Origin of the sequence: Candidatus Agathobaculum pullicola (assembly GCF_052117205.1) — a bacterium.
Taxonomy (GTDB): domain Bacteria; phylum Bacillota; class Clostridia; order Oscillospirales; family Butyricicoccaceae; genus Agathobaculum; species Agathobaculum pullicola.
On record NZ_JBQKJP010000013.1, the window covers coordinates 1 to 57,671 of the forward strand.

The window sequence follows — 57,671 nt, forward strand, 5'->3', positions numbered from 1 at the left end:
ACAGTGACAGAGGCTACCAATACACAAGCCGAGCATTTCACCAGAAACTTGTACAGGCGGGAATGGTGCAGAGCATGTCCCGCGTGGCACATTGTATTGACAATGGCCCTATGGAAGGCTTCTGGGGCATCCTGAAACGGGAACGCTATTATGGCAGGCGTTTTACCAGAAAGCAGGAGCTTGTGCAGATGATTGTGAGCTACATCTGCTATTACAATACCAGAAGAGTTCAGCGCAATCTGGGCGTGCTGACTCCGATGGAGAAGCACCAGTTATGCCTCACTGCATAAAAAGCGGCCAGCAACCTACAGGCTGCCGGCCGGGAAAACTTTATACTTTTTCACTGTCCTCTTGACGGGTAGCGGTTCAATTTTCCTACATCAGGGGGTATCTTGTCTATTGTCCGTTTTTACTGGTTCGGTTCAGTATCCGGAGTGTCTTTTTCTTTTCTACAGCGTTGTGCGGCAGGAAACAATGCAAAACATCCGGTTGGCAATTGGCAGAAAAACTACAGTCCCGTTCCATATACGTCAGCGCAATAGTCATATCGATCCCTAACTTGCCGACCAACGTAAAACCCGCCAGAATACAGATAAAATTCCATATCATGTTCGTCCAGCGGTGCTGAAGAAACAATAAATGCCCATAGGTAATCACCGTCACAAAATTATTAACACATATATCAGTCTCTGAACGGAGAGAAATACCAATTCCCATGAAAGCAATGCGTAGGGTTTAGCGGTTATCATGTCCTATCACGATGCCCTTTGAGGAGGTAGGTTTGTCAAACATATTGGACAGAGAACTCTAAAGGGGAAAGCCAACCCAGAGGCCTCATGGGAAAGTTATTGGAGCAGCGGTTATGGACAGCAAGCTGCTTTGTGAAGTCTTGGAGGGAGTAAAAGCAGTGGGAAGAATAGAAACGCTTTTGATCCTCCCTGTGACTACGCTCCACCTTGCCGTTGTGGCGTGGGGTGTAGGGACGGATGAGCTTATGCCGGATGCCCAGCTCGGCAGTGGTGACCTCAAACAGGGTGGGCAGATCCCGCCTGCTGTTGGAAAAGCGGTTGGTGAACTCAAAACCGTTGTCCGTCTGGACGCATTCCACCCGAATGCCTCGGCGGGCGTACCACTTGAACAACTTTTTCAGGAAATCAGTGGAAGAAAAGGTGTTTTGCTCTGGGTAAGCAGCCAGAAATCGCAGGCGGGTAAACTCGTCAATGGCAGTGTACTGGTAGAGGCGGAGTTGCGAGTCTGCAATACATTTGCGGGGCACCACCTTTACGTCCACCTGGACCCGCTGGCCGGGATAGGTCATCTGCTCGTAAGGCTTTGGTTTATACACTTTTTTCTTTGAAACAGCAGGAAATAGGCCCAATTTGCGCATGACTCGGAACAAGCTCTCCGGACGGCGGGTATAGCCTCGCAGCCGCAGTCGGTGCCACAGCTCCACCATGCCAAGGTTGGGATTGCGGCGGCGCATATTGCGGATTAGTTTCAGTTCTGCATCTGTGTGCTGATTGGGATGGCCGTGCGGCCGCCGGGACTGGCAGGCCAGAGACTGCACTGTCCCATCCCAACGGGCCTTCCAGAAGTAGATATATGACCGGCTTTTGTTGTACTTCCGACTGGCGCGACTGACGCCGTATTTCTCTGTGTACTTCATTAGAGATTGCCGATACGCCATGTCCTGTGTTATACTCTTGCTCATGAAGGATATGGCCCCCTTTCGACAAGTTGTTGTATAGCAACTCAACTTTAACCGATGTGGTCTTATCCTTCATCCTTTTTTATTCAACTGTCCAAGATGTATTGTACTCCTACATTTGTGTATTTTATCTGCCAAAGAAATGCTTGCACTTTTGTCAAAATAGTACTATGATATCTATAAATGTACTGTGTCAAGACAGATACATAGAATGAATAAAAGCGCACGGCTTACGTACGCAAAGGGGCGTTTTCGCAATGACAGACAAGAATCTGACCATGTTGACCGATTTTTATGAATTCACCATGGCACATGGATATTTTGAAAAAGGAATCGCGGATCGCCGCGCATATTTCGACATGTTTTTCCGTCGTGTGCCGGATGGTGGCGGCTATGCCATCATGGCGGGCATCGAGCAGCTAATCGACTATTTTAAAAATCTGCACTTCACTGAGGAAGATATCAAATACCTGCGCGGACGCGGCTGCTTTTCCGAAGCATTTCTCGACTACCTTAGGCATTTCGAATTTCAATGCGACGTCTGGGCCGTGCCGGAAGGCACACCTGTATTCCCTGGTGAGCCGTTGGTCACCGTCGCTGGACCGATGATTCAGGCACAGTTCGTGGAAACTATGCTTCTGCTGACCATCAATCACCAGACTCTGATTGCCACAAAAGCCAATCGTATTACTCGCGCGGCACAAGGGCGTACGGTGCTGGAGTTTGGCTCTCGCCGTGCGCAAGGCTATGACGGTGCCATCTACGGGGCGCGCGCAGCTTATATCGGAGGCTGTCAGGGTACTGCCTGCGTATTGGCTGACCGTGATTTTAAAATCCCCGCCGGTGGCACGATGGCACATTCATGGGTGCAGATGTTTGACAGCGAATACGAAGCATTCAAGGCCTATTCGGATATCTACCCGGACAATTGTATCTTTCTGGTGGATACTTACAATGTTCTCAAATCCGGTGTACCCAATGCACTGCGCGTTGCGCGTGAAATGGTAGAAGAAAAAGGTATCCGTCCGCGTGGCATCCGTCTGGATTCGGGCGATATCGCCTACCTTTCCATCGAGGCACGTAAAATGCTCGACGAAGCCGGTTTTTCGGACATGCAAATCATGGCCTCCAACTCACTGGACGAATATCTGGTACGCGATCTGCTGGTGCAAGGTGCATGCGTAGATTCTTTCGGTATCGGTGAGCGTCTGATCACCTCCAAATCCGAGCCGGTATTCGGCGGTGTGTACAAGCTTGCCGCAGTTGAAAACGCTGATGGCGAAATCATTCCCAAGATCAAGGTTTCCGAAAACGTGGAGAAAATCACCACACCACACTTTAAACAAGTCTATCGCTTATTTGACAATAAATCCGGCAAAGCTTTGGGAGATGTATTGACGATTCATGACGAGGTCATTGACTGCACCCAGCCTTACACTTTGTTTCATCCAATTCACACATGGAAACGAAGGGTCGTCACCGATTACACCGTGCGCCCACTGCGCGTACAGCTCTTCAAAGCAGGCCGTTGTGTATACACCAACCCGAGCATCAATGCTATCCGCGACTATTGCCTATCCGAGGTTGAGACACTTTGGGAGCAAATTAAGCGATTCGAAAACCCACAGACCTACTTTGTGGATCTATCTCAAAAGCTGTGGGATTGCAAGCATGCTTTACTGGAGGCCTGCCGTATTTAACACACAGCAAACCGACCGACCAATCAGCAGAATGATTTGTCGGCCGGTTTTATTTATTCCTCTTTCATCCAGATATAAAAAAGAAATGCGTCCGGACTTAAACTCCGGACGCATTTCTTAAAACAAATTCACCACGCCTATCACGCTATGCGATGCAATCAACATAATGATACCCGCCGTGACGACACCCGCAAAAATGGACAGCAATGCCTTGGTTTTCGGCATTTTCAAAATGGTGGCAATCAGCGCACCCGACCACGCTCCAGTACCCGGCAGCGGAACCGCAACGAACAAGAATAAACCAATACGTGCATATTTCGTAACCTGGTCGGTCTTGGAAAGCAGTTTCTGCTTATAGGCAGTCGCAAATTTGGTCAACGGCGGCAGAGTGCAAACCCAATCCAGAATTTTCTCGCCAAAAAAGAGCAAAAACGGGATGGGGAGCATATTCCCCAAAATAGCCAGCGGCATTACTTCGTTCCACGCCATCCCAGCTGTAACGCCAAGCGGTACCGCGCCGCGCAGTTCCACCAACGGCACCATCGAAATAATAACAACTGCAAGCTCACGCCCTGCGCCCAGCAGCCAGTTGAACAAATCTGCAAACATCTGTCTTTCATCCTCCAAAACGAGCAAATACTTGATTATAATACATGAAATCGGTCCATAAAGCAAGGGGTTTCCTATTATTTGTTTGACACATCCCTCCTACTGGGATATACTATGGATACATCGGTAATCGAGGTATTGGAGGCGATTTTATGTCGCGCAAAAAAAATAATCCTGCTTTCCCGGGCAGCAACACACTGCTTGTCCTTGCACTTCTGGAGGATGCGGATAAATACGGTTATCAAATCATTCGGGAACTGGAATGTCGCTCTGATCAGACTTTTTCCATGAAGGAAGGCACCCTATATCCGATTCTTCATGGCTTGGAAGCCCGCGGCGAAGTACGCTCTTACGAGCGCGCGTCCGATGCGGGACGCTGCCGACGGTATTATCAACTCACCCGCCAAGGCATCAAAACGCTTGCCCGATGCCGCCGTGAATGGGAATCCTTCTGCAAGCAGTTCGGCAAAGTAGTCGGAGGTGAGGCATGTGTCCTTGAATGAACGCATTGTCGACTATCTCAACCGTGTGTGTCATCATCTGTTCTGGCCACCCTACCGTGCACGGGTGCGACGGGAATTAACCGATCATATCCTATCGCGCGTGGAGTATCTGGAAAACGAACGTGGCGATTCACACGATGAAGCCATCACTGCCGCACTACTCGGCCTTGGCGACCCGGATGCTTTGGGAGAAATGCTACGATATGCGCGTTTCCCAATCAGCTACCTATTTTGCCTTCTGTTGATTTTTTTGATATGGGCAGCGATTGCCGGCTGTCTGGCTTACCTGTTATTATATTTCTTTTTTTAACGGCGTTCTGCAATCATTCGATTATGCAGAACGCTTTTATGCTTTCTGCTCCCGAAACAGCGTCCACAAGCGAAATGCCGTTTGGACGGCGCACGCGACCAGAATGATGCCAAAGGAAATGGCGCCTGCTTCACGAATAAACATACCACCGTACTGTGCAAATGATTGCATATCCCCTTGCACCAATGCAAGTGTGGTATAGTATAAATCACCACCCGGAACCAAGGGAACCAGCATGGGAACCAGCAGCGTGATTACCGGCGTTTTCATCAAACGTGCCAAAATTTCAGCCAGAACCGCCGTTGCCAATGCCGCTGCAAAAAACGCGATCACCCGATCACGATATACATCAACAGCGAACAAATAAAATATCCAGTTTGCCGCACCGCCGAGGGTGATTGCCAGAAGCCGCCCACCAAACATATGAAAGAGCAGCCCGAACCCGAGCGCACCGACCGCTGCCATCAACACCTGCTGTATCATTTGAGCGCTCATACCATGCCTCCTAACTGCATGAGCACCAGCGCACAGCCGACGGCAATGGCAATTGCACGAAGCAGCGCCTCACATGCTCCCAACAGTCCGCTGATGGTATCGCCTACAATCATATCACGCAGTGAAGTAACCAGCGCAATGCCCGGAATCAGCAGCATAATATTGCCGATGATGATATAGTCCAACCCTTGGCCTATCCCCACTTTGACCATAATCAAAGCAGCCAGACACATGACCGCGGCACTGATCACCGTCAATACGATTGGCTGTAGGCTGATGCGCGTCCCGATTCTGCCTATCGCATAAAGCACCATACTGCACAGCATCGCTGCAATACCATCCCGCCACGAGCCACCGAAAAATACCGCAAACGATCCTGCAATCAATAGGTATGCCGCAGGTAGCCTCCATTTTGTGCCATCCGGCATGCTGCGGATTGCCTCTACTCTTGCATGTAGTTTCTCCAACGGCAGCGGACTCCGGCAAACCTCACGTGAAAGCGCATTGACCGCTTCTATCCTCCGCATATCTGTTTCACGCCTTAGAATACGTCGGGTCTGCGTCAACACTTCTCCTTCTGCCGTCTGCGCAGTTACTACCATGCTGGCTGTTATCGTCAACACATCCGTGCGGACAAATCCATATGCCTGCGCCATACGGCGAATGGTATCCTCAACACGGGCAACCTCTGCCCCCGCAGTCAGTAACAGCTCTCCTGCATCCAGTATCGCAAACAAAACCCGCTCCTGCTGCTGCATATACCACCATCCCTCCCGAAACCTTCTCGGGGTGTCGCCGTCGCTGCACTTTATAGCAAAGGAGCAAACAGGCGCAATACGCTTGCCGCAATGGACCGCAGCCAACGAATCTTGTGCAGCCATTCATCGGTAATTTGACGACTGACGTTGATTGTTTCCAAAATATCCTGCTTGACAGCACCCACTACCGAACTGTTATAAAAGCAGGTAGCGCACTCAAAATGCAGAAAAAACGAGCGAAAATCCATATTGATGGTGCCGACTACAGCTGTTGCATCATCTGACACAATGCTTTTTGCATGCAGAAAGCCGGGACGATATTCGTAAATCTTTACCCCGGCACGATGCAGCTGCGGGTAATACGAGCGGGTAATCATATAAACCAGTTTTTTATCCGGAATACCCGGTGTCAGGATACGCACATCGACGCCGGATTGCGCCGCAATGGTCAGCGCCGTAATCATTTCGTTGTCCAGCACCAAATAGGGTGTCGTAATATAAACATAGTCGCGCGCATTATGGATAATTTGCAAATAAATGGATTCCCCAATGTTTAAATCGTCCAGTGGAGAATCTGCGAAGGGCTGCACATAACCATCCGGCGGCAATTTTGCGGTCGGCAGATAGGCATCCAACGGCGGTACTGTCTCCCCTGTTACATACTCCCACATTTGCAGAAAAAGAGAGGTCATATTTGCCGTTCCCTCACCGCGCAGCATAATGCCGGTATCCTTCCAATGCCCAAAGCGCACCTTTTTGTTGATATATTCATCCGCCAGATTGATGCCGCCCATATATCCGACATTTCCATCAATGATCATCATTTTGCGATGGTTGCGATAATTTAAATAGGTGTTAAGCGTTGGAACAAACCGATTAAAGCGCACCGCACGAATACCAAGCGATATCAGGTATCTGTCATAATGCTGCGGCAGCGTGGCAATCGAACCCACGTCATCGTAGATCACCCGAACATCTACACCCTCACGCACCTTCTGCTTGAGAATATCGAGGATAGTATTCCACATGATGCCTTCCTCGATGATAAAGTACTCAAAAAAGATAAATTTATGCGCTCGCTTCAACTCCTCACACATGGACGCGAACATTTCTTCTCCGATTCGGAAATAATGTGCTTCTGTGTTTGTCCACGCTGGCATACCATCCAAGGCTGCAATATAGCGTGCGCGAGAGGCATGACGCGGATACCGCTGGGCCAGTTCTTCCGTAGCAGGCGTGCGCATATAATCCTTGAAATCGGGCGGATTTGGCTCATATTTATGCTGTGTGCGTGCACGATTTAGCGGTGTATTACCCCAAAGGAGATAAAACAGTCCCCCAAAAAGCGGCAAGAGCAAAATGACGATAATCCAAGTAATTTTGTAGGTCGGATTATCATATTTGCGGACCAGCCAAATCACAATAATAACACTCAGCACCGTCAACGCATGCGGCATCCAACTTGAGGTTTCGCTCAGCCATCCCAGTCCATACATCACAATCAGCAGCTGCAGCGCCAACAGAAAGCCGCCCACGATTCGACGGTCGCCAAGCAGACGACCAACCAGCCTGCGCATAACCCGACTCCTTTCATCAAAAACTTTCACATATATCATGATAGCGCATCGAATTACAAAAGTCAATCTACACGCATTGCCCTGTCTGCAAATCTGTGATAAGATAAAATACACAAATCACAATTCCTTACCGGAGGACAATACAAATGCCTCACATCCCCGTTCCTGCCGATGAACTATCGGCCCGCCTTGACCATCTGCGCTATGCTATGGCGCAGCGCGACCCCGCATGGTCCATGATCATTCTGGAAAACAAGATTGATCTTTATTATTTTACCGGCACAATGCAGGAAGGTGCGCTCGTCATCACCCCTGAGAAAGCGGTCTTGTTCGTGCGGCGCTCTTACGATTGTGCGCAGCAGGAATCTCTCTCCGATGATATTCGTCCAATCCGCAGCTTCCGCGATATTGCACAAGCGTTTCCGCACATACCAGAAACCGTTTATATTGCATCGCGTACCATGACGCTGCAAAAGCTGACAATGCTTAACAAGCATCTACCTTTCATCCCCAAGCCCGCGGATGATGTATTGGCGCAACTCCGTGCAGTGAAAAGCCCATATGAGCTGGACTGTATGCGTCAATCCGGCCGCCTGCACCAACAAGTGTTGGAACAGATAGCGCCCGCCTTGCTTCGTTCCGGTGTCAGTGAGGCACGCCTTTGCAGCGAGGTATGCACCGCTATGCTGGAGCGCGGCGCTATGGGAATTTCCCGTTTCAACCAGCCGGTGGCGGAGGATGTTCTGGGCGTTGCCAGCTTCAGTGAAAACAGTCTGCGCGCAGCAGGGCTCGACAGTCCATCCGGTACGGTCGGCACCTGCATCCCCATGAAATCCATCGGCTCTTCTGAGCGTCGTCTGCACGAAGGCGATGTGGTATTGTTAGATATCCCCTGCGGCATGCACGGTTACCATACCGATAAAAGCATTACTTTTTATTACGGCGAACTCAGCCGTCATCCGCAAGGCAGTCTGATCCGTACCGCACGAGAGCAATGCGTTTTTTTGGAGAATGAAGCCGCCGCTATGATGAAGCCGGGTGCTGTTCCGTCCGAAATCTATGAGAAGCTTCTTGCTCTTGTTGAACCCGCCTTTCGCAGCGGCTTTATGAATGCCTGCAAATTTTTCGGTCACTCTATCGGGCTGACCATGGATGAGACCCCTGTTTTAGCCAAAGGCTTTAACGCACCACTGACTACCGGAATGACGCTTGCCGTCGAACCCAAGATTGCACTGGAAGGCATTGGTCTGGTCGGCTGTGAAAACACCTATGAAATCGTGTCCCAAGGTCCTGCACGTTCCCTGACCGGCGCGTGCGATACTGCTTTAGAAATCATCGGCTAAGTCCATCCCGTCTGAAAGGAGTATACCCATGTATCCGTTCACACTTGTCACTGATTCCACCATTGACGAAACTGCATCTTACTTTTCCCAGAATGACATCAAATGTGTGCCGCTCGCTTTTACCATCGACAACCGCACTATCGAAGAGGATTGCGGCCAAACGGTCTCTTTTCATCAGTTTTATGATTTGCTGCGACAGGGCAAGCAGTCGAGCACCTCACAGGCGAAGCTCAATACTTTCCTGAACATCTTCCGCCAAGCATTGGATGCTGGTCAGGACGTACTATATATCGGCTTTTCGTCCGGCCTGTCGGGAACTTTTCAGGCTGGCTGTATGGCGCGCGATGAGCTTGCCCCACTCTACCCGGATCGAAAAATTTTCTGTGTCGATTCACTTTCCGCTACTGGCGGCGAATATTTGCTGGTAGACAAAGCACGCGAAATGCGCGACAGTGGCTGCACTGCCGAGATTACAGCTACCGCCATCGAGCAAATGCGTCTGCATGTCATTCATCTGGTCACCGTAGACGATTTGGGCCATCTGCACCGCGGCGGACGACTCAGCAAAACCTCTGCCGTTGTCGGCAGCCTGCTGGGAATCAAACCGCTTATCTGGGTCGATAACGAAGGCAAGCTCAGCGTATGCGGCAAGGTGCGCGGACGGCAGAAGGCCATTCAGTATCTGGCTGAGCGAACTGTCCGTGAAATGTCCGATAAAAAGCAAATTGTCCGCATTTGCCACGGCGACTGCCCGGAGGATGCACAAAAGCTGGCGGATCTCCTGAAACAAAGCGGCGTGCAATCGGATATCCGTTATATCGGTACGGTTATCGGCTCACATACTGGTCCCGGTGTGCTGACAACCTTTTTCTTCGGCGGCGACCGCAAGCCGGAATAGCTTGTTTGCCCAAAGTAAAAATTAATAAACGGTGTCTTCTCCACGGCTTCCCTATTCCCCCATCTACAAAAACTCCCTCTATCGAACATAGAGGGAGTTTTTTTTGGGGTATAATCTCTTTTTTCGGCCTTCTGCTCATCCAATTAGGATGAAAGGATGATTTTAAAAATCAATAGTCGCCATTACTTCGGAAACATCTGGCTTGGTCGAAATCAACCCCTCGTCATACATCCAGTCGATGTTCTCCTGCCAGCAGGCTTCACTCTGGCTGAGGAACGGCGCGTCTGCGGTTTCCATCAGCGGCAGAAGTGTCTGGCAAGACTGCTTTTCCACATCCGGGTCAAGCGGGAAGTTGGATTCATCCTGATTGCCCAGCAGCACCTGCAAAACCGAGTCGGTATCGGTCTGGAAATCGTCAAAACCCTTGGCGCATGCACGAAGGAAGCGTGCGAGCACATCTGGCTCGTTTTCAATCATCTCATCGTTGGCCAGAAAAACGCCTTCATAATACTGCGGAACGCCGTAGTCATCCGGGAAGAAGTAGTTGACCTCAAAGCCTTCCTTCTCCATCTGCGGCACTTCATGGTTTACCAGACAACCAATCGTTGCGTCCACATTGCCCGTCACCATCGAACTCATCAGATCAAAGCCGACGTCGATCATTTTCACGCTTGACGGGTCCTGTCCGCTTTTCTGCATAATGCTATGGATGAGTGCCTCAGACAGCTCGGTACCCGCATACCCGATGGTCTTGCCGACCAGGTCGGCAGGCTCAGTGATGTCCTTATCTTTGAGCGACAGGACAATGTTGAGCGGCGCCTGCACCACCGCGCCGATCGACTTGACCGGAACATTCTGCTCCACACGCGCCTGAATGACATCCTGCTGGTAATACAGGCCGATATCCGCTTTACCAGCGGCGACCATGCTCATCGCATCATTGACGCCCGCAGGCGGCTGAATGTTAACCGTCAGGCCCTCCTCGGCAAAATAACCGGCCTGCTCCGCCTGATACAGAAACGCATGCAACGCATTCGGATACCAGTCGAGCACGACGGTCAGCTCGCGCAGATCATCGTTACTATCCCCTGTGTTTTCCGTATTATTTCCGGCCGTCGGACCGCCTGCGCAGCCGCTCATCAGCAGCGCACATGCTGCCAACACGGCAAAAATTCTCTTTTTCATCTATGTTCCATTCCTTTCTGTTGTATCTCTGTTATAAACTCCCACGCCAAGTGACAACCTTTTTCTCAAACCACGACACGACCGCCACTGCCACCATCGCCACCACGCTGAGCAATACAATCGGCGCAAACACACCCGCGCCGTCCAGCTGTGTCATCATACGGCGGCTGAAATAGCCCAGTCCTGCCTGTGCGCCCAGCCATTCGCCGATCGCCGCGCCGATGATGGACAACGGAATTGCCATTTTAATGGCCGAAAAGAAATGCGGCAGCGCAGCGGGCAGTTTGAGTTTGAGAAAAATCTCGCGTTTGCCTGCGCCAAAGGTTTTGAGCATATCAATCATATCCGTGCTTGCCGATCGGAAGCCGTCAAACACCGTAATGGCAATCGGGAAAAATGTGATCAGCACAGTAACCAGCACCTTGCTCCAGATTGTGTATCCAAACCACAGCACAAAGAGCGGCGCAAGCGCCGTTGTCGGGATGGTCTGCGAGGCAACGATCAACGGATAGAGCATCTTCTCCGCTACCGGACTGGCGTCCATCCATACCGCAAGCAGCAGGCCCAATACAATCGAAATTGCAAGGCCAATGCCTGTGCACAGCAAAGTAGCAGGCAGATGGGCGGTCAGCAGCGGGCCGCGCAGCTCCCACATGCGCACCAGAATCTGCGTCGGAGACGGCAAAATATACGCCGCATCCATGCCCATTGCGCCCGCCTGCCACAGAATAAGCAGCACAAACAGGAACAGCAGCGCAGGTAGATTGGTATTCTTTTTCATACCGCCACCTCCCGCCGCAGCAGAGCAATCAACTGCTCGCGCAAAGCAAGCATCTTTGGTTCGGTCAGACACGCACGAGTGCGCGGATACGGCGCAGGTACTTCAAACGAGACCAGACGTTGGATTGGCGTTTCCTCGACTACCAGCACACGGCTGGACAGGAAGATCGCCTCTTCCACATCATGCGTAATAAACAGCACCGTTTTGTGATCGCTTTCCCACTGGTCAAGCAGCCACTCCTGCATCGCAATGCGCGTCAAAAAATCCAGCGCAGAAAATGGCTCGTCCAGCAGCAAGAGCTCAGAGCCAGTCAGCAACGTGCGCGCAAAAGCCGCGCGCTGCCGCATACCGCCGGATAGCTCGTCCGGCCGCTTATCGCCCCAGCCGGACAGGCCGACGTGCGCCAAGGTCTCGTCCGCACGCTGCGCCATCTGCGCACGGCTGATGCCGCCCTGAATCTCCATAGGCAGGTACAGGTTATCCCGCACCGAACGCCATGGAAACAGCAGATCGCGCTGCGGCATGTAGCCGCAGTAGCCGCGCCGTCCGTCGATTTTTTGTCCGCCGACCAGAATATCGCCCGACTTTTTGGACAAAAGCTGATTGGTCAAGCGAAAAATAGTCGATTTACCGCAACCGGACGGGCCGATCACCGACACAAACTCTCCCGATGCAATATGAAACGACAGGCCGTCGATGATGTTGAAATCCTCGCTCTCATATTGAAATACGACGTTTTGAAACTCAAGCATTGCCTTACATCGCCTCGTTCCACGCCATATTCCAAAACATTGCCTCGTAGCGCGAGCAGGCGACAAAAATGTCAATCAGCCGCAGAAGCTGCGCTTCAGTATAATCCGCGCTCAGACGCTCCATCAGTGCAATCAAGCGCTGATTTTCCGCAGCGTAGCTTTCGCTGGCGTAGCCACGGACCCACTCTCCATAAAAATCGTGGTTTTCTGCATCCGGATAATTTTTGACAATCCACTTTGCTATGTACTCATAGCTAATCGCGCATGACAGCACCGCCGCCATGATTTCCGCCGGGCCTTCCTCAGCCGCGACCGCACGCATGTATGCGGTGTAGGACTGGTTGCTCAGCGAGGGCTTGACGGACTCTGCCTGCGCCTCCGTGATACCCAGCCGCGTCATATAACCGCGATGGATTTCCATTTCGCCGTTTAGAATGTTGGCCACATAAGATGCGTAGGTACGCATCACCTCAGGCTCACGAGACTTGACCACGCCCTGCGCGAACACCTTGGCGTAATCGAACAGATACAGGTAATCCTGCAACAGATAGAAACGGAATTTGTTTACAGCAAGGCTGCCGTCTGCAATGCCCCGGACAAATGGATGGGTCAAATAACCCTCCCATATTTCCCGGGACGCGTCAAGCAGTCTCTCGGTTGTTTGGTTTTTTTTCAAAGTGGTACCCCCAATGAATGACTTAGACTGACGGCGGATTGCCGGCAGCACTTGTTGTGATTTTGCTTAAATTAGTTGAATTTGATGTGCGTTTGCCAGATCGTCCGCAGCCAGTAGGCTGACCGCATCAATCAGGCGTGTGCGAAAGGAAGCGGTGCCCTCCATCTCTTTACGCACGCGCACTTGCGCTTGCTCTCCGCAACGATTCATCACCTCCGCCGCCGCTACCGCGGCCTGAAAAAGCATATTTGGATTCGCGCCGCAATACAGCGCGGTCAGCGACGTGAGCATGCAGCCGGCACCGGTAATCCGGCTCATCAGTTCACTGCCGCCCCGCAGTACCGCGGTGCGTTGTCCATCGGTTATCAGGTCTATCATACCGGTCAGCATGACGACCGTTCCAGTCTGCCGGCTGAATTGACGCAGCCACGCAGCAGATTCGACAAGATTTTGCTCAGTCACGCGGTCAAGCGCATTCACTTCTACGCCAGCGGCATTTTCCTGTCCCGCCGCAAGTGCGCGAATCTCGGAAGCGTTGCCGCGAATGACCGACACCAGTCCCTCTTTCAGCAGCCGACCGCACATTTCGCTGCGCAAGCGGCTTGCCCCGGCAGCAACCGGATCGAGTACAACCGGATGTCCCAGCCGCTTGGCTGCATGCGCAGCCAGCAGCATCGCTTCCTGCGCGCGCAGCGCACCCATGTTGAGCGCAAGCGCATCAGCATATGCCGTAATTTCCTCAACCTCACGCTCATCCTGCGCCATGATGGCCGTGCCACCCGCTGCAAGAATGATGTTTACGCAATCGTTGATGGTTACGTTATTGGTAATCGAGTGCACCATCGGTCTGACTGACTGAGTATGCGCTACGATCTGTTTCAGACTTTCCGTCACCGCAGCGCCCCCTCCAGCTCACGAAATACCTGTGTACGCTTGAGCGCTGCCAATACTAAAACAGAAATTGCAGCACCTACTGCAGTCGACACCAGAAAGGATGGCACAAAGGCAAAGAGTGCCGCGGCCTTGTTATTCATCAGCACCGCCGCAATCGGATAAGACGCGATACCTCCCAGAATACCTGTACCAACCACTTCACCGATATATGCGACAGGAAGCTTTTGCCACAGTTTATAGGCAAGACCGCACAGCAGCGCACCGATCATCGACCCGGGAAACGCCAGCAAGCTGCCCAGACCCAGCAGATTGCGGATCAGCGAGGCGACAAACGCCATGCCGAAAGCATACCACGGGCCAAGGAGCACCGCGCCCAGCACGTTGACCATGTGCTGTATGGGCGAACACTTCGCACCCATCACCGGGATAACAAACAGGCTGCCAACCACGGCCACCGCAACCAGCAGCCCGGCAATCGTCAGTTTGCGAATGGATTTTGTCTGCATAATGGTTCACCCCTCCGGAAACATACGGCAAAAATGGTTGAGCGGTCCACAGCCGTTTCCAAAACCGGGCGCATGACGGATAGCGTCAGTGACATAGGACTTGGCACGCGACACCGCTTCGGGAATATCATATCCCAGCGCCAAATTGGACGCAATTGCCGAGGACAACGTGCAGCCCGTGCCATGCGTACTGGTGGTGTCCAGCTGCGCGATCTCGTAGCGGTGGAAGTTTACGCCGTCATACAGTACATCCACCGCGCCTGCCATGTTCTTGCCGCCCTTGACCAGCACGTTGCGGCAGCCCTTCGCATAGATACGGCGCGCCGCCTCCTCCATATCCGCAGGCTTTTCAATCTGCATGTCCGCAATGTATTGTGCCTCAGGGATATTGGGTGTCAGAATATCTGCATACGGCAGCACTGTCTCAATCAGTGTGCCGACTGAAGCAGGGTCCATGAGTGCGTCTCCGTTTTTGGCAAACATCACAGGGTCAATGACCACATGCTGCGGCCGATACTGCGCGAGTTTTCCCGCAACCGCTTTCATGCACGCGGGCGAGGACAGCATACCAATCTTGACTGCGTCCGGTACAATATCCTCGAAAACTGCATCGATCTGTTCCTCAATCATCTTGGGGCTAACATCCTGAATATCAATCACGCGCGCTGTGTTTTCCGCCACCACCGACACAATCACGCTCATGCCAAATATACCGTGCGCCGCCATCGTTTTCAAATCTGCCTGCACCCCCGCGCCGCCTGAGCAGTCCGAGCCTGCAATGGTAAGCACTTTCTTCATTTCCGTTTCCTCCTGTCATTTCTGCATGAAAAAAAGGACATCCCTGTCAGGATGTCCTTTCGCGTCCGAAAATGACCGCATACGCATGCGGTTTCATCTTGTTCCAGCATCCCTACGTTGGCATTATCCAAATCAGGTAAGGTCGAGGTCGAAACCTCCTCTCAGCCTCCCACGGAAGCTCCCTTGCTTTATATTAAGTTAGCACTTGTTGGAACATTTGTCAAGCGTTCTGTCCGCATACAGCTGTATATGTCGCGTCATCCACCGCTTCCAGCCATTCATTTCTTCCATTTTCACCAGGCACCTCTACTGCCAGATGTGAGAACCAGCTATCCGGTGCAGCGCCGTGCCAATGCTTCACACCCACAGGGATATTGACCGTGTCCCCCGGATGCAGCTCGACCGCAGGCTTTCCCCATTCCTGGTAATAGCCCTTTCCAGCCACACAGACGAGAGTCTGCCCACCCCCCTTGTCGGCGTGATGAATATGCCAGTTGTTGCGGCAGCCCGGTTCAAAAGTCACGTTAAAAATACCAATCTGCTCGGTAGAGACTGGCGCGAGATAGCTCTGTCCGACAAAATACTGTGCATACGCATCGTTTGGCTGACCGATGGGGAACACCATTTCATTTTGATGTGCAGCTTTGCCGTCAACCGTCTCTTCTTCTTCTGCTGCCCAAACCTCTTTTGCCATACGAAACGCTGCCCATGCCTTAGGCCATCCTGCATAAAATGCGGCGTGCGTCAAAATTTCTGCAATTTCCATGCGGGTGATACCATTCTGCTTCGCCGTAATCAGGTGATACTGGAATGAAGAATCCACCAGACCTTGCGCCATCAGGCACACGATCGTTACCAGCGAACGGTCGCGCAGGGAGAGCTTATCTTCTCTGCTCCATACCTGCCCAAATAACACATCATCATTGAGTTCGGCAAACTTAGGGGCAAAGGCCCCCAACGAATCCCGTCCTGCCGTCTGTTTGACCGCCATAGTAATACGCTTCCCTTCTTGTTATATTCTACTTCCCATTTCAAACGCAGTTTGCAGCATCGGATGACCTTCAATTTCCCCGGCATCCGTCACACCGCCTGCAAACACACTGCCTGCCAGACGTGCTTTTTCAAAGCAGCTGATCCACCCCTGCAAACCATGTACTGCGCCTTCCGGCGTTTCCGGGCCATCGTCTGCTGCTGCCGTCAATAAATAGACATCCCGGAAGGTATAGTCTGCGGGAAACAGCGGATTTGCCCGATCCAACATGGTTTTCATCTGTCCGCTCATGCCATAGTAATAAATCGGCGTTGAAAATACCAATATGTCCGCAGCTCCCATTTGCTGCGCGATTGTATCCGCATCATCGCGGATGACACAACGCATGGTTTGCTGGCAGGCCAAACATCCCCGGCAAAACCCAATATTTTTTTCGCATAGATAAACTGTTTCCACCTGATGACCCGCCTGCAGCGCACCTTTCGCAAACGCCTCTGCAAGGCGATTGGAATTTCCGTTTCTACGCGGACTCGTTGCCACAATCAATACTTTTTTGCTCATTTCTGTCCCTCCATCATATATATTACTTGCTATTTCTCCCCCATTCGTTTCGGCCAATTCCTCATCTTCTTCTTTTCTCTTTTATTATAAAAAGAAATTCATCCAATAGCAAATACTTATCTTTTTCGCTTTTTCATGCTTGACAAGTATAAATATTATCGGTACACTGTTTGCAGCTATCTCCAATATACCTATCGTAAAGCGAGGCGGAACATGGAACTTCGGATTTTGGAATATTTTTTGGCTGTCACACAGGAGCAAAGCATTTCAGCTGCCGCTGAGTACCTGAATCTAACGCAGCCTACCATCTCACGACAGCTGAAGGATTTAGAAGAGGAGCTCGGCAAGCAGCTTCTGGTGCGCGGCAAACGAAATCACAAAATCGGTCTGACCGAAGAAGGCCGCCTTTTTCGCAAGCGTGCGCAGGAAATTGTCGATCTGGTTCAAAAAACCGAAAACGAAATTCGTCAGTCCGGTCATGGAATGGCCGGCGACATCTTCATTGGCGCCGGTGAAACGGACTCGCTGCGTGCTATTGCCCGGGTAGCACATCAAATTCAGAATGAATACCCGGACGTACACTTTCATATTGTCAGCGGCGATGGACAGGATCTGATAGACCGGCTGGACAAAGGGCTTTTCGACTTTGGTTTGCTGCTCGGCACAACCGACTCCTCTAAATATGAACAATTGGCTCTGCCCATGCTGGATCATTGGGGGGTTTTGATGCGTAAAGACGCACCTCTTGCGCAAAAAGACCGCATTGCACCGGAGGATCTGTGGGATAAGCCGCTGATTTTATCCCGTCAGATGATTCATTTTCCGAATTTCCTGCAATGGATTCAAAAACCCTTGTCCGAACTGCAAATCAGCGCAACCTACAATCTGGCATACAACGCATCGCTGATGGCCGATGAAAAAATGGGATATGTCTTGACGCTGGATAAGCTCATCAACACCAGTGGCGACAGCAGCCTCTGCTTTCGTCCTCTGATGCCGGACATCACCTTGGGCATGTCGCTGGTCTGGAAGCGGTATGCTGCCTTATCCAAAGCAGCCGAATACTTTTTGGCGCAGCTCCGGGCCAATATTTCCGAAATCTGTCCATAAAAATGCAGTATCCCAAACAAAAAACCGCCTCCTCTGGGAGACGGTTTTTGTCATTCGATCAGTCAATTATTTTGATGCTTTCGATCACCGGCTGGTATTCCGGCAGCACTGTGCCGTTGCCATCCTCTACTGGTGTATTCTCACAAATCTTGTCCACGATATCCATGCCGTCGGTCACATATCCGAAGCAAGCGTACTGTCCGTCCAGATAAGCACTGTCCTGATGAACAATGAAAAACTGCGAAGACGCGCTGTCCATATCCTGCGCACGCGCCATTGATATTGCACCGCGCGTGTGCGACAGATCGTTTTCCACGCCATTTTCGGCAAATTCACCTTTGATCGTCTGATCAGATCCACCCGTTCCGTCACCGTTCGGATCACCGCCCTGCATCATAAAGCCGTTGATGATCCGGTGAAAGGTCAGGCCGTCATAAAATCCACTTTCTGCCAAGTCCATGAAATTCTGTACCGAAATTGGCGCAGTGTCGCCGTCCAGCTCAACCGTAATCGTGCCCATATCCTTTATCGTGATCTCAGCATGATGTATGCCGATTCCCTCTGTCGCAGCCTGTGCTGTGTCTTCTTGCTCGTTCTGCTTGTCAATCGCTGTATCCTCCGCGTCTGTCGTGTCCTTGCCGCCACAGCCACCAAGCAGCAGCGCTGTCAGCAGGCATAAACTCAAAGCAATGCGTTTTTTCATTTGGTTTACTCCTTTTTTTCATTCGTTCCGCCCAGTTTGCCACGAGAATACGCCGACGGACGCCGTACCGCATTATCCTGAAAGCGGAAAAAGTTGGGTTGATGGCGCGACTGCGTGTATTCAAACATCACACCATCGCTATTATATGTCTGGCTGCTCACAACCGCAAGGCAGTTGCAGTCTCCCATATCCAAATATTGCAGGTCGAGCGGCGTTGCTTTTTCTACTGTCACCACACGTTTGCTGTTAATGATAGATATGTGCAGTTCGTTTTCCAGATAACGATAGATTGAGCCTTCCGCGATTTCATGTGTCAGACCCTTTGCTACATCTTGCCGGAAATAGCTGTGGTTAAGAATCAGCGGCCTTCCACTCAGATAATGCAGACGCTGAATATAAAACAGCTGGGTTCCCTCCGCGAAACCAGTTTTATCTGCAAGCTGCCGATCCGCTATCACTGGGGAAAACAGTAGGACCCTGCTTGTCCCGCGCTGCTGGTTGCGCATTGTGGACTCACCAAATGTCTCAATTGTACCCAGCGTAAATGTTGTTTGCTGAGTCGGCTCAAAAATATTGCGCATTCCCTTACCCTGCACAGTCTGCACATATCCTTCCCGCACCAGTTCACTCACAGCGCGGCGCAGTGTATTACGTGAACACCCTAACTCAGCGATTAACGTATGTTCGCTCGGCAGCATTTCCTGCGGCGGATATGTACCGGACTCAATTTTCTCTTTCAAAATATAGTAAAGCTGTTCATATTTTGCCTTCGGCATGACGCACCCCCTACAGCACAAACTGGTTTATTTATTATAACACACACGCTGCCCTTGTAAAACCTTCTTGCCTAAAATTTCAAAATGGTGTATCATGGCATATTTATGTCGCTTTTTGCACGAATTCATTGGTTTTTATTTTCATTTGATCCATTAGCCTTGGCAAAACATATAAAAATTTTTTAATTTTTTTGTTAAAGAATCGACTTGTTTTCTGCTGCGGATAAAGGTATCCTATTCTCAAGGATATACTTGTTTGAACAAGTTGCTAAGAATAATAATAGGAGGAAAATTCATGGGAAAATACCAGCAGGACGTTCAGGCACTGCTCGAAACAATCGGCGGAAAGACAAACATTCAAGCAGTTTCGCATTGCATGACGCGTATGCGCTTTGTACTTGTTGATCCCAAAAAGGCCAATGAAAAAGAAATCGAAAAAATTCCAAGCGTCAAGGGTACGTTCACACAGGCCGGACAGTATCAAGTCATCATCGGCAATGACGTGGCAAACTTCTATCAGGAATTTACCCAGTTCGCCGGCATTGAGGGCGTAAGCAAAGATGCAGTCAAAAGTGCAGCAAAAACCAATCAAAACCTCCTCCAGCGCATCATGGGCGCACTGGGTGAAATCTTCGCCCCCATCATTCCGGCGCTCATCTGCGGCGGCCTCGTGTTAGGCTTGCGCAATATCATCGGTGAAGTAGACCTTCTCAATGGCCGTACGCAATCGCTGGCTGATGTTTCCCAATTTTAGGCAGGCATATACAATTTCCTATGGCTGATCGGTGAAGCAATCTTTCACTTTCTTCCTGTCGGCATTACTTGGTCCATTACCAAGAAGATGGGCACCACTCAAATTCTTGGCATCGTGCTTGGCCTGACATTGATTTCTCCACAGCTATTAAACGGTTTCTCGGTCGCCACGACTCCGGCAAGCGAAATCCCGGTTTGGGACTTTGGCTTTGCACAAATCCAAATGATTGGCTATCAAGGACAAGTTGTCGCAGCAATCATGGCAGGCTTTGTGCTGGTCTACTTAGAGAAGTTCTTCAAAAAGATATGTCCTGAGGTTGTCAGTATGGTTGTCGTACCATTCTGCGCACTGGTGCCTGCTGTGTTGATCGCACACACTATCGTCGGCCCGATTGGCTGGAAGATTGGTGACTTCATTGCAAATATCGTTAACATGGGTCTGGCCTCCCACTTCAAGCTGGTCTTTGCTGCACTGTTCGGTCTGTTCTATGCGCCCATCGTCATGACTGGCCTGCACCACATGACCAATGCTATTGACTCCCAACTGGTCAATACCTATGGCGGCACCAATCTTTGGCCTATGATTGCCTTGTCAAATATCGCGCAAGGCTCTGCGGTACTCGCTATGGCCTTTCTGCAAAAGCGCAATGAGCGCGCACAGCAGGTCAATATCCCAGCATGTATCTCCTGCTATCTGGGCGTTACCGAGCCCGCACTGTTTGGCGTGAACCTGAAATATGGTTTCCCGCTCATATGCGGCATGATCGGCTCGGCCTGCGGCGCAGTCATTTCGATCGGCACAGGTGTCACTGCTATCAGTATCGGTGTCGGCGGACTGCCGGGCATACTCTCTATCTTCCCCGAATACTGGCTTAGCTTCCTGCTTGCGATGGCCGCTGCAATCATCGTGCCGTTCGTACTGACGTATATCGTAGGTAGCCGCAAGCTTTCCCGCTCGGATCGCGCGATGGAATCCGCTCCTGTTATGACGCCTACAGCGGAAAGTACTGCTGCTATTGCAACTGAAATACCAGACTCCTCTGCCTCCATTGTGCTCAAGGCTATCTGCGACGGCCACACTCTGCCGCTGTCCGAAGTGCCGGATAACGTATTCTCTAAGGGTATCATGGGCGAAGGTATGGCCTTTGAACCGACGGGCGATACCATCTATGCGCCGGCGGACGCCACTGTTTCGGTTGTTATGGAGGACAGCCGCCATGCCTGCGGCCTTGTTCTGGCAGACGGCACCGAGCTGCTCATACACATTGGCGTGGATACGGTGGATATGAAGGGCAACGGTTTCACCCTGTTCGTCCATGAAGGCGACACCGTCAAGGCAGGCGATAAACTCATCAGCTTCTCCCCTGACAAAATCACAGCCGCCGGTCATCCCAAGACCACAGTGTTCATTGTCACGGAACCGGCCGGACACTCTAATATGACCTTCCACACCGGTATTGATACCAAACACAGCGAGACGGTGGCAGCTGAACTTGCCTGAAACAGGAGGAAAAACTCAGATGTTTGATTTTCACAAAAGCGTTGTTTATCAGTGTTATTTTAAATCCTTCTTTGACGCGGATGGTGACGGGATTGGCGATTTGAGCGGCGTGACATCCAAGCTCGACTACCTCAAGATGTTGGGCGTGGATTATATCTGGCTCAACCCATTTTTCCCCTCCCCCCAACGCGATAATGGTTATGATGTTGCCGACTACTGCGCAGTAGACCCACGTTTCGGCACAATGGAGGAATTTGAAACGCTATCCAGAGAAGCCGCCCAACGCGGCATCCGGCTGATGCTCGATATGGTATTCAATCATACCTCAACCGAGCACGAATGGTTTCAGAAAGCCATGGCGGGCGACAAGGAATATGAGGATTTCTATATCTGGCGCGAAGGTGGGCCGAACGGCACACCACCCAATAACTGGGAGAGCAAATTCGGCGGCAGCGCATGGAAGTATGTACCCGCAAAAGGCAAATGGTATCTGCACCTGTTCGACCCGACACAGGCCGATCTCAACTGGGAAAATCCGCGCGTGCGCAAAGAACTGCAAAACGTTATCCGCTTCTGGATGGGCAAGGGCGTGAAAGGATTCCGCTTCGACGTGGTCAACCTCATCAGTAAAGGATCCTATGAATCCGACAACGAGGGTGACGGTCGCCGTTTTTATACGGATGGCCCGCGCGTACACGAATTTCTGCATGAATTGAGCGCCGCGACCTTCGGCACGGATACCGAGATTATCACAGTGGGCGAAATGTCCAGCACCAGCATGGAAAATTGTTTCCGCTATGCGGGAGCAGATATGGGCGAACTGAGCATGGTGTTCTCGTTCCATCATCTCAAGGTGGACTTTGTCGGCAATGAAAAATGGGTGTTGGTACCGTTCGACTTTGGCAAGCTCAAAAACATCCTATTCTCCTGGCAAACCGGTATGAGCGAGCACAATGCCTGGAATGCCGTGTTCTGGTGCAACCATGATCAGCCGCGTGTAGTCTCTCGCTTTGGCGATGAGGGAGAATACTGGGCACAGTCAGCCAAGATGCTGGGCACGGTCATCCATTGCCTGCGCGGTACACCGTACGTCTATCAGGGCGAGGAGATCGGCATGACCAATGCGGGCTTTACCTCGCTCGACCAGTACCGCGACGTGGAAAGCATCAACCATTATCATATTCTAAAAGCGCGCGGCCTGCACGAGGACAGTGTATACGATATTCTGCGCGTTCATTCGCGCGATAATGCACGCACACCCATGCAATGGGATGCAACTCCACACGGCGGCTTTACGACGGCTGAACCGTGGCTGAGTGTCACCCCCAATTACACACGCATCAACGCTGCGGCACAAGTAGACGACCCGGATTCGGTTTTCTCTCACTACCGCAGGCTGATTGCATTACGCAAACAGTATGATGCAGTCGCCTACGGTGACTTCGCACCGCTGGATGAAACACATCCATCCGTGCTGGCCTATACCCGCCGCTTCCACAGCGAACAGCTCGTCGTTGTCAACAACTTTTACCGCACCGAAGTAGATTGGAACTGTCCGGTTGATCTTGACGGCTTTACCTGTCTGCTCTCCAATTATGCTGATTCCTCTGTACAAACCAAACTGCATCTGCGTCCTTATGAATCGCTGGTGCTATACCGTACGGCAAAACAATAACCCCCAGTGCAAAATCAAAAGCAGCAGTGCCGCATAGTCTGCTGCTTTTCACTTTGTAAATTGAGCTTATTTTCCGGTATGCAATGGCATCAAAAATCCGTAATACCTTAAGTTTGATATTTACAAACGTATTCTACCATTCTGTAAAAAAATACTTGTCTTTTTTATTCTCGCATGATATAATAACAAAGCACTGTGTAGAGCAGGCATCATATATGCAGCGGTATCGAAGTGGTCATAACGGGGCTGACTCGAAATCAGTTTGCCGGCAACGGCACGTGGGTTCGAATCCCACCCGCTGCGCCACCGAAACACCCCTATCTGAAGCAAGTAAATGGCAACGATTTACTTGCTTCAGATAGGGGTGTTTTTGTCTAAAAACTTTTTATGTTAGAGATTACGATCTATTCCGGAACTGAGATTATATGCCAATAACATCAGTTCCCTTCACTCCTTATACCAGTGTGATTCAGCCCGCAAGCAAACACTATCAGGCACAAAACAATGAGCAACCGAAGAAAAGCGACAAAATGCGAGACGAAAAAATATAAAGCTAAATTAGTCGCTGAGTACGGTAGCCAAAAGCTTTGCTCTCTCGTTTTGCCCACATATGACTATGATATCCTTGCTCCCATCCACATCGGCAATGTATACCACTTTGTTCACAATCTGCGGACCGGATAGATGTTAACCATGCTTATAATATTTTCATCTGTAGCATCTTTCAGATTGCCCCTCCATATATTTTCCGGGAGAGAGCTTCTTTCGAGCCATATATAAGACCTAATATAGCGCTTCAGTGAAACAGCAACCATATGGTTGCTGTTTTTCTCGTCTTCAATTTATAACAATCTCTGCACTGACTTATTTATGCGAAGCTTCTTCTCGTAATCGCGCTTTCAGTGCGCTGTATCTTCGCCCTTTCTGATTATTCCCAACCATATATGCCACTACGTCCTGACTTCCAACAATCACCAGCAGCTGCTTTGCTCGGGTAATCGCTGTGTACAAAATATTGCGCGTCAATAATCGACGTGGCAACGCATCGGACAAAGCAAGTACAACCGCATCAAATTCGCTGCCCTGTGATTTATGTACGGTTACCGCATAGGCCAGCTCCAATTCTCCCAGCATATCATAGGTATAAGTAGCAATGCGATCATCAAAACGAATCACCATACATTCCTGTCGCGGAAAAATCTGCAATATTTCTCCCACATCTCCATTGAAAACGCCCGTCCCCTGTTCCTCCGTCTCTCGCTTTTCCCAGATGATGTCATAATTATTACGCACCTGCATCACCCGGTCTCCCTCGCGGAAAATCCAGTCCCCAAAGCGCTTTTCCAACTTGTCCTCCGCCGGAGGATTGAGTGCCTCCTGAAGCCGACGGTTCAGCGCTATAGTACCGCTCCCCTGCCGTCTTGCTGGTGAAAGTACTTGAATCTGTGATGGCAGCAGTCCATAGTGGTTTGGCAATCGTGCCGCACAGAGCTGTGCCACCGTTTCAATCACCGCAGCCGGATCAGCACGCTTCAAAAAGAAAAAGTCTCCATCCGCACCCGATGGCACTGGCATACGTCCCTCGTTGACCGCATGGGCGTTCATAACAATATCGGACTGCTGTGCCTGCCGGAAAATGTCCGTCAACTGGATAGTCGGCACACGGCGAGAGCCAATGATGTCCCGCAGAAAATTTCCGGGGCCAACAGGAGGCAGTTGGTCTGCATCTCCTACTAAAACCAAGCGCGCACCGTGAGGAAGCGCCTCGATGAGTGCCTGCATCAGAGTGATATCGACCATGGAAACCTCGTCCAAGATAACTGCATCACACTCCAGAGGATTCGTCAGGTTTCGTGCAAATGCGGTGCGCCCTCCCATGCCAAATCCCGCTTCCAGCAGACGGTGAATGGTCTTAGCCTCCATCCCGGTTAAGTCCGATAACCGTTTTGCCGCGCGTCCGGTTGGCGCCGCTAATAGCGCATTCAGGCCCAATGCCTCAAACACCTGCAAAATACCACGCACGGTTGTTGTCTTACCGGTGCCAGGGCCGCCTGTCAAAATCACCAATCCATTGCGCGCTGCCATTGTTATCGCTTGCTTCTGCTTTTCTGAATACGGTACCTCACTATCCATTACAAGCGCTTTGAGAAGCTCGTCCACATCGAAATCATACTGATAATTGCGCTCCGCCATGCTGCCCAGCATTTCTGCCAAATATGCCTCCGCATCATGCAAATCACGCAGATATACCGCATCCCGACCGGCGATATGCTCACAAACCAACCGCCCGCACGCTCTCAATCTCTCAATTGCGGCCGCAGCACGCTCTTCATCAAATTGCACATCTTCATCAGACAGAAGGGAGCATACTGCTGCCGTGAGTTTTTCCACAGGAATGAACGTATGCCCGTTATCCAGATTGAAAACCAGCGTGTATAGGACACCCGCATCTGCACGCTCATCCGACAGCAGAGAAAGACCCAGTTCCATCGCCAGTCCATCGGCCAACTTGAAATCAATATCATAATAGGGATCGCACAGCAGATACGGATTTTCACACAGGGCATCAATTGCACTATCTCGCAAGCGCTTATACAGAAGCGGCGTCAGGGAAACTGGCAGGTGATGCTCTGCCAAAAAATCCATCAGCAGGCGCATCTCATTCTGTTCGGTAAATTGCCGGCCAATCTCCCTCGCCTTTTTCTCCGTGATTCCTCGAATGTCAGTCAATCGTTCCGGCTCATACGCCAACACATCGAAGGTATCCTCCCCGAACTTCTCCGCGATACGCGAGGCCAGCCGCGGACCGATACCGCGAATCAAGCCGGAACCTAAGTATTCAGCAATCCCTCGCACCGAAGACGGCAAACGGCGCTCAAACGCTTCGGTCGCAAACTGCTCACCATACGAGGGATGTGTCACCCATGTGCCGGTTAGGATTACCTCTTCTCCCAATCCTATATTCGGAAAGGTACCGGTTGCCGTAACCTCCGCACCATCATCCGAGTTTAATCGCAAAACTGCATATCCATTTTCCTGATTATAAAATACAATTTGCTCTACTGTGCCGCGTATCAGCACATACTCTTTCTCGTCCAAACTAAACCGTTCCTCTTTCTATTATTCCAGATACATAATATCCTGTTTGGATGCCAAATGCTTCGCAATATTGTCCTCTCCACCGCAGCCAATCTCAACAAACGTGATCGACAAACCCGGAAGATATTGCTTGCGCATGCGCAATGCAATTCGAATCAGCTGCTCGCTGGCTGCATCATTGCCATCACCATACAGTGTCAGCTCCGCAGAACCGTGCATGCGCAACAACCGTGCAAAGCACAACTCGTAAACCACATGTAAAAATGTATACAATCCTATGGCTGCAAAAATTGCAAGTACTGCTTCCCAAAAAACAGACATGAGTCTCCCCTCCTGTTTTCAGGCTATGCAGTAAACAATCTTCTGGTTCCTTTACTCGATTTATTGTAACACAAGACGAAAAAAATGTAAAATCCAAACATGGCAAAGCTGCCGGAACTCTCCGGCAGCTTGTCATTCAGGTTTCGTGATTGATACACCAGTCTGTCAAGTCTTCACTATTGGTCCCACGCATCGGATGTGCGCGCCCGCACCCCCGCTCATGCGGCGGCAAGGCGATGCCCTCAGGGACACCGTCCGATGCCTCATTCACGCCAGCTTGCGCCGCTACATCAGGTTTACTGCACTCAAACCACTCAAACTGTTTCTGCGCTGCTTCCATCTGATATCGTTTTTGTTTATCCTTTTCGATAACGCATCCCTCCTCATCGATATTTTGCCGCATCAACTACGCAATTAAACAAGAAAAAGCTCCCATGCAAGCATGGGAGCTTTTAAAAAGCAATAATTAGTCAGCGTTAACCTTAGTAACAACGCCGGAACCTACGGTGCGGCCACCCTCACGGATAGCGAAACGCAGGCCTTCCTCGATAGCGATCGGGGTGATCAGCTCAACGTCCATCTCAACGTTGTCGCCCGGCATGCACATCTCAGTGCCTTCCGGCAGGGAGATAACACCGGTAACGTCGGTGGTACGGAAGTAGAACTGGGGACGATAGTTGTTGAAGAACGGAGTGTGACGACCGCCCTCTTCCTTCTTCAGAACGTAAACCTGACCGTGGAACTTGGTGTGCGGGTGAATAGAGCCCGGCTTAGCCAGAACCTGACCACGCTCGATCTCAGTCTTCTGAATGCCGCGGAGCAGAGCGCCAATGTTGTCGCCAGCCTCAGCGTAGTCCAGCAGCTTGCGGAACATTTCGATACCGGTAACAACAGTCTTACGCGGAGCATCCATCAGACCAACGATTTCAACTTCCTCGCCCATCTTCAGCTGGCCACGCTCAACACGACCGGTAGCAACGGTACCACGGCCGGTGATGGAGAATACGTCCTCAACCGGCATGATGAACGGCTTGTCAGCAGCGCGATCCGGAGTCGGGATATAGGAGTCAACAGCGTCCATCAGCTCGTGAATGCACTTGTACTCCGGAGCATTCGGATCGGTGGAATCGCAAGTCAGAACCTGAAGTGCAGAACCACGGATTACCGGAATGTCATCGCCCGGGAACTCGTAGGAGGACAGCAGATCACGGATTTCCATCTCAACCAGATCGAGGAGCTCCTCGTCGTCTACCTGGTCAACCTTGTTCATGAATACAACGATATACGGAACGCCTACCTGACGAGCCAGCAGGATGTGCTCACGGGTCTGGGGCATCGGGCCGTCAGCGGAAGAAACAACCAGGATAGCGCCATCCATCTGAGCAGCGCCGGTGATCATGTTCTTAACGTAGTCAGCATGGCCCGGGCAGTCAACGTGCGCATAGTGACGGTTCTTGGTGTGGTACTCAACGTGCGCAGTGTTGATGGTAATGCCGCGCTCCTTCTCTTCCGGAGCCTTGTCGATCGAGTCATAAGCCTGATATTCAGCCTCACCCTCGAGAGCCAGAACCTTGGTGATCGCCGCGGTCAGCGTGGTCTTACCATGGTCAACGTGGCCGATGGTACCAATGTTAACGTGCGGCAGGGAGCGGTCAAATTTTTCCTTTGCCATTGTGGATATCCTCCTCGTAAATTAAATTCAAAGTCATGGTGAATTTATTCTACTGCAATTCACAAAAAAATGCAATAGTTTTAGTCGTTTTTATTGCGGGCGTCGATAATCTTCTCCTGAATGCTCTTCGGCACCTCAGTGTAATGGCTGGGCTGCATGGTGTACTGACCGCGGCCCTGCGTACGAGAACGCAGCGCGGTTGCATAACCAAACATCTCGCTCAGCGGAACAGCAGCCGAAATCGCCTGCACACCGCCGCGCGGCTCCATACCCTGAATCTGGCCACGGCGGGAGTTAAGATCGCCGATAACGTCGCCCATATAATCCTCCGGAACCATAACGTCGACCTGCATGATTGGCTCCATCAGAACCGGATCAGCCTTCTTCATCGCTTCCTTGAACGCCATAGAACCGGCGATCTTGAACGCCATTTCAGAGGAGTCGACTTCGTGATAAGAACCGTCGTACAACGTAACCTTTACGTCAACAACCGGATAGCCTGCCAGAATACCAGCCTGCATTGCGCCCTGAATACCCTGATTAACAGGCTCAATATATTCCTTCGGAATCGCACCGCCAACGATCTTGTTGATGAACTCATAGCCCTTGCCGGACTCGTTCGGCTCAACAATAATCTTAACATGGCCGTACTGACCCTTACCACCGGACTGACGTGCATACTTCTGATCCACATCAGCAGAACGGCGGATGGTTTCCTTATAAGCAACCTGAGGCGAACCTACGTTGGCTTCTACCTTGAATTCACGCAGCAGACGGTCAACGATGATTTCTAGGTGCAACTCACCCATACCAGCGATAATGGTCTGGCCGGTTTCCTCGTCGGTGTAGGTCTTGAAGGTCGGGTCTTCTTCCGCCAGCTTTGCCAGCGCAATGCCCATCTTTTCCTGACCAGCCTTGGTCTTGGGCTCGATCGCAACACGGATAACCGGATCCGGGAACTCCATGGACTCAAGGATAATCGGATGCTTTTCATCACAGAGCGTATCGCCTGTGGTGGTGTTCTTAAAGCCGATGCCCGCAGCAATATCACCCGAATATACGCAATCGATATCCTGACGGTGATTTGCGTGCATCTGAAGAATACGGCCCAGACGCTCACGCTGATCCTTGGTGGCATTGAGCACCGAAGAACCCGCAGTGATCGTACCGGAGTAAACGCGGAAGAAGGTCAAACGGCCAACAAACGGGTCGGTTGCAATCTTAAACGCGAGGGCGGAGAACGGCGCGTCGTCGGAAGACGGACGGGAATCCTCCTCTTCGGTCTTGGGGTTGATACCCTTAATATCCTCGATATCGGTCGGAGCCGGCATATACTCAACCACTGCGTCGAGCAGGGGCTGAACACCCTTGTTGCGGTAAGCAGTACCGCAAAGTACCGGAACGATCTCGTTGGCAATCGTACCCTTTCGGATCGCAGCTTTCACTTCCGCAACGGTCAGTTCTTCGCCTTCGAGGTACTTCATCATCAGTTCCTCATCCAGCTCAGCAACTGCTTCCCACAGCGCGTCGTGATACTCCTTCGCCTGATCCATCATGTCAGCCGGGATGTCCTCATCACGGACATCCTTGCCGAGGTCATCATAGTAAACCTCTGCACGCATGGTAATCAGGTCGATGATGCCCTTAAAGCTATCCTCAACGCCGATCGGCAACTGAATCGGAACCGCATTACACTTGAGGCGGTCCTTCATCATGCCGACAACGTTAAAGAAGTCTGCGCCCATGATGTCCATCTTGTTGACAAACGCCATACGCGGAACCTTGTACTTGTCCGCCTGATGCCATACAGTCTCGGACTGGGGCTCAACGCCACCCTTGGCGCAGAATACGGTAACAGAACCGTCAAGGACGCGCAAGGAACGCTCTACTTCTACAGTAAAGTCAACGTGGCCCGGGGTGTCAATGATGTTGATACGGTGCTCCGGGAACTGATGCTGGGAGCCCGACCAGTGACAGGTGGTAGCAGCGGAGGTGATGGTAATACCGCGCTCCTGCTCCTGCTCCATCCAGTCCATGGTGGCGGTACCGTCGTGGGTATCGCCGATTTTGTGATTTACACCGGTGTAGTACAGAATACGCTCGGTGGTAGTAGTCTTACCGGCGTCGATGTGCGCCATGATGCCGATATTTCTGGTTCTTTCCAGGGAATATTCTCTAGGCATATTGCTCTCCTTTCAAACGCTCAGCGGATCGCAGATTAATAGCGATAGTGTGCAAACGCCTTGTTTGCTTCCGCCATCTTGTGCGTATCCTCGCGCTTCTTGACAGCACCGCCCAGATTGTTGCAGGCATCCATGATTTCGCCGGCCAGACGCTCGCGCATAGTCTTTTCAGAACGGGCACGGGCGTACTTGGTGATCCAGCGCAGGCCCAGGGTCTGACGACGCTCCGGACGCACTTCCATCGGCACCTGATAGGTAGCGCCACCTACACGGCGCGCCTTAACTTCCAGCGACGGCATGATGTTCTCCATCGCTTCAGTGAAAACCTCCAGCGGTTCACGTCCGGTCTTTTCACGGACGATATCGAAAGCACCATAAACAACCTTCTGCGATACGCCCTTCTTGCCGTCGAGCATGATAGAGTTTACCAGCTTGGTGACGAGCTTGGAATTATAAAGCGGATCGGGCAGAACGTCTCTCTTGGGGACATTACCTCTTCTTGGCACTTTACTTCCCTCCTTCAAAATAATTTGATTTCATAGGTACTCCGGCGTGCCTTGGTGACAGCCGTTGTAATGCCTGTCCGAGGTAAATACCCGTTTATCAGATAAATCGGATATAAAACGCCTCAGACAAAGCATGAGTGTGCTTTGCTGAAAACTTTTAATTCTCGCAAAACCTTGTGGGTGGCAAAATTACTTGCCGGCCTTCGGGCGCTTCGCGCCGTACTTGGAACGAGCCTGACGGCGGTTTGCTACACCCTGAGTATCCAGCGTGCCGCGGATGATGTGGTAACGGACACCAGGAAGGTCCTTAACACGGCCACCGCGAACCATAACAACCGAGTGCTCCTGCAGGTTGTGACCTTCGCCCGGGATGTAAGCGGAAACTTCCATCTGGTTGGTCAGCTTTACACGAGCAACCTTACGAAGCGCAGAGTTCGGCTTCTTCGGCGTCATGGTTTTAACCGTCGTGCAGACGCCGCGCTTCTGCGGAGCGGACTGATCGGTAGCCTTCTTCTTCTGAGAATTGTAGCCTACCTGCAGAGCCGGCGCCGTAGATTTGTAAACGACTGCCTCGCGACCCTTACGGACGAGTTGGTTAAAAGTTGGCATTTTATTTCCTCCTTCTTTCAAAGATATTTATGAAAAGCGCATGTTTGCGCGTTTCAACAAAACAGCTTAGCGCAAAACCGTTACGACTGCCGCACCGACATCAATGCCGGCCGCATCGCCAAGTTCGGTCATGGTAGTGATTTCCGTGAGTTTGGTATCCGTTTCACTGCAAAGTTCGTAAACCGGACCAACCACACGTTTTTCAGCATCGAGCGCCACAAAGACCTCTGCGGCTTTGCCGTCTCGAATTGCTTTTTTCGATTGTTTCACGCCGATAACTTTGTGCGCCGTGCGAAGTTCTGAAAGCATACTAACCCTCCTATACGGCATACTTCATTAGTATAAGTCTTTTTCATTTGGAAGTCAAGCATTTTTCCGGAGTTTTTCTTCATTTTTGAGCGAATTTTACTATTACCAATCGAAGCATGACTTCTCAGCACGTTTACCAAATGATGAAGCTGCCAAAACAGGGGAACGCCTTACAGCATTCCCCTGTTCTCTGCTTTTTATACCACTATTTCAGCGAGCCTCTAATCAATCCAGATCGACCGTCTGCTCGTAATGCCCGTCGCAGTATTCTGTCATACCGGAACCGGCCGGAATCAGCTTGCCGATGATAACATTCTCCTTCAGGCCCATCAGCGGATCGACCTTGCCCTTGATTGCAGCGTCAGTCAGAACGCGGGTGGTTTCCTGGAAGGATGCGGCCGACATCCACGAATCGGTTGCCAGCGATGCCTTGGTGATACCCATCAGCGTCGGCTCCGCAGCCGCCAGACGCAAGCCTTCTTCGCCCGCATCAATGCGATCCTGCACCTTCTGATTGTAATCCTCAAACTCAAGCAGATCCATCACAGAGCCCGGCAGCACTTCAGCGTCGCCCGCATCTTCCACGCGAACCTTACGCATCATCTGACGCACAATAACCTCGATATGCTTATCGTTGATATCAACGCCCTGCTGACGGTAAACCTTTTGAACTTCCTTGATCTCATAATCGTGCACTGCACGCGGATCGAGTACACGCAGAATGTCATGCGGGTTGAGCGAGCCTTCGTTAAGCTGGAAGCCTTGCGGTACTTCCTGACCATCCGTTACACGAATACCGGACGAGGATGCCAACTGATAAGAACGCATATCGCCGGTCTGCGGATTGACGATGTTGACCGTCTTAACCGTTGTACGCTTGGACTCCTCAATGTTGACAACACCGCTGATTTCAGCCAGCGTCGCTGCCTTCTTCGGCTTACGCGCCTCAAACAGCTCCTCTACTCGCGGAAGACCCTGCGTAATATCCGAACCGGCAACGCCGCCGGTGTGGAACGTACGCATGGTCAGCTGCGTACCCGGCTCGCCGATGGACTGGGCGGCAATGATACCGACCGCTTCACCCTTGCCAACCGGTGTGCCCATCGCAAGGTTCATGCCATAGCAGTGGCTGCATACACCCTTGCGTGCACGGCATTCCAGCACAGAACGGATCTGAACACGGGTGATACCCGCCTCCAGAATTGCATCCGCATCTGCATCATTCATCATGCGAGTATTGGGTACAATCACCTCGCCGGTTTCCGGATGGCAGATATCGTCCACCGGATAACGACCCAGCAAACGCTCGCGCAGCGGCTCGATAATCTGATTGCCTTCCTTGATATCCTCAACCCAGATACCCTTCGTTGCGCCGCAGTCCTCCTCACGAATGATAACATCCTGCGAAACGTCAACCAGACGGCGGGTCAGGTAACCGGAGTCCGCGGTACGCAGCGCGGTATCAGCCAGACCCTTACGCGCACCACGCGCGGAAATAAAGTATTCCAAAACCGACAATCCCTCACGGAAGTTGGACTTAATCGGGATTTCGATGGTTTTACCAGAGGTGGACGCCATCAGGCCGCGCATACCGGCCAGCTGACGAATCTGGTTAATGGAACCACGCGCACCGGAGTCTGCCATCATATGAATCGGGTTAAACCGCTGGTCGCGCATATTCTCTTGCAGCTTCGCCGTAACCTTCTTGGTGGTAGATTCCCACTCGGCAACCGTCAAGCGATAGCGTTCATCGTCCGTGATAAAGCCGCGCTTATACTTCTTATCAATCTTCGCAACCTGCTGCTCAGACTCATGAATTAAGGTTGCCTTATCCTCCGGCACCAGCATATCAGCAACCGCAACGGTCAGCGCGCCCTTGGTGGAGTACTTATAGCCCATTGCCTTGATTGCGTCGAGCACCTCGGCGGTCTTATTAAAGCCGTGCACATGGATGCACTTGTCAATGATCTTGCCAAGTTCCTTCTTACCGCAGGTCATCATGATCTCAAGATCAAGAACCTTCTCCGGATCCGAGCGGTCAACAAAGCCAAGGTCCTGCGGGATACGCTCATTGAAAATCAGGCGGCCCGGTGTTGCATCAACAATTTTGGAAACCGTCTTGCCGCCGATCTCGCGCGTCATGCGCACCTTGATCGGCGCGTGGATGCCCACAATACCTTCCGCATATGCCATGAGTGCTTCGTCCGGATCGCGGAACACCTTACCGGCACCCGGCTCAGTTTCGCGATCAATCGTCAGATAGTAGGAGCCAAGCACCATATCCTGCGACGGAATAGTAACCGGCTTGCCGTCCTGCGGCTTAAGCAGGTTGTTCGCCGACAGCATCAGCAGACGCGCCTCGGCCTGCGCCTCAGCGGAAAGCGGCACGTGTACCGCCATCTGGTCGCCGTCGAAGTCAGCGTTGAACGCCGTACATACCAGAGGATGCAAACGGATGGCACGGCCCTCTACCAGCACCGGCTCAAACGCCTGAATACCCAGACGGTGCAGCGTCGGCGCACGGTTGAGCATGACCGGATGCCCCTTGATAATGCCCTCGAGCACATCCCAAACCTCGGGCTTAGCGCGCTCTACCATCTTCTTTGCAGATTTAATATTGGATGCCGCGCCGTCCTCAACCAGCTTTTTCATCACAAAAGGCTTGAACAGTTCAAGCGCCATTTCCTTCGGCAGACCGCACTGATAAATCTTCAGGTCCGGGCCGACGACGATAACCGAACGCCCGGAATAGTCAACACGCTTACCAAGCAGGTTTTGACGGAAACGGCCCTGCTTGCCCTTGAGCATATCGGACAGAGACTTAAGCGCACGGTTGTTCGGTCCAGTGACCGGACGGCCGCGGCGGCCATTATCGATCAGCGCGTCGACCGCTTCCTGCAGCATGCGCTTCTCGTTGCGCACGATGATGTCAGGCGCACCCAGCTCCAACAGACGCTTGAGACGGTTATTTCGGTTGATCACACGGCGATACAGGTCGTTTAAGTCGCTCGTTGCAAAGCGACCGCCATCCAGCTGCACCATCGGACGGATTTCCGGCGGGATAACCGGAACCACATCCATAATCATCCACTCGGGACGATTATGCGACAGACGGAACGACTCGACAACCTCCAGTCGTTTGATGATGCGCAGACGCTTCTGACCGGAGGACTCGCGCAGTTCCGCGGTCAGCTCCTTGGAGAGCTGTTCCAAATCCAGCTCTGCCAGCAGTTCCTTGATCGCCTCTGCACCCATACCGGCGCGGAAGTCATCCTCGTACTTCTCACGCATGTCGCGGTACTCAGCCTCGGTCAGAATCTGCTTCTTCATCAGGGGCGTATCGCCCGGATCAATCACAATATAGTTTGCAAAATACAGAACCTTTTCCAGCACGCGCGGGCTGATATCCAGAATCAGGCCCATACGAGACGGGATGCCCTTGAAGTACCAGATATGCGATACGGGCGCGGCCAATTCAATATGGCCCATGCGCTCGCGGCGCACCTTAGCGCGGGTAACTTCTACGCCGCACTTATCGCAAACTTTACCTTTGAAGCGGACCTTCTTATACTTGCCGCAGTGACATTCCCAGTCTTTGGTTGGGCCAAAGATACGCTCGCAGAACAGGCCGTCTTTTTCCGGCTTGAGCGTGCGGTAGTTGATGGTTTCGGGCTTTTTTACTTCACCGTACGACCACTGACGGATCAGGTCAGGAGAGGCCAGACCGATCTTAATGGCGTTAAACGTATGATATCCCATATATTTTAAGATGCTCCTTCCCTATTCACAGATGATTTTGTTGTCCTTCCCACTTATTCGCTCAGGCCATCATCAAAATCATCCACGGCATCATCGCCATCCTCGACGGCGCTATCCAGTGCAAAGAGATCGGTATCGCCTTCCTCGGCATCGTTGATGCCAAAACCGGCAGCAGCAAATTCTTCATCCGCGCCCGAAACAGCCTGCTCCATCGGACGGATGAAATCCGCCTCGTCCTCATCGTCCTCAGCAAGTTCGATCACTTCCATATTTTCGTCGAGCACCTGAATATCCAGACACAGCGACTGAAGCTCCTTAACCAGAACCTTGAACGACTCCGGCACACCCGGCTGCGGCACGTTGTGGCCCTTAACGATTGCCTCGTAGGTCTTGACACGACCGGTAATATCGTCCGACTTAACCGTCAGGATTTCCTGCAAGGTATAGGCTGCGCCGTACGCCTCGAGGGCCCAAACTTCCATCTCACCGAAGCGCTGGCCGCCAAACTGCGCCTTACCGCCGAGCGGCTGCTGCGTAACCAACGAATACGGGCCAGTGGAACGGGCATGAATCTTATCGTCAACCAGATGGTGCAGCTTGAGGTAGTACATATAGCCGACGGTTACGCGGTTGTCAAACTTCTCACCGGTACGACCGTCGTAAACAACGCTCTTACCATCCTCATCTACACCTGCGGCAACCAAAGTTTCCTTGATATCGTCCAGCGTTGCGCCGTCGAATACCGGTGTCTCAACCTTCCAGCCGAGCTTCTTCGCCGCAAAGCCCAGATGCACTTCGAGCACCTGACCGATATTCATACGCGACGGAACGCCCAAGGGGTTCAGAACGATATCGAGCGGACGGCCATCCTCGAGGAACGGCATATCCTCCTGCGGCAGAATACGGGAAACGACACCCTTATTACCGTGACGGCCCGCCATCTTGTCGCCAACCGAAATCTTACGCTTCTGTGCAATATACACACGCACTACCATGTTGACGCCCGGGCTCAGCTCGTCGCCGTTTTCACGGGTGAACACCTTCACGTCGACCACAATGCCGCTTTCGCCATGCGGGGCACGCAGCGAGGTATCACGCACTTCGCGCGCCTTCTCACCGAAAATGGCGCGCAGCAGGCGCTCTTCCGCGGTCAGCTCGGTTTCGCCCTTGGGCGTGACCTTACCGACCAGAATGTCGCCCGCCTGCACCTCAGCGCCTACGCGGATGATGCCGCGCTCGTCAAGGTTGCGCAGTGCGTCTTCACCGACATTCGGGATATCGCGGGTAATCTCTTCCGGCCCGAGCTTGGTGTCTCGGGATTCGGATTCATATTCCTCAATGTGAATCGAGGTATAAACGTCGTCACGCACCAGACGCTCATTGAGCAGAACGGCGTCCTCGTAGTTGTAACCTTCCCATGTCATAAAGCCGATCAGTGCGTTCTTGCCGAGCGCAATCTCGCCCTTATCAGTCGAAGGACCGTCCGCCAGCACATCCCCCTTCTTGACACGCTCACCCAAATCAACGATTGGGCGCATATTGATGCAGGTGGACTGGTTGGAACGCAGGAACTTGGTCAGGTGATAGGTTTTTTCTTCACCGCTATCATACTGAACCATGACTTCGCGTGCGGTTACGCGGGTAACAACACCGTCACCCTCCGCCAGCGGAATCGTGCCGGAGTCAACCGCAGCCTTATATTCCATACCGGTTGCAACCACAGGTGCCTCGGTCTTAAGCAGCGGCACCGCCTGACGCTGCATGTTCGCGCCCATGAGCGCGCGGTTTGCGTCATCGTGATCGAGGAACGGAATAAACGCTGTCGCAACCGAAACCATCATACGGGGCGAAACGTCCATCAGGTCAACATCCTTGCGATCAACCTCAACGAACTCGTCACGCATACGGCAGGTTACACGCTCATTGAGCAGATAGCCGTCCTCATCAATCGGCTCAGTCGCCTGACAAACGATATATTCGTCCTCGACATCGGCCGTCATATACTGCACCTGATCGGTTACACGCCCATGTTCCTTGTCAATGATACGGTACGGCGCTTCAATAAATCCGAAGTCATTGATGCGCGCATAAGTCGCCAAATAAGAGATCAGACCGATATTCGGACCTTCAGGCGTCTCAATGGGGCACAGACGACCATAGTGAGAATAGTGTACGTCACGTACTTCAAAGGATGCGCGGTCACGCGACAGACCGCCGGGACCCAGCGCAGACATACGGCGCTTGTGCGTCAACTCTGCCAACGGGTTGTTCTGATCCATGAACTGCGACAGCGGAGAAGAACCAAAGAATTCCTTGATTGCCGCGGTCACAGGGCGAATGTTAATCAAGCTCTGCGGCGTTACGACATCCAGATCCTGAATGGTCATGCGCTCACGAATGACGCGCTCCATACGGCTGAAACCGATGCGGAACTGGTTCTGCAGCAACTCACCTACGCAGCGCAGACGACGATTGCCCAGATGGTCAATATCGTCGGTCGTGCCGATGCCGTGGCCAAGACCCAGCAGATAGCAAATTGATGCCAGCATATCGTCAACAATAATGGTCTTCGGAATCAGGTCGTGCATACGGGTGAGAATGGTCTTTTTCATCTCCTCGCCCGAAATACCCGAATCAATAATCTCCTTGAGAACAGAGAAGCGGACCTTTTCCTTCACACCAAGTTCTTCAGCTGAGAAACCAGTATAGTCGCTGAAATCACCGATGTCGACCATACCGTTGCCAAACACCTTAACAGCCGTACCCTCACCGGACTCAACCGTCACGTGGTTGACGCCACGACGCGACAACAGACGCGCCTTATCACGAGTCAGGACCTCATTTTCTTCCGCCAGCACCTCGCCGGTCATCGGATCAACCGCGGCGCTCAGCAGCTTATGGCCGGTAATGCGGCGGGCAATGTCCAGTTTCTTATTGTACTTATAGCGACCAACCGCAGAAATGTCATAGCGCCGCATATCAAAGAACATTGCATCCATCAGGCTGGTTGCCGACTCGACAGAGGGCGGCTCGCCCGGACGCATCTTCTTGTAAATCTCGATGAGCGCCTCATCCGAGGTATGCGCCGGATCCTTATCCAGTGTCGCGAGAATCAGCGGATCCTCACCGAACAGCTCCTTGATTTCCGCATCGGTCTTTACACCGATGGCACGGATAAAGCTCGTAATCGGAATCTTACGGTTTTTGTCGATACGGACGTAGAACACATCGTTTGCGTCGGTTTCGTACTCCAGCCATGCGCCGCGGTACGGGATAACCGTTGCCGACAGAATCATCTTGTCAGTCTTGTCGTACTCTTTACCGTAGTACACGCCGGGTGAACGAACCAGCTGAGATACGATAGCGCGCTCTGCGCCGTTGATGATGAAGGTCGCGGAATCGGTCATCTTCGGGAAATCGCCCATAAAGATTTCCTGTTCCTTGATTTCACCGGTTTCCTTGTTACGCAGACGCATGCGCACCTTCAGGGGCGAAGCGTATGTGGCGTCTCGTGCCTTGCACTCTTCTACGCTGTACTTCGGATCCTCATCCATCGAATAGTCGAGGAAGGAAAGCTCCAAATTGCCGGTGTAGTCCGTGATGGACGCGGTGTCGGCAAAAACCTCACGCAGTCCCTCATCGAGGAACCACTGATACGACTTTTTCTGCACCTCAATCAGATTGGGCATCTCCAAAATCTCATTGATGCGTGCAAAGCTCTTTCGTGTGGTTTTGCCGTGCTGTACGTCTTTCACCTTCATGTGCTTTGATCACTCCGTTTCTTTCGGCTGTGTTGGTGTTGATACGCCCGGCGGCGTTGCGAAAATATTGTTTTTGGCCTTGCATTCTCTTGCAGACCGTGCTAACATATAGTTAGGAATCGGGATTTCTTCCACGATTTTGTAAGCGTTTTATTATACCATGTTTTTCTACAATTCGTCAAGGTTATTTTGTATAAAAAGCGGACGGTTTTCACCGTCCGCTTTTTTGATTCTTACAGCACTTTGGACAAAAAATCTTTCAGACGCGGATTTTGCGGATGTTCAAAGAACGCTTTCGGCTCATTCTGCTCGACAATATTGCCGCCATCCATGAACAGCACTCGAGTACCCACTTCACGGGCAAAGCCCATTTCATGTGTCACCACGACCATGGTCATACCGTCATCCGCCAGCTCCTTCATAATCTCCAACACCTCGCCGACCATCTCCGGGTCAAGCGCCGAAGTCGGCTCGTCAAAGAGCATTACATCCGGATTCATCGCCAGCGCGCGCGCAATGGCAATACGCTGCTGCTGACCGCCGGAAAGCTGAATCGGATAGCTGTCCGCCTTGTCCGGCAACCCAACGCGTGCGAGCAGCTCCATGGCACGCTTGTCCGCTTGGGCATCCGTCATCACCTTGAGTTTAACCGGTGCGAGTTTGATGTTCTCCTTCACCGTCAGGTGCGGAAAGAGGTTAAACTGCTGGAACACCATACCCATTTTACGGCGCACCAAGTTGATATCCGTCTGCTTCGAGGTAATATTCTGCCCCTCAAAAACAATCTCACCGCTCGTCGGCTCTTCCAGCAGGTTCAGGCAGCGCAGGAAGGTTGACTTTCCCGAGCCGGACGGACCGATGATAACAACCTTTTCGCCCTTCTCAATATGCTCGTTTACGCCGATGAGAACTTTGTGAGCGCCAAAGGATTTGTGTAGATTTTTAACGCTGATCACTTGCGCGCAGCCTCCTTTCCAGAATACCGAGCAGCTTGGTCAGGATCAGTACCATGACCAAATAGATGACTGCAATCGAAAGATACGGCATCCAAGGCGCATAGGTACGGCTCTGTACAATCATTGCGCCCTTGGTCAAATCCATCAGACCGATAACCGTACAAATTGAAGTCTCCTTCAGCAGCGTAATGAGTTCATTGCCCAACGCCGGCAGGATGTTCTTGATCGCCTGCGGGATGATGACATAACGCATCGTGGCCGCATAATTCAGCCCCAGCGACCTGCCTGCCTCCATCTGTCCCTTATTGATCGACATAATACCGGAACGCACAATCTCCGCCACATAAGCACCAGAATTGACGCCAAAGGAGATAATAGCCGCCGCAATCATATTTTGCGAAGAACCGAAAATGATAAAATACATAATCAGGAGCTGCACCGTGCTGGGCGTACCGCGAATGACTGTCAGGTACACCTTACAAACAAGGTTGCCCAGCCCAAGCAGTATGCCGCCCAGACCGCGCCAATGCACACGCTGCGAATCATATGCCGAGCGAATGATTGCAATACATACACCAATTACAACACCGAGAATCAGCGCGCCGACCGTAACCTCCAGCGTTGTGCCAAGACCCTTGGCAAAATAGATGTACCACCGGTCGCCCTCAATAAAGGTCTGATAAAACTGCTCCTGAAACCATTGGATAAATTCTGACACCGGCACAATCCCCCTTTTTATTTATGAAAATGCGCAGAGGGGGCGGCCATTGCAGGCCGTCCCCACAGCTTGTTTGCTCACTTAGTCCGCCGTGATATACTTATCAATGATCGACTGTACGGTACCGTCTGCAATCAGTTCACCCAGTGCAGCATCAACCGCATCCTTAAGCGCAGTATTATCCTTGGCAAACGCGATTGCATAATCCTCTTCCGCATAGGCGGTATCCAGAATCTTCAGCCCCTCGTTTGCTTCCACATACTTCTGCGCCGGTGCGTTATCGATAACAACGCAGTCAATCTTGCCCTGCGTCAGCGCCATGATAGCGTCCGTACCCTTGCTGTAACGGCTCATCGCATCTTCGCCGAAGTCATCGGTGCAGTACAGGTCGCCTGTAGTACCCTGCTGCACGCCAATCTTCTTACCTGCCAGATCGTCCGGAGAAGCAATGTCGGAGCCTTCCGGAACAATGATGGACTGCACGCCGGTTGCATAGGTCTGCGAGAAGTTCACATTCTTCTCACGATCCGGAGTAACCGTCATGCCCGCCATACCCATGTCCGCCTTGCCGGAAGAAACCGCGGTGATAATCGAATCAAACTCCATATCGGAAATGGCAAAGCTCAAACCGAGCTTATCCGCAATTGCCTTGCCTACCTCAGCGTCGATACCGACAATCTCTTCGCCCTCGTAGTACTCATACGGCTCAAAGAACGCATTGGTTGCCATGGTCAGCGTGCCGTCCACAGCCAGCTTGTAATCCGCACCGGTTTGGGCTGCATTGCTCTCGTCCTGACCATTATCCGTAGTCTGTGTCTGTGCATTGTTGCCGCCGCATCCGGTCAGCAGCATCGAGCCTGCCAAAAGCATGCTCAGCATCGCAATAGAAAACTTTTTCATTGTCTTCTCTCCTCCTAATTGCCGGCCTTGTGGACCGGACATTTCAAACAAGATTCATTATACATGGGCCTGTTTAAAAATTCAACCTCTAAATCAGCAAAAACCCAACAAATATCACATCGCTTTTCGTCATATCCACAACAAATTTGCACTGTGACCTTTTTCAGCCGCTTCGCATAGCTTGACAATACCTTATTTTGTAGGAGGTCATTTCCATGCGTTACCATACATATCCTCTCCCATCCATGCCATCGTCCGTCAGACATCCGCACGGTACAACCGCCACCGCCGAATCTCTTTCGGGCGTTATCTCCATCTATGACAAGCCCTCCCCCCACGCAGCAATCGTCGGCAGCGTGCCGTGCGGCGCGCAGCTCATGGTGCTCGGCCGTCAAGCGAATTGGCATGCTGTACGCTACGGCCCGTGTCAGGGCTTTGTTTCCGGCGATACTATTGTGCTGAATTACTAATTTGCACTGTCTTTCAGGCGAAAACATCTGTCTTTCCGTTCGGATTTCTCCTTGCGTTCAGTCCCTATAAACAGTATAATAGATGTGTTCGATGCGATAAACGCAAGGAGGTACGAAATTTAGTGTATCAGATTTTGAAAAAGCAGACGCTGAACGCGAACACCAAGCTGATGGTGATTGACGCGCCGCATGTGGCACGCAAGGCTGAACCGGGCCAATTCATCATTCTGCGCGTCAGCGAGGATGGAGAGCGTATCCCTCTCACAATTGCGGAGTATGACCGTGAGACGGGTGCGGTCACAATTATTTTTCAGGAGGTCGGCGCAACCACTATTGCGCTGGGCGCTCTGAACGAGGGCGACTGCCTGCACGACTTTGTCGGCCCACTGGGCAAGGCAAGCGAGCTGGAAGGCCTGAAGAAGGTTGCCGTAGTTGGCGGCGGTCTGGGCTGCGCAATCGCCTATCCGCAGGCGAAGAAGCTGCACGAAATGGGCTGTGAGGTCGACCTGATCGCAGGCTTCCGCAACAAGGATATCATTATTCTGGAGGACGAGATGCGAGCTGCCTCCACCAATTTGTATATTGTGACGGACGATGGCTCGAACGGCCGCAAGGCGCTTGTTACCGAGGTGCTCAAAGAACTGATTGACGCAGGTAACCAGTATGACGCCGTCATCGCCATCGGCCCGATGATCATGATGAAGTTCGTTGCTGAGACCACCCGCCCCTACGGCATCAAAACTATCGTTTCCATGAACACCATTATGGTAGACGGCACCGGCATGTGCGGCTGCTGCCGCCTGACAGTCGGCGGCGAAACCAAATTCGCCTGCGTTGACGGTCCGGACTTTGACGGCCATCTTGTCGATTTTGACAGCGCAATGCGCCGCAGTGCGATGTACAAGGCACAGGAAAAGCAGGCGGTAGAGCGCCGCGAGGCACACTGCAACCTGTTCAAGATGGAGGTCAAGTAACAATGGCGAATATGAATCCAAACAAAGTACCCATGCCCGAGCAGGCGCCGAACGTACGCAATAAGAATTTCGATGAAGTGACGCTCGGCTATACGCCGGAAATGGCGATTGAAGAAGCGCAGCGCTGCCTCAATTGCAAGCATAAGCCCTGCATCTCCGGCTGCCCGGTACAGGTTAAAATCCCCGAATTTATCGCGCTGGTCGCCGAGGGCAAGTTTCTCAAGGCTGCCGCTAAAATCAAAGAGACCTCTGCCCTTCCGGCCGTATGCGGTCGTGTGTGTCCGCAGGAGACGCAGTGTGAGCAGAAGTGCGTGCGCGGCATCAAGGGCGAAGCGGTCGCTATCGGTCGCTTGGAACGCTTTGTCGCAGACTATGCGCGTGAACACGGTGAAGAAAAAGCAGCAAAGCCGGCTCCCAATGGTCATAAGTGTGCAATTATCGGCGCTGGCCCTGCAGGTCTAACCTGCGCGGGCGATCTGGCGCGCATGGGCTATCAAGTGACCGTATTTGAGGCACTGCACATCGCAGGCGGCGTGTTGATGTACGGTATTCCAGAATTCCGTCTGCCTAAGGAGATTGTACAGAAGGAAATCGACACGCTTAAAGACCTTGGCGTTGAGTTTGTGCTGAACTTTGTAGTCGGTCGTTCTGAGACCATCGACGAACTGTTTGAGGATGGCTATGAAGCGATTTTTGTCGGTTCGGGTGCCGGCCTGCCGACCTTTATGGGTGTGCCGGGTGAGAACGCCAACGGTGTGTATTCCGCTAACGAATATCTGACTCGCATCAACCTGATGAAAGCCTATCAGAACGACGCTGAAACCCCGATTTTCCACGCGCGCAAGATTGCAGTCGTGGGCGGCGGTAACGTCGCAATGGATGCGGCCCGTTGTGCCAAGCGCATGGGGGCAGATGATGTTTACATCGTTTACCGCCGTTCTGAAAATGAATTGCCCGCGCGTTTGGAAGAAATTCATCACGCCAAGGAAGAAGGCGTTGTGTTCAAGTTCCTGACCGCACCGCTCGAAGTGCTGGTGGATGAAAACTACAATGTAACCGGCCTGAAGTGCCAGCAGATGGAGCTGGGCGAGCCGGATGAATCCGGCCGCCGCCGTCCGGTACCGGTTGAGGGCAGTGAGTTCACACTGGATCTGGACTGTGTCATCGCAGCAATCGGCACCACACCCAATCCGCTGATCCGTCACACTACGCCTGGTCTGGACACCAACCGCAAGGGCTGCATCATTGCAGACGATGAGCACGGTATCACGTCTAAGGAAGGCGTATTTGCTGGCGGCGACGCTGTTACCGGTGCAGCAACCGTTATCCTCGCCATGGGCGCTGGCAAGCGCGCTGCCGCAGCGATGGATGAATACATCAAGAGTAAGCAGTAAACTCTAACATAAGCACCCTGTCGGTCGATGGGGTGCTTATTCACATAGACAAAACCGTCGGGCAGCAAGGACTTTCTCCTGCTGCCCGACGGTTTTGTCTTTTTCCAATAGCTTTAACGAGTCTCTTCCATCTCTCCGGTCAGAACTGCCTGAAGCTCCGCATTATCTTGTGAAAACTCAACACGCAATGTCTGCGATGCAATGCGCCCGTTCTGCACAGTCTGCACCAGCACAGCGTCTCCTGCCTGCTCTAACACAATACCGGCCTGCGGCAACGCCCACAAGCATCCCTCATACTGAGCAGGCAGATCAGCAAACGAGAATGTCCAATCGCTCCCCGACCGAGTCAATGTATCCACATAAGCCAGCGGCACCACATCATATCCATGCAACAGCGCGGCGCGGATATCGCCTGTTTGCTCCGCTGCATCCATAGAATAACTCTGCGAATATGCGTCCACGCTTGACGCCTCCAAAGTAATATTGCCTTCGGCAATCGCCGTGCCGTCTACACGGTTTACTGTAGTATAGTCCTCTGTCCGCACGGTCAGGCTTTGCTTTCCTTCCTCCGACAGCATCGCCTCTAATCCGCCGCGCACAGAAAACTGCCCCAATGTCACCATATTTTCGGTCGCCACACGATACTGCGCATAAGTGCTGAACAATGTCTGATACGGTTTTGCCGTCTGCGCGTCCACTGCACCATGTTCGACCAACTGTTCCAGCAGTGTTTGCTCCTCGCCCTTTGGAGTCAATGAAAGCGCAGTATAGCTTGCAGCCGCAACATCGTCACGCAGAAAATCCTCTATGTCGATAACTGCTGCTTCATACAACCCAATTTGCTGCGCAAAGTTGTCCACATCCGCATAGACAAAATCCCCGTCCGCCTCGGTATATCCGAGCGCACGCAGGACGAATGCTGCATACATTTGCGCGGTGCAAGGCGCGTTCGGCGCAAAAGCCGTTTCCGATACGCCCGTGGTTGCCCCAATATCATATAGATACTGCACATAAGGCTTTTCCCAATTCTGCAAATCGGTGAACGGCGCGGAATATTCCAGCGTCAATGCGTTCTGTTCTTCTCCCAGCAAGCGCACCAGCATTGCTGCCGCCTCACCACGCGTTGGCACGCGATCCAACTCATATCCCTGCGTGGTTCCCTGAAACAACCCAAGATTCTTCAGATGATCGGCACACGCGGTATAATCCGCGGCGGCAGCCGAAATCACCAACGAGCTGGCCAGCAATGTTCCTGCCAATACAGTACGAAACCACTGTTTCATTTTCATACGCTCCTTAAATCACTTCGATATGATATATCTTATCATAGATTCGTGTTTTTTCCAACAGGAAACGGACATACTACCCAAAAAGAAAGGGTGTGTCCATATTGACCAACATGCAAAAATGCGGCGTAATCGGAGTCGGCTTTGTCGGTGCTACCTGCGCCTATACTTTAGCAGTTTCCGGATTGTTCTCGGAAGTCGTTCTGGTAGACATGAATCACAGAAAGGCGGAAGGTGAAGCCGCCGATATCAACCATGGCGTTTCCTTTGCAAAACCATGCTTTGTGCGCGCCGGCAAATATGCTGACCTTGCGGAATGTGGGCTAATCATCATCGCAGCTGGTGCCAATCAAAAGCCCGGTGAGACACGAATAGAATTGCTCAACCGCAACCGCGTAATCCTATCCTCCATCATGGAACAGCTGACCGCAGTCAATCAAAACGCGGTATTGCTCATTGTCTCCAATCCAGTAGATGTGCTTACCTGCATGGCGCAGCAGCTTTCCGGTCTCCCGGCCGGACATGTCATCGGCTCGGGCACGGTATTGGATACCGCGCGTCTCAAATATCTCGTGGGTCAGAAACTCGGTGTAGACAGCCGCAACGTGCATGCTTTCATCATCGGTGAGCATGGCGACAGCGAACTTGCTGTCTGGTCCAGCGCCAATATTTCCGGCGTCGATCTGGATGACTACTGCCGTATCACCGGCATCACGAACCCCACCTCTATGCTGCGTCAAATTTATGAGGACGTGCGTGACGCCGCCTATGCCATTATCGAAAGCAAGGGTGCCACTTATTACGGCATCGGCATGGCGGTGCGCCGTATTGCGGAAGCTATTGTCCGCGACGAACATTCCGTGCTTCCCGTTTCCTCGATGATTCAAGGTCACTACGGCGTTGACGGCATCTGTCTCGGCCTGCCGTCTATCGTGGGAAAAAACGGCGTGGAAGCCGTGCTGGATATTCCGTTATCCGCCGATGAACTTGGGAAGCTGCAAAGCTCCGCACAAAAAATGAAAGCCCTCATAAAACAACTACACTAAAAAAACCGGAACGGATCTTCCGTTCCGGTTTTTCTTTCATAGCTATCACAGCTTAAGCCGCAGGTTCATCCACGCCGCCGATCAGTGCAGTCGTGCCGCCGATGATATCAACGTAAGTATCCAGGTCGCTCGGCAGAGCGATCTGAACGCTGTCACCCAATCCGTTTACCGCGCAATCCATCGTCATACTGAGAGCCATGCTCTGGCCTTCTGCAGTCATTGACATCTTCATAGCCAAGTTCATATTCTTAATATCGCCATTGGAAATGGTAACCTTGGAGGAAATATCTTCGAAATTGATCTGCGCATCCATGGTGCTCATATCCATACCCATGTTTGCCAGAACAGAATTGACCAGCGCATTCATCCCCGAGGAAGAGTAGGTAACCGTCATGTCGCTGCCGGATTGGTCAATCGCTTCGATCAGGCAAAGCGGCTCGGAAGACTGCATGCCGGTCAAATTGCCCATTTGCGCCATCACATCTTCCACCGACATATTCATTTTGAACTTCTGGTCGCCCATGTTGACGTAGTACACGCCATCTGTGTAATAATACGCAATATCCTGATTGATGGTAGCCGGCGCTCCCTGCTCGACCATCGATTCATTCATATTAATCTTTACCGTGCCGGTCATCGCAATCTTGGACTGGTCCATATTTTCCGGATTGGCATCCACCTTCATGTTAAGCGGCATTGTCAAATCCATGATCTTGGTATCGCCCATCGACACATCCGCCGCAATATTTGCAGTCATATCCATTTTCGCTGCATCATTCATCTTGTAGGATGCGTCCGTATAGGACGCATAGCGGTCAAAAAACGTCAGCAGACCGCTTGCTTTATTCGCGTCAACCGCTCCGTCGTCTACCAGCTTTTGCAGAAGTACGGCGTTCTCATCGCCCTTCACCGGCGTATCCAGCGCCGTCAGGCTCATGGCCGCAACATGATCGCGCAGGAAGTTATCCTGATTGCAGTTTGCGTAATCTACCAAGCCGAGCGATTCGCCAAAGGATATTGCCTGCGCATAAGTGAAGTCACCGCCCGCTGTATCGCTGTAGCCCAGGGCGCGAAGCAGGAACGTCGTATACATCTGCGCAGAGCAGCCCTGTTCCGGCTCAAATGTGGTCGCAGTTGCACCTGTGGTCAGACCGTTATCATACAAATACTGTACATACGGCTTCTCCCAACCGGCAAGATCGGTAAACGGTGCAGTATAATCCAGCGTTTTCGCTTCCTCTTCCTTACCCAGCAGGCGGACGAGCATAGTTGCCGCTTCCGCACGGGTCGGCGCCCGATCCAGTTCATAGCCCTGCGCTGTGCCTTGGAACAAGCCCAGATCCTTAAGCTGATCCGCACAATGGTCAAAACTTGCAGCCCCTGCGGTTGCTGTCAAGCCGATAGCCGCAACCGCTGCGACCACAGCAATCCTGAACTTACTTTTCATAGAGTTTCCTCCTTTTATTGACAGTGGAATACACTGTAGTTTGCTTTATTCTATCATTTTGAACGGACAAAGTAAATAGGCTCTCGCAAGAATACACCGTATAAAACTATAAAATTACAACACAAAAGAGAGACACTTTTTGCAGCATCTCTCTTCATCAAGTACGCATGCTATCCTCTACGCATAGATTACTCCACGCGAAGTTTTTCGATTGCTGTCTCGTCCGGCGTTACATAGGCGGTCTGATAGACATGATAAATCACCATCCCCGGTTTTGCACCCGTCGGCTTCTTTACCTGCCGCACCGGCGTATAATCCACCGGTACCCGAGAGGAGTGCCGTGCCTTGGAGTGATACGCCGCAATCATCGCAGCCTCGGTCATCGCTCGATCCGTCGGTTCCCGTCCATCCGTGACCAAAATCACGTGTGAACCGTGAATTTTTTGCGTATGAAACCAGATATCACTCTTAAACGCAGTTTTAAGCGTAAGCAAATCATTTTGCAGGTTATTCTTCCCGGCAAACACCTCAAAACCGTCGCTCGTACGATAGTGGAAAGGCTTGGCCTGCACAGGCTTGGCACGCAGCTTTTTGTTGCGCGTCTGCTTGCTGGAGAGAATACCCGTCTGTGTCAGTTCCTCGCGCAGCTGGGATAGGTCGCGTTCGCTTTCCGCCTCTCCCAACGCGACCAAGACGCTTTCCAGATAGTCCAAATCAGCCTTACCCTGCTCAATCTGCTGTGTCAATACGCTCTCCGCTGTTTTCGCCTTATTATACAGCTTGAAATACCGCTGCGCATTTTGCTGCGGTGTCAGGCGCACATCCAGCTCAATCTCCACCTCTGGACAATCCTCGGCGTAGTAATCCACCACAGTCGCCTTGTTCATGCCTTTTTCCAGCTGGTATAGATTTGCAGTAATCAGATCGCCCATGTGTTTATACTGCTCGCGGTTCTGCGTCGCGTCCAGTTCCTTCTTCTGCGCTGCCAGTTTGCGCGCCAGACGGTCACGTGCATTGGTAACCGTCTTATGCAGGTCAGACGAACGGCGCGCCATACGCTCAATTTTTCCCTTTTTCTCATAAAACGCCGCAAGCAACGCAGAAAAGCTATCCTCCTGTGAAACAGCCATTAAACCTTCATACTGCGTCACCGGCAGAAAGGTGAAATCAAATACCGCATCGTTTTCTACTTTGGTAAGCAAAAACGGTTTCCACCGTTTTTCCTGTATATATGTGATGAAGTCATCGTACACCTGCACCAAATGTTCCTGCTGGGCAGATGACAACATCCCGATCCGTGCCGCAGCATCGCCGGTCGCGCGATAACTTAGCTCCCGGCACAACAGCGGCGAAAAGCCTAAAAGCTGACCGAGCAGAAAACGATCCAGCGTCTGTTCTCCATCTGCCTGCATCACCGCAGCGGCCAGCCCCGTACCGGACAACGTAAACGGATCATGCTTATCCTGCGCAGGCGGCATACGATAAAACAAGCCGGGCAACACCTGCCGTTTGCCGGACAAATCTCCGTCGATACGGCGCATGGCATCAATAATACGATTGTCCTCACCGCATAAAATAACATTCGAGTGTTTTCCCATCAGTTCGCAGATCAGGTGCTTTTTGCAGGGCACACCCATTTCATCGGTGGTGTCCAGCTCAATCGTCAGCATGCGCTCGACCGACGGCTGCACAATCGCCGCAATCTTCGCGCCCTGCACGTGCTTGCGCAGCAGCATGCAGAACATCGGCGGTGCCGCCGGATTTTCACGCGCCGCGTCAATAAAGTGCACGCGCGCCGCACCGGCTGCAATAGAAATCAACAGGCGCTTTGCGCCGCCCTGCCCTCTCGTTTGCAGTACGATCTCATCGCGGTCGGGCTGATAGACTTTTTCCACACGGCAGCCCGCCAGCGTATCATTTAATTCATGTGTCACTGCCCCAAGGCAAATGGCATCTAATGGCATATTAAACCTTCCTTAAACAAATTGGATACAGTCGGCATGGCATTCGGAAACCATGGTCCGCACCTGCGGGAACGCACCTACAATCTGCTCGGCAAAAACGGCAGCAATCGGGTTTTCCGTCGGAAAATGTCCCGCGTCGACCAGCGTCAGCCCCAACGACTGTGCACGCTGCATCAAATCATAGCTGCAATCTCCGATGACGAACGCATCTGCGCCCTTTGCCAGCGCATCATCCATCATCTTACCGCAAGCACCACCGCCAACTGCGACGCGGTGAATGGCATGACCGCCATCACAGAATCGAACGCCGCCCGCACGCAGGCACTCTTTTACATAGACGGCAAATTCCCGCGGCTGCATTTCGCGTGGCAAATCTCCCACACGACCAAGCATACGATTGTCCCCTCCTTCCATGTTGATCACATTGGTCAGAAACAATGCAGCCGCCAGCGCATCATTGACGCCCCCCCACGCACTATCCGCATTGGTATGCATGCAGATGAGCGCAATATCGTGCTTGATTGCCGCGCGCAATATGCGACCGGTCGAATCGTCCGTTGTCACACGGCTAACCGAGGTGAAGATGGCCGGATGATGCGCCACAATCAGCTGCGCACCATACTCCACCGCCTCGTCCACTACCTGCTCAGTGATATCCAGCGCACACAGCGCCGCAGTGACCGTCTGATGACGGTCGCCGCATAGCAGCCCTACATTATCCCAATGCTCTGCCAGCTCCGGCGGCGCAAAGCCCTCCAAAAATGTTAAGATTTCCTGTACCGTACTCATCGCAATCCCTCCAATGCCTGTTTTATTTCCAAAACCAGACGGCGCTGTGCATCCACACGCGCTTTGTCCATTTCGCTTGCCCGCTGCATGCCTTCCAACGCACGGTTTTCGCGCATCAGCAATGCCTGTAAATATTCCTTCGCTCCATCTGCGCGCAGTAAAGCAGGCGAAAATGCGCACTGCCACAATGGCAACTGCTTGCTCTCTGCACCACCGCGGACCGACAGCACCACATACTGTCGCCGGTCCTCTCGGCACAGTGTTTCACGCTCGATGACGTAGCCATGCGCCCATAGCCATTGCCGCAGCTCATAGACCATTGTCATCGGCTGCAATAACAGCAAATGCTCTCCCCGTTCACACCAGGGCGCAGCCGCCAATATTTCCGCGATAGTCTGTCCTCCCATTCCGGCAATGCTGACCGTATCACATTCCTGTGGCTGCACAGCATCCAGACCCGCAGCCAGCCGCAGAGACAGGGACACTCCGTGTTCCGACGCATTACGCGCGGCATGTGCCAGCGGACCCTCACCAATATCCGAACCAATCGCGGCAGCAATTCTTCCTGCCAACAGTAAGGACACCGGCAGTTTGCCATGATCCGTGCCGATATCCGCAAGTCTTGCCCCCTGCGGGACAAGCGATGCCAGACAAGCGAGCCGCGGCGTTAAAACCATACTTTCCATACTTCACCCAAAAAAAACAGAGCCGGCGTTTGCCGGCCCGGTTTTGCTCTTATTCACCCAGAAAAGCGTTCAGCTTCGCAACCAGCTCATCTGCATTGGTGCCGTGTACCATGCAGGCTTCCTCAATGCTCTCACCTTGAGAAGCGGGGCAGCCGAGACAGTGCATACCAATTTCCATGAAAAACTTTGCCGTATCCAGATTGCGGTTGAGCACTTCGCCAATCGTGGTCTTTTTTGTAATCGCAGCCATGATAGACCTCCATATATTTTTATTAGTTATCAGTATACCGCAAAAATACACATATTTCAATCACAAATCTAAAAAAAACACCATTTTCTGATAGGCTCAGCAGATACACAAAGGGTGTCCGGCAATACGGCCGGACACCCTTCTGTCAACTATTTTCAGCCCTGCTCGCGCATCTTCGCGAAGCACTCGCTGCAATATACCGGACGGTCAGACTTGGGTTCAAACGGAACACGAGCCTCGCCGCCGCAAGCAGCACAGGTAGCGGTGAAGTACTCACGCGGGCCACGAGCCGCATTCTTGCGCGCATCACGGCAGGTCTTGCAGCGCTGCGGCTCATTCTGGAAGCCGCGCTCTGCGTAGAACTCCTGCTCGCCTGCAGTGAACACAAATTCCTTACCGCATTCCTTGCATACTAAAGTCTTGTCTTCGTACATGGTTTTTACCTCTCTTTGATACCGTTCCCTCGGGAAACTGAAATTATATTGCGCACAGGCCTTCCCGCCTGCAAACGCCTATTGGGGTTTGATAGCTGCCGATTTTCGCTTAATGCGCTGGATGGCATTATCCACAGACTTGATCGGTTTTTGCAGTGCTTCCGACATCTCCTCATAGGATAAGCCGTCCAGAAACAATGTCAAAACCCTCGCCTCAAATTCAGACAACAGCGAGTAGAGCCGACGAATCAACTCCTCCCTTTCCTCGTTGCCGATCACCAGCGATTCTGGATCACCAATCGGTGCCGTAACCCGGGTGTGCGATTCCGCAAGGTCCTCAAACAGAGGTCGATCGATTGACACAGAACGGTTGAGCGGATCATGCTTGAGTGAAGAGGCAGCGCGCACCGCGGAAAAAATTTTCCGCATCACGCACAGCTTTGCAAAGGCTCCGAACGGTGCCCCCTTTGACTCATCATATTCACGCATTGCTTTCATCAGCCCAAGCATTCCCTCCTGCATCAAATCCTCTGCATCCGCCCCCACCAGAAAATAAGGACGCGCACAGGTTTTCACCAGACGGGTATATCGTTTGACCAAGTCCTCCGCCGCCGAACCGTCTCCCTGCTGTGCCATACGGCATAGTGTCTCATCGGACAACGGCGCGAATGAAAGCATTTTGTAACCATTTCTCATGTCAAGACTCATTATATGCGATACTTCTGGAAATGTCAAGAAATTTTTGTTAATTCTACTGTTTTGCCCCAAAATAACCGATTCATTTTTGTGATGATTGCCTAATCTCCCTGTATTTATTCAACCGTGACTGATTTTGCCAAATTTCGGGGCTTATCGACATCGCAATTTCGCTCCACCGCAACATAGTATGCCAAAAGCTGCATCGGAATAATCGAAAGCGAAGCAGAAAATTCGTACAGACACTTCGGCAAGCGGATAATATGCTGGCAAACCGATTCGTCCCCGGTAAAATCGTCAGTCGTCACAAGCACAACCACAGCACCGCGGGACACAACCTCGCGAATATTGGAAACGGTTTTTTCAAACAGTGCCGGCTGCGTCGCCAGCGCGACAACCAGCGTCCCTTGCTCAATCAGAGAAATTGTGCCGTGCTTCAACTCACCCGCCGCATACGCTTCCGAATGAATATACGAAATCTCCTTGAGCTTGAGCGATGCTTCAAGCGCTGCCGCATAGTCCAACCCTCGTCCCAGAAAGAACACGCTCGGCCGGTTGGCGTACAATGTAGCGATGCGCTGCATATCCTCTTGACACGCAAGTGCCTTCTCAATACAGTCAGGCAGGCGCTGCAGTTCCGCGCACAATGCTCGCTCATCGCCAATGGAAATCAGGCCACGCGTACGGGCGATTTTCACGGAAATCAGATACAGTGCGGATAACTGCGCGGAATACGCCTTGGTCGTTGCAACCGAAATTTCCGGCCCCGCCCAAGTGTACAGCACACCGTCCGCTTCGCGCGCGATGGTAGACGATATAACATTGACGATTGCAACCGTAAACGCCCCCGCCTGCTTTGCCATGCGCATAGCCGCAAGCGTATCCGCGGTCTCACCCGATTGGCTGATGACAATGCACAAATCTTTTTTACCAATAATCGGATTCTCATATCGAAATTCGGAAGCGACCTCCGCAGTGCAGCGGATACGGCACATTGCCTCAATCACACGCTTTCCCACCATACCTGCGTGCAGCGCCGAACCACAGCCAACGATGTGGATATTTTCAATATCCCGCAGGCGCTCATCGGTCAAACCGTTATCTTCAAACACAACTGCATTGTTCTGGATACGCGGCTTAACAGTGTCAGCTACCGCCTTGGGCTGCTCCATAATCTCCTTGAGCATGAAATGCTGATAGCCGCCCTTTTCTGCAGCAGACATATCCCAGCTCACGGTCTGCACAGCTTTTTCCACTGCGTCGCCAAACTCGTTCATCACAACAACGCTATCCGGTCGAACAATGGCCACTTCGTTGTCATCCAGAATAATATAATTCTTGGTGCGTCCGATAATCGCAGTGATATCGGACGCAATCATATTCTCACCATCTCCCACACCGATAATAAGCGGATTATCGCGCCGTGCTGCAACGATTTCCTCCGGATTATCCATCGACACTACACCCAGTGCATACGATCCACGAATACGCTGCACCGCAGCCAATACAGTTTTGGCCAAATCCTCTTGCTTACCCGTGTGCAGATAATCCACCAGATGCGCAACCGTCTCGGTATCTGTCTCCGACTGGAAGGTATAGCCGTGCGCCTCCAGCCGCTCGCGCAGCTCCTTATAATTCTCAATAATACCGTTGTGGACAACCGCCACCTTGCCCATGCCGTCGCGTCCGCCCAAATGGGGATGCGAGTTACGATCGGACGGCTCACCATGCGTTGCCCAACGGGTGTGTCCGATACCGCAGGTGCAATACAAGTCACCCTCCTCACGGATTTTTTCCTCCAGATTGGCAATTCGGCCGCGTGTTTTAACCACACGCAAACCATCCTTTGTGAACGCTGCGATACCTGCAGAGTCATACCCGCGGTACTCCAAGCTATATAAACCCTTAATCAAAATCGGCAGCGCATTTTCGCGCCCCGTAAAACCGACAATTCCACACATAAAAGAAAATCCTCCAAAAAAGAAGCTGAATTTTTAAAAAAAGGTATAAAAATAGTGCGTAATGCAGAACTGCTCTGTCCGCACAGTCACCCGCACGTTTTAACAGTCTACTCACGACCAACCCACTCATGGCCGAAGGGCACCCGCCGAAGCCTTCGATTAACCCTTTCCTCGTCAACTGCGATACAGGCTGCACCGCAGTTCTGGCGCTTTATCCGCTATTCACTTGTCGCCATATGCTCTCACCTTCCTTCAAACAAACAAGGTGGATGCAAAAACCACATCCACCCCTGTTGGCTCTTTTCTATTATACGACAGACTCGATGACCTTGGCAACCCTTTTTGCCAAAGTATCCACCTGATCGCTGTCCTTTCCTTCCACCATCACGCGAACCAATGCTTCTGTACCGGAGGGGCGCACCAGAATGCGGCCGTTTCCAGCCAGTTCCGCTGATGCCTCATCAATCGCTGCTTTAACCTCCGGCAGTTCCTGCAAGGTGGCTTTTTTTTCATTGGGCACCTTGACGTTAATCATCAACTGCGGCCACGGTACGACTTCTGCCGCGATTTCTGAACACTTCTTGCCGCTCGCCTTGAGGATTGACATAAACTGCAATGCTGTCAGCTCACCATCGCCCGTTGAAGCATATTCCAGAAAAATCACATGGCCGGACTGCTCACCACCCAGAATATAACCCTTTTGCAGCATCATTTCCAGCACATAACGGTCACCCACGTTGGAGCACTCAATACGCATGCCGTTCTTTTCCGCATAGGCATGCAAGCCCATATTGGACAGAACGGTTGCCACAAACGCGCCGCCGCGCAGCTTTCCTTCTTTCTTCATATGCGCTGCACATACCGCCATGATTCGATCGCCGTCCAACTCCTCGCCCGTCTCATCGACAATCAGACAACGATCCGCATCGCCGTCAAAGGCAACACCCAAGTCAAAATCTCCGTTGCGTACACGCTTTTTCAGTTGTTCCAAATGGGTGGAACCGCAATTATCGTTGATGTTGATACCGTCCGGCTCATAGAACCGGATTTCCGCCTTGCATTCGACAAGGCGCATCAGACGCTCAACCGTGGTCGAAGATGCACCGTTGGCACAGTCTACCGCCACACGCACCCCAGACAGATCGCCCTTGATGCTTTCCGCCAGATGGTCGGTATACTCCACCACCGGATCGATCTTGCTTTTGAGCACGCGGCCTAATTTATCATGAGTCATCTTCGGAATAGATTCAAAATCGTCGATCAGATCTTCAATCTTCGCCTCGATTGCATCAGGCAGCTTATAGCCATTGCCTGCAAAGATCTTGATGCCGTTGTACTCGAAAGAGTTATGGCTTGCCGAAATAACGATACCCGCATCCGCCTTATGCTTGATAGTCAGGAAAGCCACCGCTGGTGTTGGAATAACGCCGAGCAACTCCACATCCGCGCCAACCGAACAAATGCCGGCCACCAGCGCGTTCTCCAGCATATCCGAGGAAATGCGCGTATCCTTTCCGATCAGCAGCTTGGCCTTACCAGTATGCGTTGCCTCCTGCGTCAGTACGTAAGCCGCCGCAGCGCCGATCTTGAAGGCCAGCAGTGCGTCCAACTCCAGATTTGCCACACCGCGAACACCGTCTGTTCCGAAATATTTACCCAATATCAAACACCCAACTTTCTTATTTTAAGCGGCGGCTTCACAGCATCTGCTGCCCGTCCGTCGGTTCCATATTCATATGACGATACGCCTGCACTGTAACGCATCGTCCACGCGGAGTGCGGCTGAGAAAGCCAATCTGCATCAGATACGGCTCGTAAACATCCTCCAGCGTAATTGCTTCCTCGCCAATCGTCGCGGCCAGCGTATCCAATCCAACCGGGCCTCCCCCGTAATTAAGCATAATGCTTTTGAGCATCC

General features: G+C 52.0%; 52 protein-coding genes, 1 tRNA gene, 1 pseudogene and 1 riboswitch (1 of these 55 running past the window's edge). Of the genes and pseudogenes, 14 read left to right on the forward strand and 40 right to left on the reverse strand.

Annotated elements, in window-relative coordinates; translation table 11 throughout:
• A partial coding sequence (locus ACTQ3V_RS06480; protein WP_441466786.1) for an IS3 family transposase occupies positions 1–290 on the forward strand: 290 nt, incomplete at its 5' end.
• Positions 291–784: 494 nt separating this feature from the next.
• Here ACTQ3V_RS06480 and ACTQ3V_RS06485 read toward each other — a convergent pair.
• Positions 785–1,711, reverse strand: coding sequence for a DDE-type integrase/transposase/recombinase (locus tag ACTQ3V_RS06485; protein ID WP_441466787.1), 927 nt, complete (start codon positions 1,709–1,711; stop codon positions 785–787).
• A gap of 254 nt (positions 1,712–1,965) precedes the next feature.
• Between ACTQ3V_RS06485 and ACTQ3V_RS06490 the strand changes: the two genes are divergently transcribed.
• The gene (locus tag ACTQ3V_RS06490; RefSeq protein WP_441466788.1) at positions 1,966–3,408 is read left to right on the forward strand and encodes a nicotinate phosphoribosyltransferase; all 1,443 of its coding nucleotides are present in this window, start codon (positions 1,966–1,968) and stop codon (positions 3,406–3,408) included.
• Between the two features lie 117 nt (positions 3,409–3,525).
• Here the strand turns inward: ACTQ3V_RS06490 and ACTQ3V_RS06495 are convergent, their stop codons facing one another.
• Positions 3,526–4,017, reverse strand: a complete 492-nt coding sequence (locus ACTQ3V_RS06495) for a COG2426 family protein (protein ID WP_441466789.1) — start codon at positions 4,015–4,017, stop codon at positions 3,526–3,528.
• Between the two features lie 152 nt (positions 4,018–4,169).
• On the opposite strand from ACTQ3V_RS06495, the gene ACTQ3V_RS06500 reads away from it, so the two are divergent.
• Positions 4,170–4,520, forward strand: coding sequence for a PadR family transcriptional regulator (locus ACTQ3V_RS06500; RefSeq protein ID WP_441466790.1), 351 nt, complete (start codon positions 4,170–4,172; stop codon positions 4,518–4,520).
• Positions 4,507–4,830, forward strand: coding sequence for a permease prefix domain 1-containing protein (locus ACTQ3V_RS06505; protein ID WP_441466791.1), 324 nt, complete (start codon positions 4,507–4,509; stop codon positions 4,828–4,830). Before ACTQ3V_RS06500 ends, ACTQ3V_RS06505 begins: the two co-directional genes overlap by 14 nt.
• A gap of 36 nt (positions 4,831–4,866) precedes the next feature.
• Here ACTQ3V_RS06505 and ACTQ3V_RS06510 read toward each other — a convergent pair whose 3' ends face one another.
• From ACTQ3V_RS06510 to cls, 3 genes are read right to left on the reverse strand one after another with little or no spacing between them, the layout of a single operon-like run.
• Positions 4,867–5,325 carry a threonine/serine exporter family protein gene (locus tag ACTQ3V_RS06510; protein ID WP_441466792.1) on the reverse strand — a complete coding sequence of 153 codons (459 nt, stop codon included), beginning with the start codon at positions 5,323–5,325 and terminating at the stop codon, positions 4,867–4,869.
• Positions 5,322–6,083 carry a threonine/serine exporter family protein gene (locus ACTQ3V_RS06515; protein ID WP_441466793.1) on the reverse strand — a complete coding sequence of 254 codons (762 nt, stop codon included), beginning with the start codon at positions 6,081–6,083 and terminating at the stop codon, positions 5,322–5,324. The genes ACTQ3V_RS06510 and ACTQ3V_RS06515 overlap by 4 nt, the downstream gene beginning before the upstream one ends.
• A 50-nt stretch (positions 6,084–6,133) precedes the next feature.
• The gene (gene cls, locus ACTQ3V_RS06520; protein WP_441466794.1) at positions 6,134–7,660 is read right to left on the reverse strand and encodes a cardiolipin synthase; all 1,527 of its coding nucleotides are present in this window, start codon (positions 7,658–7,660) and stop codon (positions 6,134–6,136) included.
• Between the two features lie 146 nt (positions 7,661–7,806).
• Here cls and ACTQ3V_RS06525 point away from each other — a divergent pair, with 146 nt between their 5' ends.
• Entirely contained in the window at positions 7,807–9,003 is a 1,197-nt protein-coding gene (locus ACTQ3V_RS06525; protein WP_441466795.1) for a M24 family metallopeptidase, read from the forward strand.
• Between the two features lie 28 nt (positions 9,004–9,031).
• The gene (locus ACTQ3V_RS06530) at positions 9,032–9,901 is read left to right on the forward strand and encodes a DegV family protein (protein ID WP_441466796.1); all 870 of its coding nucleotides are present in this window, start codon (positions 9,032–9,034) and stop codon (positions 9,899–9,901) included.
• A gap of 162 nt (positions 9,902–10,063) precedes the next feature.
• Here ACTQ3V_RS06530 and ACTQ3V_RS06535 read toward each other — a convergent pair whose 3' ends face one another.
• The 9 genes from ACTQ3V_RS06535 to ACTQ3V_RS06575 form a co-directional block, all read right to left on the reverse strand.
• Positions 10,064–11,086: an ABC transporter substrate-binding protein gene (locus ACTQ3V_RS06535; protein ID WP_441466797.1), complete on the reverse strand. Its 1,023-nt coding sequence runs from the start codon at positions 11,084–11,086 to the stop codon at positions 10,064–10,066.
• A gap of 31 nt (positions 11,087–11,117) precedes the next feature.
• Positions 11,118–11,867, reverse strand: coding sequence for an ABC transporter permease (locus tag ACTQ3V_RS06540; RefSeq protein WP_441466798.1), 750 nt, complete (start codon positions 11,865–11,867; stop codon positions 11,118–11,120).
• On the reverse strand, positions 11,864–12,619 hold the full coding sequence (locus ACTQ3V_RS06545; protein WP_441466799.1) for an ABC transporter ATP-binding protein: 756 nt from the start codon (positions 12,617–12,619) through the stop codon (positions 11,864–11,866). Before ACTQ3V_RS06545 ends, ACTQ3V_RS06540 begins: the two co-directional genes overlap by 4 nt.
• A 4-nt stretch (positions 12,620–12,623) precedes the next feature.
• A complete protein-coding gene (gene tenA, locus ACTQ3V_RS06550) occupies positions 12,624–13,295 on the reverse strand; it encodes a thiaminase II (protein WP_441466800.1) in 672 nt (223 codons plus the stop codon).
• A gap of 66 nt (positions 13,296–13,361) precedes the next feature.
• The gene (gene thiM, locus ACTQ3V_RS06555) at positions 13,362–14,189 is read right to left on the reverse strand and encodes a hydroxyethylthiazole kinase (RefSeq protein ID WP_441466801.1); all 828 of its coding nucleotides are present in this window, start codon (positions 14,187–14,189) and stop codon (positions 13,362–13,364) included.
• A complete protein-coding gene (gene thiW / locus ACTQ3V_RS06560; RefSeq protein WP_441466802.1) occupies positions 14,186–14,695 on the reverse strand; it encodes an energy coupling factor transporter S component ThiW in 510 nt (169 codons plus the stop codon). The genes thiM and thiW overlap by 4 nt, the downstream gene beginning before the upstream one ends.
• Before the next feature lie 6 nt (positions 14,696–14,701).
• Positions 14,702–15,493, reverse strand: coding sequence for a bifunctional hydroxymethylpyrimidine kinase/phosphomethylpyrimidine kinase (thiD, locus tag ACTQ3V_RS06565; RefSeq protein ID WP_441466803.1), 792 nt, complete (start codon positions 15,491–15,493; stop codon positions 14,702–14,704).
• 91 nt (positions 15,494–15,584) lie between these two features.
• Positions 15,585–15,688, reverse strand: a riboswitch (TPP riboswitch).
• A 25-nt stretch (positions 15,689–15,713) separates the two neighbouring features.
• The gene (locus tag ACTQ3V_RS06570) at positions 15,714–16,484 is read right to left on the reverse strand and encodes a carboxymuconolactone decarboxylase family protein (protein ID WP_441466804.1); all 771 of its coding nucleotides are present in this window, start codon (positions 16,482–16,484) and stop codon (positions 15,714–15,716) included.
• Positions 16,485–16,505: 21 nt separating this feature from the next.
• Positions 16,506–17,045, reverse strand: coding sequence for a flavodoxin family protein (locus ACTQ3V_RS06575; protein WP_441466805.1), 540 nt, complete (start codon positions 17,043–17,045; stop codon positions 16,506–16,508).
• Positions 17,046–17,258: 213 nt separating this feature from the next.
• On the opposite strand from ACTQ3V_RS06575, the gene ACTQ3V_RS06580 reads away from it, so the two are divergent.
• Complete coding sequence (locus ACTQ3V_RS06580) at positions 17,259–18,155, forward strand: LysR family transcriptional regulator (RefSeq protein ID WP_441466806.1); 897 nt, start codon at positions 17,259–17,261, stop codon at positions 18,153–18,155.
• A 58-nt stretch (positions 18,156–18,213) separates the two neighbouring features.
• Here the strand turns inward: ACTQ3V_RS06580 and ACTQ3V_RS06585 are convergent, their stop codons facing one another.
• Positions 18,214–18,858, reverse strand: coding sequence for a peptidylprolyl isomerase (locus ACTQ3V_RS06585; protein WP_441466807.1), 645 nt, complete (start codon positions 18,856–18,858; stop codon positions 18,214–18,216).
• Positions 18,859–18,863: 5 nt separating this feature from the next.
• Complete coding sequence (locus tag ACTQ3V_RS06590; RefSeq protein WP_441466808.1) at positions 18,864–19,634, reverse strand: GntR family transcriptional regulator; 771 nt, start codon at positions 19,632–19,634, stop codon at positions 18,864–18,866.
• Between the two features lie 295 nt (positions 19,635–19,929).
• Between ACTQ3V_RS06590 and treP the strand changes: the two are divergent.
• The 3 genes and pseudogenes from treP to ACTQ3V_RS06605 all read left to right on the forward strand — a co-directional run bounded on the left by treP (position 19,930) and on the right by ACTQ3V_RS06605 (position 23,869).
• Positions 19,930–21,888 (forward strand): annotated as a pseudogene (gene treP / locus ACTQ3V_RS06595) (PTS system trehalose-specific EIIBC component).
• A 19-nt stretch (positions 21,889–21,907) separates the two neighbouring features.
• Positions 21,908–23,563 (forward strand): alpha,alpha-phosphotrehalase, encoded by a 1,656-nt coding sequence (treC, locus tag ACTQ3V_RS06600; RefSeq protein ID WP_441466809.1) that lies wholly within the window; start codon positions 21,908–21,910, stop codon positions 23,561–23,563.
• Between the two features lie 217 nt (positions 23,564–23,780).
• Positions 23,781–23,869 (forward strand) — tRNA-Ser (locus ACTQ3V_RS06605).
• A gap of 558 nt (positions 23,870–24,427) precedes the next feature.
• Here ACTQ3V_RS06605 and recD2 read toward each other — a convergent pair.
• The 13 genes from recD2 to ACTQ3V_RS06670 all read right to left on the reverse strand — a co-directional run bounded on the left by recD2 (position 24,428) and on the right by ACTQ3V_RS06670 (position 42,356).
• Entirely contained in the window at positions 24,428–26,662 is a 2,235-nt protein-coding gene (gene recD2, locus ACTQ3V_RS06610) for an SF1B family DNA helicase RecD2 (RefSeq protein ID WP_441466810.1), read from the reverse strand.
• Positions 26,663–26,683: 21 nt separating this feature from the next.
• Positions 26,684–26,983 carry a hypothetical protein gene (locus ACTQ3V_RS06615; RefSeq protein WP_441466811.1) on the reverse strand — a complete coding sequence of 100 codons (300 nt, stop codon included), beginning with the start codon at positions 26,981–26,983 and terminating at the stop codon, positions 26,684–26,686.
• Positions 26,984–27,119: 136 nt separating this feature from the next.
• Complete coding sequence (locus ACTQ3V_RS06620; protein ID WP_441466812.1) at positions 27,120–27,386, reverse strand: hypothetical protein; 267 nt, start codon at positions 27,384–27,386, stop codon at positions 27,120–27,122.
• A 63-nt stretch (positions 27,387–27,449) separates the two neighbouring features.
• A complete protein-coding gene (gene tuf / locus ACTQ3V_RS06625; RefSeq protein WP_441466813.1) occupies positions 27,450–28,655 on the reverse strand; it encodes an elongation factor Tu in 1,206 nt (401 codons plus the stop codon).
• A gap of 80 nt (positions 28,656–28,735) precedes the next feature.
• The gene (gene fusA / locus ACTQ3V_RS06630; RefSeq protein ID WP_441466814.1) at positions 28,736–30,838 is read right to left on the reverse strand and encodes an elongation factor G; all 2,103 of its coding nucleotides are present in this window, start codon (positions 30,836–30,838) and stop codon (positions 28,736–28,738) included.
• Between the two features lie 35 nt (positions 30,839–30,873).
• A complete protein-coding gene (gene rpsG / locus ACTQ3V_RS06635) occupies positions 30,874–31,344 on the reverse strand; it encodes a 30S ribosomal protein S7 (RefSeq protein ID WP_054327683.1) in 471 nt (156 codons plus the stop codon).
• Between the two features lie 189 nt (positions 31,345–31,533).
• Complete coding sequence (gene rpsL, locus ACTQ3V_RS06640; protein ID WP_054327684.1) at positions 31,534–31,953, reverse strand: 30S ribosomal protein S12; 420 nt, start codon at positions 31,951–31,953, stop codon at positions 31,534–31,536.
• A gap of 66 nt (positions 31,954–32,019) precedes the next feature.
• The gene (locus ACTQ3V_RS06645) at positions 32,020–32,262 is read right to left on the reverse strand and encodes a ribosomal L7Ae/L30e/S12e/Gadd45 family protein (RefSeq protein ID WP_441466815.1); all 243 of its coding nucleotides are present in this window, start codon (positions 32,260–32,262) and stop codon (positions 32,020–32,022) included.
• Positions 32,263–32,487: 225 nt separating this feature from the next.
• Positions 32,488–36,021 (reverse strand): DNA-directed RNA polymerase subunit beta', encoded by a 3,534-nt coding sequence (gene rpoC, locus ACTQ3V_RS06650; protein WP_441466816.1) that lies wholly within the window; start codon positions 36,019–36,021, stop codon positions 32,488–32,490.
• 53 nt (positions 36,022–36,074) lie between these two features.
• The gene (gene rpoB / locus ACTQ3V_RS06655) at positions 36,075–39,782 is read right to left on the reverse strand and encodes a DNA-directed RNA polymerase subunit beta (RefSeq protein ID WP_441466817.1); all 3,708 of its coding nucleotides are present in this window, start codon (positions 39,780–39,782) and stop codon (positions 36,075–36,077) included.
• 233 nt (positions 39,783–40,015) lie between these two features.
• The gene (locus ACTQ3V_RS06660) at positions 40,016–40,738 is read right to left on the reverse strand and encodes an amino acid ABC transporter ATP-binding protein (RefSeq protein WP_441466818.1); all 723 of its coding nucleotides are present in this window, start codon (positions 40,736–40,738) and stop codon (positions 40,016–40,018) included.
• Positions 40,725–41,456, reverse strand: coding sequence for an amino acid ABC transporter permease (locus ACTQ3V_RS06665; RefSeq protein WP_441466819.1), 732 nt, complete (start codon positions 41,454–41,456; stop codon positions 40,725–40,727). Before ACTQ3V_RS06665 ends, ACTQ3V_RS06660 begins: the two co-directional genes overlap by 14 nt.
• Before the next feature lie 81 nt (positions 41,457–41,537).
• Positions 41,538–42,356, reverse strand: coding sequence for an ABC transporter substrate-binding protein (locus tag ACTQ3V_RS06670; RefSeq protein ID WP_441466820.1), 819 nt, complete (start codon positions 42,354–42,356; stop codon positions 41,538–41,540).
• A gap of 215 nt (positions 42,357–42,571) precedes the next feature.
• On the opposite strand from ACTQ3V_RS06670, the gene ACTQ3V_RS06675 reads away from it, so the two are divergent.
• From ACTQ3V_RS06675 to gltA, 3 genes are all read left to right on the forward strand, one after another.
• Positions 42,572–42,826, forward strand: a complete 255-nt coding sequence (locus tag ACTQ3V_RS06675) for an SH3 domain-containing protein (RefSeq protein WP_441466821.1) — start codon at positions 42,572–42,574, stop codon at positions 42,824–42,826.
• Positions 42,827–42,948: 122 nt separating this feature from the next.
• Positions 42,949–43,800, forward strand: coding sequence for a sulfide/dihydroorotate dehydrogenase-like FAD/NAD-binding protein (locus tag ACTQ3V_RS06680; RefSeq protein ID WP_441466822.1), 852 nt, complete (start codon positions 42,949–42,951; stop codon positions 43,798–43,800).
• Between the two features lie 2 nt (positions 43,801–43,802).
• Positions 43,803–45,194: an NADPH-dependent glutamate synthase gene (gltA, locus tag ACTQ3V_RS06685; protein ID WP_441466823.1), complete on the forward strand. Its 1,392-nt coding sequence runs from the start codon at positions 43,803–43,805 to the stop codon at positions 45,192–45,194.
• A 113-nt stretch (positions 45,195–45,307) separates the two neighbouring features.
• Here the strand turns inward: gltA and ACTQ3V_RS06690 are convergent, their stop codons facing one another.
• Complete coding sequence (locus ACTQ3V_RS06690) at positions 45,308–46,477, reverse strand: S-layer homology domain-containing protein (RefSeq protein WP_441466824.1); 1,170 nt, start codon at positions 46,475–46,477, stop codon at positions 45,308–45,310.
• A gap of 116 nt (positions 46,478–46,593) precedes the next feature.
• Here ACTQ3V_RS06690 and ACTQ3V_RS06695 point away from each other — a divergent pair, with 116 nt between their 5' ends.
• The gene (locus ACTQ3V_RS06695) at positions 46,594–47,526 is read left to right on the forward strand and encodes an L-lactate dehydrogenase (protein WP_441466836.1); all 933 of its coding nucleotides are present in this window, start codon (positions 46,594–46,596) and stop codon (positions 47,524–47,526) included.
• Positions 47,527–47,578: 52 nt separating this feature from the next.
• Here the strand turns inward: ACTQ3V_RS06695 and ACTQ3V_RS06700 are convergent, their stop codons facing one another.
• From ACTQ3V_RS06700 to ruvB, 10 genes are all read right to left on the reverse strand, one after another.
• A complete protein-coding gene (locus tag ACTQ3V_RS06700; RefSeq protein WP_441466825.1) occupies positions 47,579–48,973 on the reverse strand; it encodes an S-layer homology domain-containing protein in 1,395 nt (464 codons plus the stop codon).
• Between the two features lie 188 nt (positions 48,974–49,161).
• Positions 49,162–50,937: an Rqc2 family fibronectin-binding protein gene (locus tag ACTQ3V_RS06705; protein ID WP_441466826.1), complete on the reverse strand. Its 1,776-nt coding sequence runs from the start codon at positions 50,935–50,937 to the stop codon at positions 49,162–49,164.
• A 12-nt stretch (positions 50,938–50,949) separates the two neighbouring features.
• Entirely contained in the window at positions 50,950–51,726 is a 777-nt protein-coding gene (locus ACTQ3V_RS06710; protein ID WP_441466827.1) for a Nif3-like dinuclear metal center hexameric protein, read from the reverse strand.
• Complete coding sequence (locus tag ACTQ3V_RS06715) at positions 51,723–52,412, reverse strand: tRNA (adenine(22)-N(1))-methyltransferase (protein WP_441466828.1); 690 nt, start codon at positions 52,410–52,412, stop codon at positions 51,723–51,725. The genes ACTQ3V_RS06710 and ACTQ3V_RS06715 overlap by 4 nt, the downstream gene beginning before the upstream one ends.
• Before the next feature lie 49 nt (positions 52,413–52,461).
• The gene (locus tag ACTQ3V_RS06720) at positions 52,462–52,662 is read right to left on the reverse strand and encodes a DUF1858 domain-containing protein (RefSeq protein ID WP_125114563.1); all 201 of its coding nucleotides are present in this window, start codon (positions 52,660–52,662) and stop codon (positions 52,462–52,464) included.
• A gap of 155 nt (positions 52,663–52,817) precedes the next feature.
• Entirely contained in the window at positions 52,818–53,096 is a 279-nt protein-coding gene (locus tag ACTQ3V_RS06725; protein WP_441466829.1) for a zinc-ribbon domain containing protein, read from the reverse strand.
• A gap of 78 nt (positions 53,097–53,174) precedes the next feature.
• Positions 53,175–53,792, reverse strand: a complete 618-nt coding sequence (locus ACTQ3V_RS06730; RefSeq protein ID WP_441466830.1) for a sigma-70 family RNA polymerase sigma factor — start codon at positions 53,790–53,792, stop codon at positions 53,175–53,177.
• A gap of 116 nt (positions 53,793–53,908) precedes the next feature.
• Positions 53,909–55,753 (reverse strand): glutamine--fructose-6-phosphate transaminase (isomerizing), encoded by a 1,845-nt coding sequence (gene glmS / locus ACTQ3V_RS06735; RefSeq protein ID WP_441466831.1) that lies wholly within the window; start codon positions 55,751–55,753, stop codon positions 53,909–53,911.
• A gap of 307 nt (positions 55,754–56,060) precedes the next feature.
• A complete protein-coding gene (gene glmM / locus ACTQ3V_RS06740; protein ID WP_441466832.1) occupies positions 56,061–57,413 on the reverse strand; it encodes a phosphoglucosamine mutase in 1,353 nt (450 codons plus the stop codon).
• Between the two features lie 37 nt (positions 57,414–57,450).
• A protein-coding gene (gene ruvB, locus ACTQ3V_RS06745; RefSeq protein ID WP_441466833.1) for a Holliday junction branch migration DNA helicase RuvB crosses the window boundary here: on the reverse strand, positions 57,451–57,671 show its 3' end. It continues 820 nt past the right edge of the window; the window shows 221 of its 1,041 coding nt (coding positions 821–1,041); the start codon falls outside the window, past its right edge; its stop codon occupies positions 57,451–57,453.

Excerpts from the sequence above, each read along its gene's own strand:
- ACTQ3V_RS06485 (WP_441466787.1), bottom strand. The coding sequence starts at position 1,711 with ATGAGCAAGAGTATAACACAGGACATGGCGTATCGGCAATCTCTAATG.
- ACTQ3V_RS06490 (WP_441466788.1), top strand. The coding sequence starts at position 1,966 with ATGACAGACAAGAATCTGACCATGTTGACCGATTTTTATGAATTCACC.
- ACTQ3V_RS06495 (WP_441466789.1), bottom strand. The coding sequence starts at position 4,017 with ATGTTTGCAGATTTGTTCAACTGGCTGCTGGGCGCAGGGCGTGAGCTT.
- ACTQ3V_RS06500 (WP_441466790.1), top strand. The coding sequence starts at position 4,170 with ATGTCGCGCAAAAAAAATAATCCTGCTTTCCCGGGCAGCAACACACTG.
- ACTQ3V_RS06510 (WP_441466792.1), bottom strand. The coding sequence starts at position 5,325 with ATGAGCGCTCAAATGATACAGCAGGTGTTGATGGCAGCGGTCGGTGCG.
- ACTQ3V_RS06515 (WP_441466793.1), bottom strand. The coding sequence starts at position 6,083 with ATGCAGCAGCAGGAGCGGGTTTTGTTTGCGATACTGGATGCAGGAGAG.
- cls (WP_441466794.1), bottom strand. The coding sequence starts at position 7,660 with ATGCGCAGGCTGGTTGGTCGTCTGCTTGGCGACCGTCGAATCGTGGGC.
- ACTQ3V_RS06525 (WP_441466795.1), top strand. The coding sequence starts at position 7,807 with ATGCCTCACATCCCCGTTCCTGCCGATGAACTATCGGCCCGCCTTGAC.
- ACTQ3V_RS06530 (WP_441466796.1), top strand. The coding sequence starts at position 9,032 with ATGTATCCGTTCACACTTGTCACTGATTCCACCATTGACGAAACTGCA.
- ACTQ3V_RS06535 (WP_441466797.1), bottom strand. The coding sequence starts at position 11,086 with ATGAAAAAGAGAATTTTTGCCGTGTTGGCAGCATGTGCGCTGCTGATG.
- ACTQ3V_RS06540 (WP_441466798.1), bottom strand. The coding sequence starts at position 11,867 with ATGAAAAAGAATACCAATCTACCTGCGCTGCTGTTCCTGTTTGTGCTG.
- ACTQ3V_RS06545 (WP_441466799.1), bottom strand. The coding sequence starts at position 12,619 with ATGCTTGAGTTTCAAAACGTCGTATTTCAATATGAGAGCGAGGATTTC.
- thiW (WP_441466802.1), bottom strand. The coding sequence starts at position 14,695 with ATGCAGACAAAATCCATTCGCAAACTGACGATTGCCGGGCTGCTGGTT.
- thiD (WP_441466803.1), bottom strand. The coding sequence starts at position 15,493 with ATGAAGAAAGTGCTTACCATTGCAGGCTCGGACTGCTCAGGCGGCGCG.
- ACTQ3V_RS06570 (WP_441466804.1), bottom strand. The coding sequence starts at position 16,484 with ATGGCGGTCAAACAGACGGCAGGACGGGATTCGTTGGGGGCCTTTGCC.
- ACTQ3V_RS06575 (WP_441466805.1), bottom strand. The coding sequence starts at position 17,045 with ATGAGCAAAAAAGTATTGATTGTGGCAACGAGTCCGCGTAGAAACGGA.
- ACTQ3V_RS06580 (WP_441466806.1), top strand. The coding sequence starts at position 17,259 with ATGGAACTTCGGATTTTGGAATATTTTTTGGCTGTCACACAGGAGCAA.
- ACTQ3V_RS06585 (WP_441466807.1), bottom strand. The coding sequence starts at position 18,858 with ATGAAAAAACGCATTGCTTTGAGTTTATGCCTGCTGACAGCGCTGCTG.
- ACTQ3V_RS06590 (WP_441466808.1), bottom strand. The coding sequence starts at position 19,634 with ATGCCGAAGGCAAAATATGAACAGCTTTACTATATTTTGAAAGAGAAA.
- treC (WP_441466809.1), top strand. The coding sequence starts at position 21,908 with ATGTTTGATTTTCACAAAAGCGTTGTTTATCAGTGTTATTTTAAATCC.
- ACTQ3V_RS06615 (WP_441466811.1), bottom strand. The coding sequence starts at position 26,983 with ATGTCTGTTTTTTGGGAAGCAGTACTTGCAATTTTTGCAGCCATAGGA.
- ACTQ3V_RS06620 (WP_441466812.1), bottom strand. The coding sequence starts at position 27,386 with ATGCGGCAAAATATCGATGAGGAGGGATGCGTTATCGAAAAGGATAAA.
- tuf (WP_441466813.1), bottom strand. The coding sequence starts at position 28,655 with ATGGCAAAGGAAAAATTTGACCGCTCCCTGCCGCACGTTAACATTGGT.
- fusA (WP_441466814.1), bottom strand. The coding sequence starts at position 30,838 with ATGCCTAGAGAATATTCCCTGGAAAGAACCAGAAATATCGGCATCATG.
- rpsL (WP_054327684.1), bottom strand. The coding sequence starts at position 31,953 with ATGCCAACTTTTAACCAACTCGTCCGTAAGGGTCGCGAGGCAGTCGTT.
- ACTQ3V_RS06645 (WP_441466815.1), bottom strand. The coding sequence starts at position 32,262 with ATGCTTTCAGAACTTCGCACGGCGCACAAAGTTATCGGCGTGAAACAA.
- rpoC (WP_441466816.1), bottom strand. The coding sequence starts at position 36,021 with ATGGGATATCATACGTTTAACGCCATTAAGATCGGTCTGGCCTCTCCT.
- rpoB (WP_441466817.1), bottom strand. The coding sequence starts at position 39,782 with ATGAAGGTGAAAGACGTACAGCACGGCAAAACCACACGAAAGAGCTTT.
- ACTQ3V_RS06670 (WP_441466820.1), bottom strand. The coding sequence starts at position 42,356 with ATGAAAAAGTTTTCTATTGCGATGCTGAGCATGCTTTTGGCAGGCTCG.
- ACTQ3V_RS06675 (WP_441466821.1), top strand. The coding sequence starts at position 42,572 with ATGCGTTACCATACATATCCTCTCCCATCCATGCCATCGTCCGTCAGA.
- gltA (WP_441466823.1), top strand. The coding sequence starts at position 43,803 with ATGGCGAATATGAATCCAAACAAAGTACCCATGCCCGAGCAGGCGCCG.
- ACTQ3V_RS06690 (WP_441466824.1), bottom strand. The coding sequence starts at position 46,477 with ATGAAACAGTGGTTTCGTACTGTATTGGCAGGAACATTGCTGGCCAGC.
- ACTQ3V_RS06695 (WP_441466836.1), top strand. The coding sequence starts at position 46,594 with ATGCAAAAATGCGGCGTAATCGGAGTCGGCTTTGTCGGTGCTACCTGC.
- ACTQ3V_RS06700 (WP_441466825.1), bottom strand. The coding sequence starts at position 48,973 with ATGAAAAGTAAGTTCAGGATTGCTGTGGTCGCAGCGGTTGCGGCTATC.
- ACTQ3V_RS06705 (WP_441466826.1), bottom strand. The coding sequence starts at position 50,937 with ATGCCATTAGATGCCATTTGCCTTGGGGCAGTGACACATGAATTAAAT.
- ACTQ3V_RS06710 (WP_441466827.1), bottom strand. The coding sequence starts at position 51,726 with ATGAGTACGGTACAGGAAATCTTAACATTTTTGGAGGGCTTTGCGCCG.
- ACTQ3V_RS06715 (WP_441466828.1), bottom strand. The coding sequence starts at position 52,412 with ATGGAAAGTATGGTTTTAACGCCGCGGCTCGCTTGTCTGGCATCGCTT.
- ACTQ3V_RS06720 (WP_125114563.1), bottom strand. The coding sequence starts at position 52,662 with ATGGCTGCGATTACAAAAAAGACCACGATTGGCGAAGTGCTCAACCGC.
- ACTQ3V_RS06725 (WP_441466829.1), bottom strand. The coding sequence starts at position 53,096 with ATGTACGAAGACAAGACTTTAGTATGCAAGGAATGCGGTAAGGAATTT.
- ACTQ3V_RS06730 (WP_441466830.1), bottom strand. The coding sequence starts at position 53,792 with ATGAGAAATGGTTACAAAATGCTTTCATTCGCGCCGTTGTCCGATGAG.
- glmS (WP_441466831.1), bottom strand. The coding sequence starts at position 55,753 with ATGTGTGGAATTGTCGGTTTTACGGGGCGCGAAAATGCGCTGCCGATT.